A 47,615-nucleotide genomic window follows, 5' to 3' on the forward strand; every position below is an offset into this window, starting at 1 on the left:
ACAGAACGGATTCGTCATCGGCGGAGGCCGCATTGGCGAACTGCGCCTGCACCGGCCGGCCGGCGTTGCGGGCCATGCGGGACAGGAGGGTTCCAGCAGCGGAAATGTTCAGCGCGTCGGGGCGCGCGAGGACGACGGTGGTAGGAAGGTCTTCGTCCGAGAAGCGGCCGGCGCCGAGAACCGCCAGATCGGGCAGGCGCCCGATCCGCCCAAATTTCGGAAATTCGAGCGTGGTGGTGTCGAACAGAACGAAGCGTTTCGTTTCGGAGAGGGTCTCTCCTGGGGCGCAGCGGGCGTCCGCGTCGGTCATCAGGGCCGCTTCGAGGGTGATGCGGTTGAAGCCGGACTTGAAGTTCTTCAGAGGCACACGAACCGTATGCCGCCGGACGATGTCACCCTGCGTGGTGATCGTCATCTGCGTGCTGATCATGCCGTTCACGAAGACGTTCACATGGCTGCCGGGCCGGACCGCCGACGTATAGGCCGCATCGAGGTGCAGAATGGCTTCGCCGTACTCGGTGGCATAGAAATCCGATGGAAGATTGATGGCTAGATCCGCCTTCAGGCGCCGGCCGGAAAACTCCTGCGTCGGTACGCCCAGATCCGCGAAGCGGAAGGACTGATCGCCGAACGCCGTGGGAACCTCCGGCCAGTGCCAGGAGGCCGTGTCGATCATCCCGCGCTCTGTGTTGAGAGGATTGAGGGTCTGAGCCCTGACGATGCCGATCGCCGTGTCGAGGTCCTGCCAGGTGGGTCCGGCGACCACAAGGGTCGAGCCGATGGAGCCCGGCTCCTGCATCATCATGGTCAGCGGCTGCACCGTGGCGGCGTCCGGAATGCCGGGCACGAGACCGCGCAGTTCGCCGGCAAGGCCCATGGCGACCTTGATCGTCCCGACAGGCGAGGGACCCGGATCGGATTCCATCACCTTGATCACCGGGTGGGCATAGCGCCCCCGCAGAGCAACCGTCTGCACGAGACGCAGAAGCCGGTCCCGCATCTCGGGCCTGTAAATCTTGGGTGCAACCACCCGGATCGTGGTGACGCCTGCATTGTCGACTCCCACGGCCGGCAGATCGTCCAGGCCGCGCAGGGTCTTGGTCGCTCCCTCGGCGAAGATGAGGCGTGTGGATGCCGAATCCACATCGGTCCAGAGCTCGTAGGTCGCCGCAACGGTGCAGTCCGTCCGATGACGCTGAAGAGCTTCCATGCGGATGATGTTCTGCCCCGGGCGGAGAAGGCCGGGACGAACGGAAGCCGTCACGCGCTTGATGTCGTTGGACGAGGCGATCGGCGTATCGAGCACGGATTCCCCGTTGATCGCGATCCTCAGGCGGGAGCCCTCGGGCATGACCACAACCGCGTTCTTGTAGCCCATCGAAAGGGTTGTACCGCTCGCGGCCTCGTCCTGCGTGAGATGGAAGGTCCAGGATCTGGCGTCCGTTTCACCTTCGAACCGGATGGTTTCGAAGGGAAGGATCGGCCGCTCGATGCGAGCAACGCTGCGTGCCGCCGGAGCACTTGTGGCAACCGGTGCGCGCACGGGCGGCGGAGCGTCTCCAGCCGCTCCTGCGGAGGGGGCCGCATTTCGCGGCCCCATGCTGAAAGGAGCGCCTGTGCCGGCCGGCGGCACAGGCTGCGGAGCCGCCGGGCGTGGAGCCGGTGCCGCGGCGGGAAGCGAGCCGGGCTGGCGCATGTCGAAGGGTACGGCGGGCGCGGCCTGTTCCGGCGCAGGACCGGGGTTCGTCTGTGGCGCGCTCGGGCCGCCGGGAGCCATGTTGAACGGCGTCGCCTGGGCGAAGGCGCCCTGTGCGCCGATCGCTTGCAGTCCCAGCAGGAAGAGGGTCAGAACGCGGCGCACGGCACACCTCTACTTGACGACTGTGGCGACAGATGAAGCCTGAGGGGAGGAACTGCCGATCCGCTGCAGGCCGAAGAAGTAGGAGAGGCCCCGTCCGGTCTGATAGAACGCAACCATGAAGAACCAGAGTGTTCCGCGCAGCACGCCGATGTCGTAGTGCCGGTTCCTCTGGAAGTCGCTCCACTGATCCGCATTGGCGAAGACGAGGTCCGCAATCATCTTCCGGTGCTCGGCCCTCTCGATCATGAAGCGGCATCCCAGCAGCAGCCCCTCGTCATCCATGCCCACCTTGCGGATCTCCACCGGCAGATACTGCATGGGCAGGTTGGCGAAGGGCTGGAACTCGAGGGTGCCTGCAGCACCCTTCTTCAGCCTCGGCTCGACCGATGGGGGCACATGAAGCCTTGCTCCGCCGACCGACACGTCCCTCAGGACAGCATCGATGACCTCGTCGCCCATCACGAAGCGGCAGGGGCGTTCGACGCGGACCCGGTGGCTCTGACGGCGCGTCGCCCGCTCTGACACGACGCCGAGGGCGCAGCCTGCGATGATCAGGTTGAGAACGTTCCAGGCTCCCGTGACGAGGGTCAGATCGGCCTTGTAGGGCTCCGCCCAGACCCGCACCCCGGTCGCCACGACGCCGAGGAGCAGGATGCCGAAGATGATGAAGTAGGGCGTCCCCAATTCCGAGACCCGGCTCTCGTCCATGGTCTCGTTCTTCGACGTGACCTTGAAGGTGGGCTTGCTCGGATTGGCGATCACCGAGAGCACGGCCGGCAGCAGGTAGATCGTCTGGACGTATTCGTAGAGATCCGAAATCCATGGCCAGCGATAGCGGCCATAGAGATAGTTCTGCATCATGAAGTTCACCATCATGTAGGTGAAGGTGTAGGCGAAGAACTCGCCTCCTGATGCGGTGAAGATCTCCAGCGAGAAGAAGAGATAGCAGAGCGGCGAGATGAGAAAGCAGAACCGCGAGAAGGGGAACAGCCAGAACATGCTGCTGGACATGTAGCACAGACGCTGCGACAGCTTCAGCCCGCGCTTGAAGGGCGGGAACTTGTAGCGGAGGATCTGCATCATGCCCTGCGCCCAGCGCGAGCGCTGGCCGATGAAGCTGGCGAAGCTGTCCGGCTGCAGGCCGGCGATCAGGGGCTTGTCCACATAGGCGCTCGTCCAGCCGCGGGAATGGAGTTCGAGAGCGGTCTCGCAGTCCTCCGTGATGCTGACGCCGCTGAAGCCGTTGGTCTCCTGCAATGCCTCGCGCCGGAGCACGGCGGCCGAGCCGCAGAAGAACGACGCATCCCACTTGTCGAGCCCGCGCTGGATGACGCCGTAGAACATCTCGTTCTCCGACGGCATGGTCTGGAACGTGCCGAGGTTCCGCTCGAGCGGATCGGGATTGATGAAGAAATGGGGCGTCTGGACCAGAAATAGGTTCTTGTCCGCCGTGAAGTAGCCGACGGTCTCGGTGAGGAAGTTTCGGGCCGGAGCATGGTCGGCATCGAAGACGGCAACCAGATCGCCCGTGGAGTGCTCGAGGCCGTTGTTGAGATTGCCGGCCTTGGCGTGCAGGTTGCGGGCGCGGGTCAGGTAGCGGACGTCGAGCGCAGCGCACAGGGCCTGCAGCTCCGCGCGGCGCTCGCGGGCCTGCTGTGCGCCGAGTGCGTTCTGGGAGCTGCATTTCTCGTCCGTGCCGCCATCGTCCAGAAGCCAGACCGTCAGCTTGTCCTGCGGATACGTCATCGCCTTGGCGGCCGCGAGGGTCGTGGCCAGGAGATCGGCGCCTTCGTTGTAGCTGGGAACGAAGACGTCGACGGTGGGCAGGTTATGCGGGTCGATCTGAGGTGCCTTGCGCGAGGGCATCGGGCTTGAAACCACGAAAAGGCTCAGGAACAGCATCATGACGCTGTACATCTCGGCCAGGTAGAGCAGGAAGCCAGGGATGAAGTTCGCCACCTCCGTGATGGGAGGAATGGTGCTGGTGGTCCGCCAGAACACGTAGCGCAGGACAATGGCGGTGCCCAGCGCCAGGGCTATCTGGCGCCAGATGCCCTGTGCCCGGAAGAACTTGATGATGATCATGCAGGCCACGACGGTGAGGCCCGCAACGAGATGCGCCTGAAGACTGATGGGAAGAACGACCAGCGAGACAATCAGGATCGCCGCCACTGCCCAAAGGGCCACGATAAGACCTGCTCGCATCTGTCCGGATTCTCGGCTTGAGTGTTCGCGTGGGAAAACGCACGCTTAATTCAAGAGTGAGGGTAGGTCTATTAATATATCTCTATCGTTGCTTCGGCTTAATGTCACAGAGGTAAATAAATCCACATGTGATGTTATCACGTAAAAGCAAATAGACTTTGATTTTACTCGCCTGGAGGGGGCGGGACCACCGGATAGCCGCCCAGCGGCAATGTATTCTGAGGCACAACAGGCGCAGGGGCGGCCGGTATGACCGTGTCCTTGTCGACGAGGCGCCCGGACTCCTCATCGGGAACGGGCGCACGACGGCCCTCCGTTGACAGCACGCGCCGGCGAATCACCGTGGCGTTGTCTCTCGTGCCAAGACCCAGCGGATACATCGGAGCATCGACTTGACCGAAACCCGCAGGCGGTGATGGCGGATCCCCGTAGGGATTCCAGGACTCCTGGCGGTAATAGGCCGCGATCGTGTAGCCGTACATGACCCGCAGGAGCTGATCGACCCCGGCATCGGCATCGCACAGGCGCAAGCGGACCGAGATCGCTCCCCCGGGCACCAGAACGGCAGGCTTTTCGGGTTCGATCTGCTGCCAGGCATAAAGGCAAAGGTCGCCTCGGGAGGAGCGTCCCGTGGCAAATCCGAAGGGCCCGAACTTGTTCTGGACATAGACGAGAGACGTCTGCATCTCGACCCCGGGGATCCGCTCCTCCATCTCCCTCTCGATCCGATCCGGAGTGAGCGGAGGGAGGGAGAGCGTCTCCGGGATCTCCATGTTGCCCGCGGTGTTGTTGAGCATGCTGACAAAGAAGGCATTCTGCCCGCTCGTCAGCGAGGCCGTCGACAGGGCAATCTCCTGCGAGATCCCGTTCTGATAGGTCTGCTGCAGAACAGCCACCACGGAGGGGCCTCCCGGAGGAGGGACGATGACCGCGCGGGTTGCCGGGACCTCGGAGGTCAGGGTTGCGTAGCCGAGATCCGAGCGGCCCGCACACGCCGCGACGCTCATCAGAGCGGCTGCTGCGGCGAGCAGCTTTAGCAACCTGCCGGGACGGCCCGAATGCCGATGGTCACAGGCGCTGCAGGCCTCAGACGCCGCAGCGCCGAAGTGCATCTGATTCCCGGGTATCGAAGCGATCATGAGGAACATGGAAACTCTGGTGGCCAGCCGGGCCAGCCGAGGCAGGCCGGCTCGCTGGAGGGACGAACCCTGGAGCGGATGGACCCATTCAGCTGGATGCTTAACCAGCTATGACCATTCATGGTTAATGAACCGTAAGCAGCATCCTGGTTCCGGACTAAGATCCGGTCCTGACAGGTGCTTCGCCTTGACCTCCTCGCCGGACGGCATACAAACGGCACACCGCCCTCAGGAACGATTGGCACAGGATCGCCTGATGACATTGTCGGGCCTGTCTGCTGAAGCGGATGGGCCGATGTCCCGGCCCCGGCAGAAGGGCTGGGTTTCAAGAAAGCCTTCCCGATGAAATCCGCCTTTCTGCGCAACGCGCTCATCCTCGGCATGCTGTCCGCCGTTGGGCCTTTCGCCATCGACATGTACCTGCCGGCCTTTCCGGCTATTGCCCGCGAGCTTCAGGTCGATGTGAGCGGGGTGCAGATGAGCCTCATGAGCTTCTTCCTGGCGGTTGCCATCTGCCAGATCGCCTATGGACCGCTCTCCGACCGGTTCGGGCGCAAGCCGCCGCTCTATGCGGGGCTGGGGCTGTTCGTGCTGGCCGGCATCGGCTGCAGCTTCGCACCCAACGTGGAGACCCTGATCGCCTTCCGATTCCTGCAGGGCGTCGGCTCCTGCGCGGCCATGGTGATCCCCCGGGCAATCATACGGGATCTGCATACCGGGCACGAGGCGGCCCGGCTGATGGCGACCAGCATGCTCGTCTTCAGCGTCTCTCCGATCCTGGCGCCGCTGGCCGGGAGCGCCCTGACGGCGTTCTTCAGCTGGCGCGTGATCTTCTGGGCCATCGCCCTTATCGGAGTGGGCGGCCTTGCGGTCGTCCTCTTCCTCCTGCCCGAGACCCACAAGGCGGATCAGGCCAAGGGAGGCGTCGCCCAGGCTTTCGCCACCTATGGCCGCCTGCTGAAGGATCGGCGCTTTCTTGGGCTCGCCTTCATCGGCGGGTTCAGCCAGGCGAGCTTCTTTGCATATCTCGCCGGCTCCTCCGTCATCTTCATCGAGCATTTCGGAATGACGCCCTCGGCCTACAGCATGATCTTCGCGTCGAACGCCATCGCCTTCATCGGCAGTGCTCAGTTCAACAGCACGTTCATGCGCCGCTTCGGCGCCGAGCGGGTGGTGCGGATCGCGATCTCCTGCTTTGCCGTGCCGGTGACGCTGCTGTTCGTGCTGACGGTTCTCGGCGTCGACAACGCCTTCGTCCTGTGGGGGCTCCTGTTCGTGTCCTTCGGCTGCCTGGGCTTCGTCATTCCCTCCACGGCGGTGCTTGCCCTCGAGGAGCACGGCCCCGTGGCCGGCACGGCCTCTGCCCTCATGGGCACCCTGCAACTCAGCACCGGCGCCGTGATCATCGTGCTGGTCAGCGCCCTCTACAACGGCACGTCCCTATCGATGGTCGGCGCCATCTTCGTCTGTGCGCTCGTGGCGCTGACCTTGAGCTTCCGGACCATGAAGCCGAAGCGCATCTATCCCTGACGGGTCTGGTCGAGGATCCAATCGCGGAAGGACCGCAGCAGCGGCGTTTCCGCCTTGTGCTCCGGGTAGACGAGGTAATAGGCGCCGCCGCTGACGAGACTGTTGGGGAACAGGATCTCCAGACGACCCGAGGCCAGCTCGTCGGCGATCAGGAAATGTGGGATGAGGGCGGCGCCGAGCCCCGCGGCGGCCGCCTGAGCCACCATGGCGAATTGCTCGAAGCGCGGCCCGCGCAGGGGGTTGCCCATCTCCACTCCGACGGTCGCCAACCATTCCGCCCAGGCCGTGGGGCGCGTGCTCTGCTGCAGCAGCGTGGCGCGGGTCAGGTCCTGCGGCGAGCGCAGGTTCTCGCGCTCCCGGTAGGCCGGGCTGCAGACGGGAACCGCCTCCTCGGTCCGCAGCAATTCGCACACGGCTCCCGGCCAGTGCGGCTCGCCGAAATGAATTGCGGCATCGAAGGGCTCGGCGGCGAAGTCGAAAGGCACGAGGCGCACGCCGAAATTGACTGTCGCGCCCGGATGCTGGGCGAAGAAGTCGGGAATGCGGGGAATGAGCCAGCGGGTGCCGAAGGTCGGCAGGGTCGCGAGGTTCAGAACGCCCGTGGTGCCGGAAAGCGCAATGGCCTGGTGGGTGGCGTCGGACAGGTCGGACAGGGTGGTGCGCACCTGGGACGCATACATGCGCCCCACATCGGTGAGCACCACCCGCTGCCGCGAGCGGCTGAACAGGGAGACGCCCAGCGATTCTTCCAGCTGCTGGATCTGGCGCGAGACGGCGCTCTGCGTCAGGTTCAATTCCTCGGCGGCTCGTGACACGCTGCCATGGCGCGCCGTGGCTTCGAAGGCGAGGAGATTGCCCACATTGGGCAGGAAACCGCGACGGAACACACGTTTATTCCAATTGAGAATAACCTGCTGCGAAGATGTCGATTTACTTTTAAGCTGTCCAGCGCGATTTTGCCGCTCAAATTCAATGGGTTTGGCTGGCCTGATGCCGGTCCCCGCACTCTTTCATGGGAAGGATGATCATCATGGCCGGTGCTCAACAGGAACTCGCGAAGCTCAAGTGGGAGGATCCGCTGCTCCTCGACGAGCTTTTGACCGACGACGAGCGCATGATCCGCGACACGGCGCGTGCCTATGCCCAGGACAAGCTCCTGCCCCGCGTGATCGAGGCCTATCGCGAGGAGAAGACTGATCGCTCCATCTTCAACGAGATGGGAGACCTCGGCCTCCTCGGCGTGACCCTGCCGGAGGATTACGGCTGCGCCGGTGCGTCCTACGTGGCCTACGGCCTCGTGGCCCGTGAGGTGGAGCGGGTCGATTCCGGCTACCGCTCCATGATGAGCGTGCAGTCCTCCCTCGTCATGTACCCGATCTATGCCTACGGGTCCGAGGAGCAGCGCCGCAAGTACCTGCCCAAGCTTGCCTCCGGCGAGTATGTGGGCTGCTTCGGCCTCACCGAGCCCGATGCAGGCTCGGATCCCGCCGGCATGAAGACCCGCGCCGTGAAGACCGATGGCGGCTATCGCCTCACCGGCTCCAAGATGTGGATCTCCAACTCCCCTATCGCCGATGTCTTCGTGGTGTGGGCGAAATCGGAAGCCCACGACAACCAGATCCGCGGCTTCGTGCTGGAAAAGGGCATGAAGGGCCTGTCGGCGCCGAAGATCGGCGGCAAGCTCTCGCTGCGCGCCTCCATCACCGGCGAGATCGTCATGGACAACGTCGAGGTGGGCGAGGATGCCCTGCTGCCGAACGTGTCAGGCCTGAAGGGTCCCTTCGGCTGCCTCAACCGGGCGCGCTACGGAATCTCGTGGGGTTCCCTGGGTGCGGCGGAGGATTGCTGGCACCGGGCGCGGCAGTACACCCTCGACCGCAAGCAGTTCGATCGGCCGCTTGCCGCGACACAGCTCGTGCAGAAGAAGCTCGCCGACATGATGACCGAGATCACGCTGGGCCTCCATGCCTCGCTCCGGGTCGGCCGCCTCTTCGACGAGGGCCGCGTGGCGCCGGAAATGATCTCGCTGGTCAAGCGCAACAATGTCGGCAAGGCCCTGGATATCGCCCGCGTCGCCCGCGACATGCATGGCGGCAACGGCATCCAGGAGGAATACCATGTGATGCGCCACGCGCAGAACCTGGAGACCGTGAACACCTATGAGGGCACTCACGACGTGCACGCGCTGATCCTGGGCCGTGCCCAGACCGGCCTCCAGGCGTTCTTCTGAGAAAGGGCGCGCCAATGGCTCTTCGGATCACCCTGGCAGGATCGACCGGCTGGGTCGGCAAAGCTCTCGTGGCGGCGATCGCCGCCTCCGACGACCTCGTGCTGGCCGGCGCCGTCAGCCGCAGCGCCGCAGGACAGGATGTGGGCGAAGCCGCAGGCCTTCCCCGCCTGGATGTTCCGATCAGCGCAACTCTCGAGGAGGCGCTGCGCGAGCCGTCCGATGTGGTGATCGACTACACCAAGCCCGGTGCCGTGAAGGCTCATGCCCTCACGGCGCTCGCCCAGGGTCGGCACGTGGTCGTCGGCACCTCGGGGCTGAGTGCAGAGGATTACGCCGAGATCGACGGGCAGGCGCAGAACGCGGGGCGGGGCGTGCTCGCGGCCGGTAATTTCTCGATCACGGCGACCCTGCTGCGGCGTTTCGCGCTCGAGGCTGCGCGCTTTGTCCCGGACGTGGAGATCATCGACTACGCCTCTGCCAAGAAGCCGGATACGCCGTCGGGCACCGCCCGCGAGCTGGCCGAGCTTCTGAGCGAGGCGCGCCAGCCTGCCACGTCGAAGCCCGTGGATGAGCTGACCGGGGCTCGCGAGACCCGCGGCGGTGCCTTGGGAGCCAAGGAGCCCGTGCAGGTCCATTCCCTGCGCATGCCCTCCTTCGTCCTGTCCTGCGAAGCCGTGTTCGGGGCCGACAACGAGCGGCTCGTGATTCGTCACGATGCGGGCTCGTCGGCGGCTCCCTATGTGGCCGGCACCCTGCTCGCAGCTCGTCGCGTAGGGTCGTTCACCGGCCTGCATCGCGGCCTCGACACCATCATGGATTGACCCGCATGAAACCGCTCACAGGCCTCAAGGTCCTCGAACTCGCGCGCATTTTGGCAGGCCCCTGGGTCGGCCAGCTTCTCGCCGATCTCGGCGCCGATGTGGTGAAGGTGGAGCGGCCGGGTGCGGGCGACGACACCCGCGGCTGGGGGCCTCCCTTCGTAGAGGCGGAGGATGGCGGTGATCTCTCGGCGGCCTACTTCCATTCCTGCAACCGCGGCAAGCGCTCCATCGCGGCGGATTTCGAGACGCCCGAGGGGCAGGAACTCGTGCGCAGGCTCAGCATGCACGCGGATGTGGTGATCGAGAACTTCAAGGTCGGGGGCCTGAAGAAATACGGCCTCGACTACGAGAGCCTGAGGAAGGTCAATCCGCGCCTCGTCTATTGCTCGATCACCGGCTTCGGCCAGGACGGGCCCTATGCCTCCCGCGCCGGCTATGACTTCATGATCCAGGGCATGGGCGGCATCATGGACCTGACCGGCGATCCGGACGGCGATCCGCAGAAGATCGGCGTAGCCTATGTGGATATCTTCACCGGCGTCTATTCCGTGGTCGGCATTCTGGCCGCCCTTCGCCGGCGCGATGCGACGGGGGAGGGGGCGCATCTCGACATGGCGCTCCTCGACGTTCAGACGAGCGTGCTGGCGAACCAGGCCATGAACTATCTGGCCTCCGGCAAGTCGCCCCGGCGCATGGGCAATGCCCACCCCAACATCGTGCCGTATCAGGTATTCCCTGTGGCGGACGGCCACGTGATCGTGGCTGTCGGCAATGACGGGCAGTTCGCCCGGCTCGTTGCGGTTCTGGGCGCGCCTGAACTCGCCCAGGATGAGCGTTTCAGGTCCAATGCGGGCCGTGTGGGCAACCGGGCCGAACTCGTGCCGATCCTCACCGAGCTCACCCTGAAAACCACCCGGGATGCTCTCCTGTCCGCCCTCGAAAGGCAGGGTGTTCCGGCCGGTCCCATCAACACGGTGGCGGACGTCTTCGCCGACCCGCAGGTCATCGCCCGCGGCATGAGAATCGACCTGCCCTCGCCTTCAGCCCGGGGCGGGGCTATCCCGTCCGTCCGCTCGCCGATTGTGATGAACGGGGAGCCGATGGCGGCGGAGCGGCCTTCGCCGCGTCTCGGCGAGCACACGGATGAGGTGCTGAGCGACCCCTCCTGGATGGCCTGAGCCCGGAGCTGGCGCCTACTTCGCAATGCCCTTGGTCACGAGGCGCTCGATGGCTTCAACGATCCGATCCCGGTCCTCATCGGAGAACGGGCTGAGTTTGTGCATCTCGAGACTGCTCAGCCCTTCCGTTGCCAGCCAGGCCAGCAGGGCGGCGTCGAGGTCGTCCGAGGTTGCCTTGATCTGATCCAGGGTGGTGCGGATCACCTGCCGAACTGGGTCGAGAAGCTGGGGATTCTCGGCCGTGGCCGCCATCATTCCGGTGGCCATGTCCTGCATCTTGCCGCCGCAGCATATGTTCAGCAGGGTCTTGGTCAAGATCCGGGCTTCCAAGTTAGGGCCAGGGCGGGCCTTTTCGCGCAAAGCTTCCTTCTCGGAGGCAACCTGGTCGATCATGCGCTGAATCATTGCCTGCAGCAGCGCATCCTTGGTCGGGAAGTTGTAGAGAAGCCCGCCCTTGCTGAGCCCAGCCTTTTCGGCCACGGACTCGAGCGTCAGCCGTCCGGCCCCAATCTCGCCGACAAGCTCCGCTGCCGCGTCAAGAATTTTTTCTCGGGAACTCTTCCGGCCTCTGGTACAGGGAAACAGCATTTATAACTCTTGTTTTGTGCGCTGCCGCACTTGCGACTAAACCGTCCAGACGGTATATAAATGGTTCCACGGCATTGGCGTCAAGGGAAAGCCGCGTTATTGCCGCACCTCCTTAGTCTTAGATGAGCCCAGTCATCCGGGTTCGCAATCTCGGAAGAAGCCTATGAAACGGCGCCTTGTAGTCGGTCTTGTGTTCATCCTCGCGGTTGGCCTGTGCGGCGGCCTGATCTGGTTCAACTTCTTCCGCGACAAGATGATCACCCAGTTCTTTGCCACCATGCAGCAGCCGGCGCAGACGGTCTCGGCCTCGAAGGTCGAAGCGAAGACGTGGCAGCCGAGCATCAGCGCTATCGGCACGGCCAAGGCGGCCAATGGCGTCGAGCTGGCCGTGCAGGTCGGCGGCGTGGTGAAGGACATCAACTTCAAATCAAATGAGCGCGTGCCTCAGGGTAGGGTGCTGGTTCAGCTCGACGATGCGGTCGACCGGGCCGATCTGGCCAATGTGCAGGCGCAGGTGAAACTTGCCGAGGCGAGTTTCGCCCGGTCCCGGGCTCTGTCCGCTCGTGGCATCACGGCCGAGGCGACCTTCGAGCAGAACGAGGCTTCGCTCGCGACGTCCCGCGCTCAGGAGGCAAAGGTTCGCGCCGTCATCGACCAGAAGGCCCTCAAGGCTCCCTTCGGCGGCGTTCCCGGCATCTCGAGGATCGATGTGGGGCAATACCTTCAGCCCGGCACGGTAGTGGCGAGCTTCCAGGATCTGTCGTCTATGAAGGTCGACTTTACTGTTCCGGAGCAGCGGGCCGGCGAGATCAAGCTCGGCCAGGAAATCCGCGTGGGCGTGACGGAGACGGACCTGCCTTTCAAGGGGCGCGTCATCGGCAAGGATCCCCGCGTCGATCCGGCGACCCGGCTCGTGTCCATTCAGGCGCTGATCGAGGACAACAAGGATGGTGCCATTCTCCCGGGCCAGTTCCTTCATGTGGAAGTGCTCCTGCCGGAGCAGCCGAACGTCATGACCCTGCCACAGACGGCGGTTATCACCAGCCTCTACGGGGACTACGTCTACACGATCGAGCAGGAAGAGCGGGCGGGCCAGCAGGTTCAGGTCGTCAAGCAGGTATTCGTGAAGACCGGCCGCCGCCGCGGCGGGGCTCTTGAGGTTCTGACCGGCCTCAACGCCGGTCAGCAGGTGGTTGCCTCGGGGCAGAACAAGCTGCAGGCCGGTTCGACCGTCAAGATCGACAACACCATCGATGTGACCAAGCTCGACACGACGAAGCTCGCGAGCGGGCAATAGGCATCAGCCATGAGTTTTACAGAACTTTTCATCCGTCGCCCCGTCCTGTCGATGGTGGTGAGCCTCCTGATCCTGCTGCTGGGTGCGCAGGGTCTGATGAACCTCCAGGTGCGCCAGTATCCCGAGGTCGAGGAAACCACCATCACGATCACGACGGTCTATACGGGCGCCAGCGCCGACCTGATCCAGGGCTTCATCAGCACGCCCATCGCCAAGTCCGTGTCGAGCGCGGAAGGCGTCGACTACGTGACGACGCAGAGCCGCCTCGGCGTCAGCACGGTATCCGTGCGCATGCGACTGAACACGGATCCGAATGCGGCGCTCACCGAGGTCACCTCCAAGGTGCAGCAGATCCGCGCGCAGCTTCCCTCCGAGGCTGAAGATCCGGTCATCATGAAGGGCACCGGCCAGAGCTTCGCCCTCATGTACATCACCTTCGGCAGCACGGAGATGAACCCGGAGCAGGTCTCCGAATTTCTCACCCGCGTTGTCCAGCCCCGCTTCGCGACCCTTGAGGGTGTCGGCAACGCCGAAATCCTCGGCGGACGCGACTTCTCCATGCGCGTCTGGATCGATCCCGTGCGTCTGGCCGCTCGTGGTGTGACCGCCGGCGACGTGGTGGCGGCGATCAGGGCCAACAACTTCCTCGCAGCGCCCGGCAAGACCCAGAGCGAGTACGTGGCCTACAGGCTCGACATGCAGACCACTCTGCAGACGCCTGAGACTTTCGGCACATTGCCGATCCGCTCCAACGGCGATCAGGTCGTGCGCCTGCGCGATGTGGCGGATGTGGAGCTCGGGCCTGAGAGCACGGACACCATCGTCAGTTTCAACGGCAGCCAAGGCACCTTCATCGGTATCGTGCCGACGCCCTCGGCCAATCCTCTGACCGTTGCCGAGGAGGTGACGAAGGCCATCGAGGGAATTCGTTCGACCCTGCCCCAGGGCATGACGGTCGAGATCGTCTACGATGCGTCGAACTTCATCTCGGCCTCGATCGAGGAGGTGTTCAAGACCATCGGCGAGGCGGCGCTCATCGTCGTGGTGGTGATCCTGCTGTTCTTAGGGTCTTTCCGCTCGGTGCTGATCCCCATCGTGACGATCCCGCTCTCGCTCGTGGGCGTATGCTTCTTCCTCTATGCACTGGGTTACTCGATCAACCTGCTCACCCTGCTGGCGATGGTGCTCGCCATCGGCCTCGTGGTCGACGATGCCATCGTGGTGCTGGAGAACATCCACCGCCACATCGAAGAGGGATTGAAACCGGTCGATGCAGCGGTCACAGGCATGAAGGAGATCTTCCTGCCGATCGTGTCCATGACGGTCACGTTGGCGGCGGTGTATGCCCCCATCGGCTTCACGCAGGGCCTGACGGGCTCGCTCTTCCGCGAGTTCGCCTTCACCCTGGCCGGGGCCGTGATCATCTCGGGCATCGTCGCCGTGACGCTCTCGCCCATGATGTCGTCGAAGCTGCTGAAGGGTCATGGTGGCCAGGGGCGCTTCGCGGCCTTCGTCGACCGGGTCTTCACCCGGCTCGAGAACTGGTATGCCCGGCGCCTGAAGGGTTCGCTGGACTATCGCGGCGTGACGCTCGTCATCGTCGCCGTCCTGCTCGGCACCACGGCGTTCATGTTCACCAAGACCTCCTCCGAGCTTGCTCCTGAAGAGGATCAGGGCGCCTACCTCGGCATCCTGAATGCGCCGAAATACGCAACAGCCGATTACACCCAGGCCTTCTCCAAGCAGTTCACCAATGCGGCGGAGAAGATCAAGGAGATCGACGACAGCTTCCTGATCGTCGGTATCGATGGCGGTGGCGGCGGCTTCTTCGGCTTCAAGCTGAAGGAATGGAGCGAGCGCGAGAAGAAGGGCGCCGAGACCAAGCAGGACATTCAGAATCTCCTGAACGAGAATGCTGGCCTTCAGGCTTTCGCCTTCGCGCCTCCGTCCCTGCCCGGCGCCGGCGACGGCCTGCCGATCCAGTACGTTCTGCGCACGATCGGTGAGTCTTCGCAGGCCTATGAGGTTGCGGAGCAGGTTCGCCAGCAGGCGATGAAGTCCGGCAAGTTCATCGTCGTTCAAAACTCCATCTCCTACGAGTCGCCGCGCGCCCGTATCACGGTCGACCGTGATCGGGCTGCCGCTCTGGGCGTGCCCGTGTCCGAGATCGGCAACACGCTGGGCGCTCTCGTCGGCGGCGCGCCGATTTCGAAGTTCGATCGGGACAACAGGAGCTATGACGTCGTCAGCCAGGTCCGGCAGGAGGATCGCCTGAACCCGGAGCGGCTGACCACGTACTATGTCCGTGCATCCGACGGCTCCATGGTTCCGCTGTCTGCTCTCATCAGCATCAAGACGGATGCGGCACCGGCGGCCATCGAGCAGTTCAACCAGCTCAATTCGGCCACCCTGTCGGCCCTGCCTCTGCCGGGTGTGACGACGTCGGAAGGTCTGGCAACCTTGCGGTCCATCGCGAAGGAAGTGATGCCGCAGGGCTTCTACGAGGATTATGCCGGTCAGTCGCGCCTGGAGATCCAGGAGGGCAACTCGATCTTCCTGGCCTTCGGGCTCGCCATCATCGTGATCTACCTGGTGCTGGCGGCGCAGTTCGAGAGCTTCCGGGACCCGTTCATCATCATGATGTCGGTTCCGCTCTCCATGTTCGGCGCCATGATCTTCCTGAACTTAGGCCTGGCTACCCTCAACATCTACACGCAGGTGGGCCTGATCACCCTCGTGGGCCTGATCACCAAGCACGGCATCCTGATGGTGGAGTTCGCCAACGAGCAGAAGGAGAAGCACGGGGTCAGCAAGCGTGAGGCCATCGAGGAGGCGGCCCGCGTTCGTCTGCGCCCGATCCTGATGACCACGGCCGCCATGGTGCTCGGCGTCGCGCCTCTGCTCTATGCCAGCGGCGCCGGTGCGGCCGCCCGCTTCTCGATGGGTCTGGTGATCGCGTCCGGCATGTCCATCGGGACGATCTTCACGCTCTTCGTGGTGCCGATGTTCTACACCTTCATCTCACGGGAGACCGTGCGGGCTGGCCGGACGAACAACCGGGCGGAAGCCAAGCACCATCAGCCGGTTGCAGCGGAATAGCAAAGAAAAGGCCGGGCATTGCCCGGCCTTTTGAGTCGCATCTCAAGAGGCAGGGTCGGCACCGACTCTGCCTCTTCTCGCATTAGTGGGCGATCTCGCCCTCGACTTCCATGAAGGGGGAGACCGACTTGAAGCCTGCCTGCTCCGCAGCCTTGCGGACGGCTTCGGCAACCTCGGTCGAATGAACCTCGACGGTTTCGCCGGTCTTTGCATCCACGAACATGATCTTCATCGCGTTCATGTCCGGCTGGCCATGGGAAATGACATAGGAATTCTGGGTAGCCAGACGGTGGACGAGACCTGCGTCGCGCAGGAAATCCAGAGCACGATAGATGGTCACGGGAGCAAGACGCTTCTTCTCGTTGCTGAGGCGGTCGACCAGATCGTAAGCCCCAACCGGGCCGCCGCTCTGGACCAGCTCGCGGTATACGCGCTCCCGGATCGGCGTAAGCCTGAGATTGTTCTGCCGGCACAGATCGTCTGCACGACGAAGAAGGTTTTCCTCTTCTTCCTTCCTGAGGGCCTTGGTGCTCATGAGCCACACTCCTGTTATTACGGAACCTATACATTCATATAGGTAAAATACGGCTCTGACAATGTGCTATCGTTGCGAAATATGCTCTAACGATGCATTTTCCTCAACGGAAGGAGCATGATAGCCATAATATAAGCGTGGCAATAAGGATTATACACGTAATAACGTTTTGATGCAGGGGACGTTCCCATGGGCAGCTTACTTCGTACAGGTATCGCACAGGCCGCGGATCTCGACGGTCACCTTCTTGGCGGAAAAGGCGTGATCGTCGCTCCAATGGGACAGGCGCTCGCTGATATGCGGGTCGGTGAATTCCTTCACCAAGCCGCAGCTTTCACAGATGGCGAAGGCAGCCATGTCGTGTTCATGATGGGGATGCTTGCAGGCCACATAGGCGTTTAGGCTCTCAAGCCTGTGGGCAAGGCCCTTCTCGATGAGCTTGTCCAGCGACCGGTAGACTGTGGGTGGGGTGACCGCCCCCTTGCCTCGCATCTTGTCGAGGACCTCGTAGGCCGAGAGCGGATTCTGAGCGGAGCAGAGAATCCGATGAACCCGCTTCTGGGTCTCGTTGAGGTCGTCGAGGCTGTGGTGGTGATGCGTATGGGCCATCTGAAATCGTCGGTTCCGCCGGGCGTGGTCACCCTATACGTCATGATTGCGGAAGGGATTTCAAGACATCCGCGCCGAGTCCCGCCGGCGTTGCGCCGGCAGGACTTCGATTGGCCGCAGCTTAGAGATCTACCCAGGCCGCCTTGCGCTGGGAAGAGCGCACCGCCGCCTCGATGAAACGTACACCGCGGACACCCTGATCGACGGTGGGGACCTGAAGCGAAAAGGAACTGGGCTCGCGCTTCTCGATGCGCGCCGTGATCTGCTCGGCCACGTCCGTATACAGCTGAGCGAAGCCTTCGAGATAGCCTTCAGGATGTCCCCCGGGAATGCGTGATGCCGCGCGGGAGGCCTCATCGGCGCCATAGCCGTTGCGGCGGATGATGCGGGGAGGCTCGCCTAAGGCTGAGAAGGTGAGGTAATTCGGGTTCTCCTGGTGCCACTCGAGGCCTGCCTTCTCGCCATAGACGCGGATCTTGAGACCGTTCTCGAGGCCGGCTGCCACCTGGCTGCACCAGAGCATCCCTTTCGCACCGGACGCAAAGCGCAGCATCATGTGAGCATTGTCGTCGAGCCTGCGGCCCTCCACGAAGGTGTGAAGCTCCGCCGAGAGAGATGCAACCTCGTCGCCGACGATGAACTCGGCGAGGTTGAAGGCATGCGTTCCGATGTCGCCCACGGCGCCGGCAGGTCCCGAGCGCGCCGGGTCCGTGCGCCATTCGGCCTGCTTGCTGCCGGTTTCCTCCATCCGGGTGGCAAGCCAGTCCTGCGCGTATTCCACCTGCACGACCCGGATGGCGCCCAATTCTCCCGCCTGCACCATGGCGCGGGCCTGCCGCACCAGGGGGTAGCCGGTGTAGTTGTGGGTCACGGCGAAGATGAGCCCTGACTCACGGGCGAGCTTGGCGAGTTGATCAGCCTCGCGCCTTGTGGTGGTCAGAGGCTTGTCGCAGATCACATGGATGCCGGCCTTCAGGAAGGCGCGAGCGGCGGCGGCATGCGCGTGGTTCGGCGTGACGATGGCCACCGCATCGATTCCGTCCTTCAGCCGCCGCTCCCGGCGTGCCATCTCGTTGAAGTCGCCATAGATGCGGTCGGGCTTCAGGAGAAGATCCTCGCCGGAAGCTTTGGCGCGCTCCGGATCGGACGAGAGGGCGCCCGCCACCAGCTCCCAGCGGTCGTCAAGGCGGGCGGCGATGCGGTGCACCGCGCCGATGAAGGCGCCGCGTCCACCGCCGACCATGCCGAGGCGCAAGCGGCGGTTCAGCTTCTGATCCGGAGATCCTGCAATCGTCATGTCCTGCCCCTTTTAACCTAAGCCGCGCCGATGCCGAGCATCCGGCGGTTCGCCGCCTCATCCGTCCCGCCAGCGGCGAAGTCGTCGAACGCTTTTTCCGTCACACGGATGATATGCGCCTTGATGAACTCGGCGCCTTCCCGCGCGCCGTCTTCCGGATGCTTGAGGGCGCATTCCCATTCCAGCACGGCCCAGGAATCGTAGTCGTACTGGGCGAGCTTGGAGAAGATTGCGCCGAAATCCACCTGCCCGTCGCCGAGCGAGCGGAAGCGTCCCGCACGGTTGATCCAGCTCTCGTAGCCGCCATAGACGCCGACGCGACCGGACGGGTTGAACTCCGCGTCCTTGGCATGAAACGCCTTGATGCGCTCGTGATAGAGATCGATGAAGGCGATGTAGTCGAGCTGCTGCAGCAGGAAGTGGCTCGGGTCGTAGTTGATGCAGGCCCGCGCATGCCCGCCGACCGCATCGACGAAGCGCTCGAAGGTGGCGCCGTCGTGAATGTCCTCGCCGGGATGAATCTCGTAGGCCACGTCGCAGCCTGCATCCTCATAGGCGTCGAGGATCGGCCGCCAGCGCCGTCCCAGTTCCTCGAAGGCGGTCTCGACGAGACCGGCAGGGCGTTGCGGCCATGGATATACGAAGGGCCAAGCAAGAGCACCGGAGAACGACACGCTGACATTTAGCCCTAAGCGCTTCGAGGCACTTGCTGCCATCAGCATCTGGTTGACGGCCCATTCCTGCCGCGCCTCCGGGTTGCCTCTGACTTCGGGCGCCGCGAAGCCGTCGAAGGCTTCATCGAAGGCCGGATGCACCGCCACGAGCTGCCCCTGCAGATGGGTGGAGAGTTCCGTGATCTCCATGCCGTGGGAGCGCACGATGCCCTGCACCTCGTCGCAATAGGCTTCCGACTCCGCGGCCTTCTTCAGGTCGAAGAGGCGTGCATCCCAGGTGGGGATCTGGACGCCCTTATAGCCGAGAGAGGCCGCCCAGCGGCAGATCGCGTCGAGCGAATTGAACGGAGCCTCGTCGCCTGCGAACTGCGCAAGGAAAAGGCCGGGGCCCTTCATGGTCTTCATGGGTGAACTCCCGATGTGGCGTGAGTGAAGGCGGGGAAGCCGGCAAGGGGAAGCCGCCCTCTCAGGAGCAGCTTGCCGTTGCCTCGCCCCTTCCGGCTGGAAGGGGCGAGAGCGTCACGCCGCTTAGAACGGTGAGTTCGGGAAGTAGTGATTCTTGGCGTTATCCTTCGTGATCAGTTCGGCGTTGAGGGTGTATGTGCCGCGCATGGGCGCATTGGTGTAGAATTGCGCGGCAGTGACGCCCATCGCCGTGGAAATCATGGACGGCGGATAGGACACGTTCGCCGGAACCATCTTGTCCCCGTCCATCACCTTCTTGACCATGTCCTTCATGCCGGCGCCGCCGAGGACGAACTTGATGTCCTCGCGCTTGGCCTGACGGATAGCCTCCATGACACCGAGCGCCATGTCGTCGTCGGACGCCCACACCGCGTCGATCTTCGGATGCTTGGACAGGAAGTCCTGCATCACCTTGAAGGCATCGTCACGGTTCCAGTTGGCATACTGCTTGTCGATGACCTTCACGCCGGAACCCTCGAGGGCCTTCTCGAAATTCGTCACGCGCTCCTCGTCGATTACGGTGGGAATGCCACGGAAGACGACGACGTTGCCCTGCTTCAGGTTGTCGACGAAGTACTTGCCGGCGACCCGGCCGAATTCCGGATTGTTGCCGGCGACATAGATGTCCTGGATGGACGGATCCTTGAGGCCACGATCGACGATCGTGACGAAAGTCCCGCGCTTCTTGATCTCGCGCATGGGATTCGTGAGCTCGTCCGAGTTGAAGGGCAGGACCACGAGAGCGTCGACCTTCTGCGAGGTGAGGTCGTCGAGGGCATTCGCCTGGGATGCGCCGTCCGGCGAGGTCTTCACGACGACCTTCAGGCCGGGATAGCCCTTTTCGAGCTGCTTGGCGGTTTCCTGCGCGTGGTAGACGACGCCGCCGGTCCAGCCATGAGTTGCGGCCGGGATCGAGACGCCGATCGTCACGTTCTTCTGCTGGGCCATCGCGCCGGTGGCGACGCCTGCCATCAGGCCTGCCGCCATTGCGAACTTCAGTACAGTTGCTTTCATCTCATTCCTCCCTGGAGGGTTGGTTTTTTAAGCCCTTCGTCCCTTTTCCGGTGGGCTTAGCCCGGTTTCATCGCCCGCGGTGGACTGACCGCTGCACGAGCATGGCGATAATGATGATGGCACCCTGAACCGCGCCCACGAGGAACTCGGAGACGAAGTTCGACAGCACCATGATGTTGGCGACGAGTTCGAGGATCACCGCGCCGACGACGGTGCCCCAGATGCGGCCGATGCCGCCCTTCAGGGCCGTGCCGCCGATGACCACGGCCGTGATGGCCTGCAGTTCCCACAGCAGGCCCGTGGTCGGGGTGGCCGAGCCGAGGCGCGGCACGTAGACCAGCACGGCGATGCCGACGCAGATGCCCTGGATGATGTAGGTCAGCGTGCGCACGCGCCAGATCGGCACGCCGGAATAGCGGGCCACATCCTCATTGGAGCCGAGCGCCACCACATGGCGGCCGAAGGAGGTGCGGTAGAGGATCAGCGCCCCGATGGCGGCCACCACGAGAAAGGCGATGATCGGATAGGGAATGCCGAAGATGCTGCCGAAATACACGGGCCGATAGAGTTCGCGCAGTTCGAAATTGCGCATGGTGATGGTCCCGCCGGCCGCCAGCCAGATGACCAGGGAGCGGAATATCCCCATGGTGCCCAGCGTCACGATGAAAGGTTCGATGCGCCCGAAGGTGACGATGAGACCGTTGGCCAGTCCGCAGGCAGCACCGAGCGCGATGGCGGCGAGCAACCCAAGCGCCAGCGTGCCCATGTCCCCGCCGCCGAGATTGTTCAGGGTCAGGATCATGACGCCGGCGGTCAGTGCCGCCATGGAGCCGACGGAGAGATCAAGCCCGCCCCCGGCGATCACGAAGGTTGCACCCACCGCGATGATAGCGATGAAGGCCGAGCGGGTCACCACGTTGAGCAGGTTCGAGGCGGTGAGAAAATCGGGATTGATCAGCGCGCCTGCGATGATCAGCACGATGAGTGCGATGAAGGGCGAGAGAGCCCGCATGTCCATCTTGAACTTGCGCTTTTCGGCGCGGGTGGGAAGCACGGTTTCGGTCATGCGTGGCCCGCGGCGATTTCCGCCGCCCTCTCCTCGTGAACGCCTGTGGCGAGATAAACGATTGCGTCTTCCGACAGATCGCCTTGCGCGACTTCGCCTGCGACGCGGCCGTTGCGCATCACGACGACCCGGTGGCAGAGGCCGATCAGCTCCTGCATCTCGGAGGAGATGACCACGACGGCCTTGCCCTCCGCCGCAAGGGACGCGATGAAGCGGTAGATCTGCTCCTTCGTGCCGATATCGACGCCTCGGGTCGGTTCGTCGATGATGACGATGCGCGGCTCCAGCAGCATCATCTTGGCGAGCAGGAGCTTCTGCTGATTGCCGCCGGACAGCTGGCCTGCCAGCAGGTCGCGGCTTCGGGTGCGGATGTCGAAATCCTTGATAGCCCCATCGAGCGCCGTCTCCTCGGCGGCCACGTCGATGAAGGACCCGCGGCTGAACTTGTCCAAAGCTGCGAGGGAGAGATTGATCCGAAGGTTCTGCTGCAGGAGCAGGCCCTTGCCCTTCCGGTCCTCGGAAAGGTACACGATCCCGGCCGCCATGGCCTCCCGTGCATCGCGGAATTGAACTTGTCTGCCGTCGAGAGTGATGGTGCCGTGGCCGGGCCGCAGGCCCACCAGAGCCTCGAAAAGTTCGGTGCGGCCGGCGCCGATCAGGCCGCCGAAGCCGAGGATCTCGCCACGGTGAAGGACGAAGGACGCGTTCTCCACGAAGCCTGGCACAACCATGTCGCGGACGGCGAGGACCGTCTGGTCGGAGGCGGTCGCAGGCTTCTCAGGATAGAGCTTGGACATGTCGCGGCCGACCATGAGGCGGGCCATCTCGAGAGGCTCGAGACCTTCGATGTCGCGGGTCACAACGTGACGCCCGTCGCGCAGAACCGTGACGCGGTCGGCAACCGCCTTCACCTCGTTCAGGCGATGGGAGATGTACAGCACCGCAACGCCCTGGGCGCGCAGCCTGCGGATGATCTCGAAGAGGCTCTCGGCCTCGATCGGCGTCAGAACGGCCGTCGGCTCGTCGAAGGCGACGATCTTATGCGGCACAAGCAGTGCGCGGGCGATCTGGACGAGCTGCCGGTCGGCGATGGAGAGGTGGCGGACCTCCCGGTCGGGATCGATACTGGTGCCGAGCTCATGCAGGATAGTGTGCGCCCTCGCGCGCATGGCCTTGTCGTCCACAAAGCCGAAGCGCCTGATCTCACGACCCAGAAAGAGATTCTGCGCAACGGTCAGATCCGGAGCGAGCAGGATCTCCTGATGCACCAGAACGATGCCGTGAGCCTCGGCATCCACAGGACCCGAGAAGGTGATCGGCTGATTGTCGAGGTGCAGGTTTCCCTTCGTGGGCGGAAGATGTCCCGACAGGATGCGCATAAGGGTCGATTTGCCGGCCCCGTTCTCGCCGATGACGGCATGAACCTCGCCAGGCCTCAGTTCGAGCGAAATGCCGCTCAGAACCTCAATGGGTCCGAAGGATTTCGAGATGTTCTCTGCGCGAAGAACGGAATCCATCACCTGCTCCGGATGAGCGATGTCGCTCGCCTTCGATCGTTTGAAGGCGGTTGCAAGAAGTCTCTACCGGATGCGGATCAGCTGGACGGCACGGGAGCGGGCATTCATTTCCTCCTGCTTGTCGATCAGTCCTCTGACGGGACTCTTTCTGAAGTAGAGCTGTCGAACCGCTCGACAACAACCCCATGTAATCGATTACATGCAACTTTACCGAAATGATGGCATCTGTCAAACAGAACCATAGTCGGGGGAAAACCATGGACGATTTGGGACAGGGGGACAGGGCTGAGCCAGAGGAACCGCGGATCCGTGCCGCGCGAATCCAGGATGTCGCCCGGCTTGCCGACGTCTCGACCGCGACCGTGAGCCGGGCGCTCGCGACGCCGGAGCGGGTGTCTCCCGAGGCCCGTGCCCGGGTGCTGGAGGCCATCGCCAAGATCGGTTACGTACCCAACCCCGCCGCCCGGTCCTTGCGCTCGCAGAAGACCTTCATGGTGCTGGTGGTGCTGCCGGATCTGTCGAACACCTTCTTTTCCAAGATCCTGCGCGGCATCGAGGAGACGCTCTTCGAGGCCGGCTATGGGATGATCATCAGCGATCTCGATGGCTCGCCCGAGAAGGAGGCGCATTTCGCAGCCTTCACGGCGGCGGGTCGCGTGGACGGCGCCATTCTCCTCAACGGCCACCTGTTCGGGCAGACCCGCGAAGGGGAGGGGCAGTCTGCCCGGATCACGGTCCCGCTCGTGGCTTTGTGCGAGGCGATCCCGGGTGCCGATATTCCGCAGATCGGGATCGACAACCGCGCTGCCGCCTCACGCATGACCCAGCATCTGGCCGGGTTGGGACACCGGCGCATCGCCTATGTGAGCGGACCGGCCTACAACATCCTGGAGCGGGAGCGCTTCTTAGGGTTCAAGGACGGGTTGGAGGCCGCAGGCCTGCCCTTCGATCCGGCGCTGGTGATCCCCGGCGACTACACGATCGAGTCCGGCGTGGCGGCCGGCCAGGGACTGGTTGCCAGGACCATCCGCCCGACGGCGGTCTTCTGCACCAGCGACGAAATGGCGATCGGGCTGATGCGCACCCTCCTCTCCGCCGGATTGCGGGTGCCGCAGGATATCTCGGTTGCGGGCTTCGACGATATCGAATTCGCCGCCGTAGCCGAGCCGTCGCTGACCACGATCCGTCAGCCGCGGCGGGAGCTCGGACAGGGGGCCGCGACGGTTCTCATCGATCTCCTGCAGGGACGCCCGGCGCCTAAGCAGATCCGGCTTGAGACAGAGCTAGTCATCCGGGACAGCGTCGCGCCGCCCGGCCGGTCCTAGAACAGCGAAAAGGCCCCGACGAACAGCACCAGCACGAGGGCGATGAACCCGATATAGCCGGTAAGCGCTTTGCGTGAGTTCCGGTGTGCATAGCTGTCCTTGGCGTTGCCGTTCTGCCAGCGCACCGATGATTCCTGATGCCGGGCGATGTCGACCTGCTCCGGCTTCATCGGATTGCCACCGGCTTCATCATCTGTGCCGAGCGGCGACAGGCCGGGGTCGAACACCTCGTTCTTGTCCCCCGTGCGGCCGCTGTTGATGTCGCCTTTCAGCTGCGCCGTGGTCGAGCCCTCGTTCATAGGAGGAGGATCCACCGGTTTGATCGTGTGCGTCCGAGGAATGTCTGTCTGATTGGGGTTGTCTGAACGAGTGGACATGAAGGCTCTCCCGGGATCCGCTGATGGGGAAACCACTGGGGGAGTGCGAGGTTCCTGCCACCTCTTCCAGGTGGAAGCCATTGTACGGGCAAGAAAAAAGGCCGTTGTTGCCAACGGCCCGAAGTTTAGGGAGGAAACGCCCTAGAAGGGCTGCAACGCGGCGACGCCAATCGCCGTGCTGCACTGCAATAATTAGGGAATGCGCCGGTGAGGATCAAGATTAAAAGGTCAGCATCATTGCCTAATTTTTCGCCTCGCTGCCGTATTCAGGCCTCCGGGAACACTGGACAGAACAGTCGCGCGGAAGGCCAAATGGGCGGCGCCTGAATGCATGAGGTCCGCTATGCCGAAGCTGAACGCCGTGCTCGAATCCGCTCTCTATGTCGACGATCTATCCCGCGCCAGGGAGTTCTACGAAGCCAGACTCGGCCTGCCGCTCCTGCTGGCCAATCAACGCATGTGTGCGTTCGATGTCGGTGGCAGGGGCGTGCTCCTCGTCTTTCTCCGGGGCGGGTCGAGCGGGGACATGACGACCCCCGGCGGCACGATTCCCGGCCATGACGGGCACGGCCCGCTGCATGTCGGCTTCGCCGTTGCGCCCGGCGAGCTTGCCGCATGGGAGGAGAGGCTGGAAGAGCAGGGCATTCCCGTCGAGAGTCGGGTGACCTGGCCGCGGGGCGGCACCAGCCTCTATTTCCGCGATCCCGACGGGCACGTCCTCGAACTGGCGACGCCCGGGCTCTGGGCCACGTACTGATGGCCAGAGCCCGGGCAGAGCAGGGTCAGGTGACGACGCTGGGCTCATTCCGCCCGGTGCGCGCCGCGATCTCAGCAATCTCGTTCGCCGCCTGCACGACGGGAGCCAGAACTTCGGCGGTCGGCAGGTCGTGCCGGTCGGTATTCGGCTCGAAGCGTTCCAGATAGACCCGCAGCGTCGCGCCCGACGTGCCGGTTCCCGACAGACGGAACACGGCGCGGGCATCCTCCTTGAAGAGGATGCGGATGCCCTGCTTCGGCGTCACGGATTGGTCGACAGGATCGGTATAGGCGAAGTCGTCGCAGGATTGGACCGTGAGGCTGCCGAAGCGCTGACCGGGAAGGGTGGGCAGCTTCTTTCGGAGAGCGTCCATCAGCTCGTTGGCAGGACTGGTCTCGAGCTCCTCGTAGTCATGGCGGGTGTAGTAGTCGCGGCCGAAGGTGGTCCAGTGCTCGCGCACGATCTGATCAGCCGGCTTTCTGGTGACGGCCAGGATGTTGAGCCAGAGCAGCACGGCCCATAGCCCGTCCTTCTCGCGGATGTGGCTGGAGCCCGTGCCCGCACTCTCCTCGCCGCAGAGGGTGATGAGCCCCGCGTCCAGAAGGTTGGCGAAGAACTTCCAGCCCGTGGGGGTCTCGAAGCAGTTGATCCCGAGCTTTTCGGCCACCCGGTCGGCGGCGCGACTCGTCGGCATGGACCGGGCGACACCGGCCAAGCCCTTGGCATAGCCCGGCGCGAGATGCGCATGGCTCGTGAGGATCGCAAGACTGTCGCTCGGCGTCACGAAGAGCCCTGGTGCGACGATCATGTTGCGGTCGCCGTCGCCGTCGGAGGCCGCGCCGAAATCGGGCGTGTCGGGGCCGAGCATCAGCTCCATGAGATCATGGGCATGCACAGGATTGGGATCGGGATGGTGACCGCCGAAATCGGGCTTCGGCTCTCCGTTGACCACAGTGCCCGCCGGTGCGCCGAGACGGTTCTCGAGAATTGCCTTCGCGTAGGGGCCGGTGATGGCGCTCAAGGCATCGAAGCGCATGCGGAAACCGGAGCGGAACAGATCGGCGATCTTCTCGAAATCGACCAGCTGCTCCATCAACTCAGCGTAATCAGCCACGGGATCGATGACCTCGACGGTCATCTCGCCGACCTTGGTCGGGCCGATGCGGTTGAGGTCGATGTCGGGAGCATCGACGATCTTGTACGCGGTGATGGCGCTTGCCCGCTTGAACACGGCCTCCGTGAAGGATTCCGGAGCCGGCCCGCCATGGGCCATGTTGAACTTGATGCCGAAATCGGCATCCGGCCCGCCCGGGTTGTGGCTGGCGGAGAGAACGAGGCCGCCGATCGCCTTGTGCTTTCGGATCACGCAGGAGGCGGCCGGCGTGGACAGAAGTCCCTTCTGTCCGACAAGAACGCGGCCGAAGCCATGGGCGGCCGCCATCCTGATGGCGGTCTGGACCACGGAAGCGTTGAAGTAGCGGCCGTCGCCGCCGATCACCAGGGTCGAGCCCTGAGCGCCCTCAACATTGTCGAAGATCGCCTGGACGAAGTTTTCCACATACCGGGGCTGCTGAAAGACGGTGACCTTCTTGCGCAAGCCGGAGGTGCCGGGGCGCTGATCGGAAAACGGTGTTGTCGGGATGCTGCTGGTGGTCACCATCGATGCTGGTCACTTCCTTGAGTAGGCTCTTTGAGGCCGGTTCTCGAATGCTCGTCACGCCCTTGGCAGGGCTTGCAGCCATTTTAGGGTCGCGCCAGCCAGATGCCACTACAGAGATGAAAGCAGGATGAAGGAATTTTTGACTTTCAACTAAAGACATCTTCCCCATGGCTTCAGGCAGAAGCAAGGTATCCTATGCTGCCGCATGCTTATTCACAGCATTACAGAGGCACAATACAGTGATGCGGCACGTATTTGAGGGCATTAAACAAGCAAGATGCGCCACGTTGGCCGCAGAAAAACATAACTTATGTTAATGGCGAGCAGTTCTGGAATAAAAGCCGCGTCATGTACTGGAACAAAGGCTGTTGCTGACGGATTGAACAGCACCCAAGTGCATTCTGCATGCTCTTTCATCGTTGAAAATCAAATAGAGGCGTCGACGTCACGCGGCCTGCAAAGGAGCGGAGCCGTCTTTTCGTTCTATCGTTAGGAGCTCCATACAATGGGCGATGATCTTCAAGCACAGGCCGGCTCTGGAGAAGCCATGAGCCAACTGGCGGATCACAATGACAATTCCGGCGCCCAGGTTTCACGGGCGGACGTAGCCGCGAAAACGGTTGAGAGCCCGATGCGCGTGATCGAGCGCGGCGTCTACCGGGGGGCTCATCTCTACAGCCTCACGCCCATGATCCGCATTAAGCTCGATCTCGGCTCCCTGGAGGAATGGCCGTCCAATCGTCTGCCGGGCTTCACTGAGCGGCTTCTCGCGCTCCTCCCGGGCCTGCACGGACACGGCTGCAGCTTCCGCGAGGCGGGCGGTTTGGTCCGCCGCCTCGAGGAGGGCACTTGGCTCGGCCACGTTGGCGAGCATATCGCGCTCGAACTCCAGACTCTGATCGGCTCGCGCGTCACGCGGGGGAAGACTCGGTCCGTCAAGGGCGAGGCCGGCGTCTACAATGTCATGTATGCCTACCTTGAGGAGCAGACGGCCCTGGTGGCCGGCCGATTGGCCCTGCAGCTCGTCGATTCGCTGCTCCCGCCCGAGCTTCAGGGCATCACAGGTCTCGACCGCATCTACAAGGACCCCGACGAGCCCGCTTTCAGGGGCCCATTCAACCTGAATTCCGCCCTCAAGGCGCTTCGATACGTGCATCGCCGCACGGCGCTTGGCCCGACGACGCTCTCCCTCGTGCAGGAAGCCGAGCGGCGGGGCATTCCTGTCCTGCGCCTTGACGACCAGAGTCTCGTGCAGCTCGGCACCGGGCGCCATCAGAAGCGCATTCGGGCCAGCATCACGAGCATGACCTCGCAGATCGCCACCGATGCGGCAGGCGACAAGGATCTGACGAAGAGCCTCCTGGCCGATGCCGGCCTGCCGGTTCCGCGTGGCGATGTGGTCCGCAACGCCGAAGACGCCGTACGGGCGGCCGAGCGGATCGGCTATCCGGTCGTGGTCAAGCCGCTCGACGGCAACCATGGACGCGGCGTCAGCATCGACCTGTCGACGGCTGACGAGGTTGCCCGCGCTTTCGAAGAAGCCGCTCGGCACAGCCGGCGGGTGATCGTCGAGAACTACTTCAAGGGTCGGGACCACCGCATTCTTGTGGTGAAAGGCGAGCTGGTGGCGGTTGCCGAGCGCGTGCCGGCTCACGTCGTCGGCGACGGCGAGCGCAGCATATCCGCTCTTGTCGACGAGGTGAACAAGGACCCTCGCCGCGGGGACGGTCATGAGAACGTCATGACGCGCATCAAGATCAACGATCATGTGCTCGGCGTGTTGGCAAAGGCCGGAATGGATGCTGGCAGCGTGCCGGCTCTGGGACAGGTCGTGTACCTCTGCGATACGGCAAACCTTTCGACCGGCGGCACGGCCATCGACCGCACCGACGACATTCATCCCGAAAACGCCCTGATAGCCCGCCGCGCCGCGCGGGCCATCGGCCTCGACGTGGCTGGGATCGACTTCATCGCTCCCGACATCAGCCGCCCGGTTCGCGAGACGGGCGGCGGCATCATCGAGGTCAATGCCGCACCGGGGTTCCGCATGCACCTGCAACCTTCGGAGGGGCGAGCGCGCAACGTGGCGCGCCCTGTGATGGAGATGCTGTTTCCGCGCGGCACGCCCACGCGCATTCCGATCCTGGCCATCACGGGCACGAACGGGAAGTCCACCACCTCGCGCATGGTGGGCCACATCCTGCACGCGCATGGATTGTGTGTTGGCCTCACATCGACGACGGGCATCTACATGAACGGCCACCGGGTGGTGGAGGCGGATGCCTCCGGGCCGTGGAGCGCGCGCGCGGTGCTCCGCGATCCGACGGTGGATGTGGCGGTGCTGGAGACGGCCCGCGGCGGCATCCTGCGCGAGGGCCTCGGCTTCTCCGAATGCGATATCGGCCTTGTCACCAATGTTCAGCCGGATCATCTGGGGTTGAAAGGCATCGACACCGTCGAAGATCTCGCCTGGGTGAAATCGGTGGTCGTCGAGGCCGTGCACCGGAACGGCACAAGCATTCTCAATGCGGACGACCCCATGTGCGTGAGCATGCGCCGCCGCGCCGGCGGCAGGCTCGGTTACTTCTCCCTTCGTGGGGGAGCGGACATGCCGGACTTCCTGCGCGAGCACATCGATGCCGGCGGCTTCGCGGTGGTGCGTGAGCCCGGTGTTGTCGCCGGCGGCGAGATCGTCATTCACGATGATGGCGACAGCATTCCCCTGATGCGCGCTGCCGACATTCCGGCAACCCTCGACGGACTGGCCGAGTTCAACGTGCAGAACGCTCTGGGGGCTGCCGCCATGGCCTATGCTCAGGGTGTTCCCGTCAAAGTGATCCGCGTGGCTTTGTCGACCTACACCACGTCGTTCGAGCACAGCCCCGGCCGCCTCAACGTCTTCGACGGACATGGCTTCCGGGTCATCCTGGATTATGCCCACAACCCGGCAGGCCTTAAGGCTCTGGGCGATCTGATCCTCAAGATGCGTTCCCGTCATCGTCGCACGATCGGCATGATCAACATTCCAGGCGACCGTCGCGACGACGACATGCGAGAGATGGGGGCCCTTGCGGCCCGCTACTTCGATGAGATCATCTTCCGGGAGGATCCGGCCCGCCGCGGCCGCAAGCCGGGCGAGATCATCGGCCTGCTTGTCGAAGGAGCGGTTGCGGCAGGCTTTCCGGAGGAAAAGATCACGCGGATCCTGGATGAGGATCAGGCCGCCGGTGTATGCATGAGGATGGCGCAGCCAGGGGATCTGGTGGTTCTCACGCCGACGGACGTGGAAGCCATGTGGCAGCAGGTTCTCGACTTCAGGCCAAGCTCCTTCAGCTCCCTCGATGTAGAGATCGAGCGCGCCGACGGGCAGGCCGAATCCCGGCGCAGAAGCGCCTGAATGGCATCGTAGAAATCCAACCAGACAGCTCGATCCGCCTCTCTTCTTATGAGGAGCGGATCGCTGTTGCAGCGGGACCTTTCAAGATCATGACGGAACGCACGAGGAAGAAGTCGAGAGGACCGCTCATCATCATCGGCGGTGGTGAGGACAAGGAAGGTGAGCGCACCATCCTGCGTGAGGTCGCCAGGCATATGAACGGCGGCCGGCTCGTCCTCGCAACCGTCGCGTCCCATGAGCCGGAGGGCTATTTCGAGGCTTATCAAAGAGCATTCGCCGATCTCGGCGTGACGGATCTGGTGGAAATCTACGTGAAGGATCGCGCCGAGACCCTCGATCCGGAAAAGCTGCGGCTCTTCGATGGGGCTGCCGGCGTATTCTTTTCAGGCGGAGACCAGCTGCGCATCTCGAGCCAGATCGGCGATACGCCGATCGAGCAGAGGGTGCGTGAGATCCACGACCGCGGCGGCCTGCTGGCGGGAACATCCGCCGGTGCGTCTGTGATGAGCGAGACCATGCTCGTCAAGGGAACGAGCGGTGAATCGTACAAGATCGGCGACCTGCACATGGCGCCGGGCCTTGGCCTCGTGCGCAATGTCATCATCGACCAGCATTTCGCGGAACGCGGCCGGTTCGGACGCCTGTTCGGTGCAGTGGCGCATAATCCCCGCGAGCTCGGGATTGGCATCGACGAGGACACCGCACTGGTCTTGGAAGACGAGCGCTTCGAGGTGATCGGCAACGGCTGCGTCTATGTGGTCGACGGGGCAGGCGTTACTCATTCCAACATCGCCGAGGCGAAGCCGGAACGTTCCCTGTCCATGTACGACATCCGCATGCACGTGCTGAGTTCTGGGGACGCCTTCGACCTGGCGAAGCGCCGTCCCGCGGAAGTGCCGGATGTGCAGAAGAGCCATGCCATCGAAGCGCAGGCGGCTGGCTGATCAGTCCGCCGCGAAACCGTCCGTCCCGGTTCGAACCTTTCTGTCCTGGGGCTGGGTTCCAGGATTGCTCAGTCCCGGCTAGGGATTGTTGCCCCCGTGATCCTGTTTCGGTGCCTTATCCGTCCGGGCCGGATCGGTGCCCTGCGGCGCATCCTCCGCCGGCTTCACCTCGTCGGGATCCGACACGGCTTGAGTAACGGGCTCCCGCGCCGGCTCCTTCTGCGGGGGCGGTCCAGCAACCGCTGACCCGCCCATATAGGACGGCGGGTCGCTGGCCGGAAACGAGTATTCCGAGCCGGCATCGACCAGATCGTCTTCTTCCTTCTTCACGCCCATGGCTCATCTCTCGCTCTGTCAACGCGCAACCGCTCACGATTGAATGCCCGGGATCTCCGCGTGTTCAGGCGTAGCGGCAAATAATCTGGATGCCGCAAGGTGCACCCGTGCCGCGTCTTCCCCGATGCGGCCCTGGTCGCCGCATGAGCTCTCCCTATGTCAAGCCATGGACCTGAGCCACGTGAACAACAAGACATTCGGGAGAACGCCATGAATCAGACCCGCCGCAGCCTCCTCGCGACCGTGGCGGCTGCCTCCGCAGCCGCGGCACTTTCACCGTTGCGGGCCTTCGCCCAGTCTGACTACCCGATAAGGCCGGTCCGGGTCACCGTCCCTTATGCGGCCGGCGGCGGAACGGATTTCTTCGCGCGGCTGGTCTTCGGCGCCATGGGAGAACAGTTGGGGCAACAGTTCGTTGTCGAGAACAAGCCGGGGGCAGGCACCAATATCGGGGCTGAGGCCGTGGCCCGGGCAGAGCCCGACGGCTACACGCTGCTGTTGGGAGATTCAGCCACCTTTGCGACCAACCGCTCCCTGTATCGCAAGCTCTCCTTCGATCCGTACAAGGACTTCAGCCCGATCTCCCTGACCGGGCGCTTCGCGCTCGTGCTGCTCGTCAACACGAGCAAGCTGCCGGTGAACTCCGTCCAGGAATTGATCGCCGAGGCGAAGAAGACGCCCGGTCGGATCAATTATGCGACCCCCGGCTTGGGCAGCCCGTTCCACCTGGCGACGGAACTGCTTTCGCAAGGCGCCGGAATCAAGCTCACTCATGTGCCCTACCGGGGTGCCGCTCCCGCCGTGCAGGATCTGGTCGCGGGGCAGGTGGACATGATGTTCATCGACTTCGCGACCGCCCGTTCGCAACTCTCCGGTCCCATCAAGGCCATCGCCGTGGCTTCCCCGAAGGAGTTCTCCGGCCTGCCGGGGGTGCCTCCCGTCGCGGCCGATTTTCCGGGCTTCGAGGCCTGGGCCTGGCAGGGCTTCGTCGGCCCGGCTCGCCTGTCGCCGGAGATCGTCACCAAGCTCAACGACACGTACCGGCGGGTTGTCGCGAGGCAGGACATTCGCGACAAGCTGACCGGCGCCGGAATCGACGTGCTCCAGAGCTCGCCTTCTGAGATGGCTTCCTACATGCAGGAAGAAGGCTCCAAGTGGGAGAAGGTGATCAGGACGGCCAACATCACCTTGGAATGACGGGCCGGCCGCTGGGACCGCCTCAGTTGCGGTCCCAGCGATACATCCGCTGCTCGCCCTCGGCGCAGCTCACCGACGGCTCGGCCTGAACTTTCTGGATCATCGGGCTTGCCGGCAGTGCCGCGATTTCGCGGATGATCTTGGTTCGGATGGCATCGGCGAAATGTTGCCGGTCCCGCACCGGCACGATGAACGAGCCTTCGCCGCCGATGACGCAGTTCCTGTAGTAGAGGTCGAGATGCTCCATGTCGCCGAAGCCGCTCGGCCGCTTGAGCATGATGGGAAGTCCGTTGATGGTGATGCCCTTCGCAACGGCCTCGTCCCGTGCCGCCACGACACCCCGGCCGCTGCTGTTCGGGCCGTCACCGGAAATGTCGATGACCCTGCGGATCGGCTCCACGCCGGTCTGCTCAAGGAGCTTCACGCCGAAATCGATGGCACCGGAGATCGAGGTTCTCCGGATCCGGCCGATCGGGTTGCTGCTCAGTCCGTCGGCGAATTTCATAGCACCCTCAGGACCGTCGATGATGGTCCAGGGGACGATGACGTTCTGATACTCGACCCCGGACCATTCCACATAGGTGACGATGATCCGCCCCACCATGCCGTTGCGGATGGCATCATGCACCTGCGGGGAGCGGAAGGCCTCCATGAAGCCCTGGCGCTGGAGTTCCTGCTCATCGGGATCCATGGAGCGCGACACGTCCACGGCGAGCACGAGCGCGACATCGACCTCGGTCTCAGCCCGGGCACCAGGTGCGCTCAGCCACAGGCCCGCCATGACGGCCGCGAGAGCGCCAAGAAGCCTTCGATTCATCCCTGCCTCCGTTTGCCAGACGCAAGAAGCTGACAGGAAACCTTCAGCCGACAAGGTTTGACGGCCATCAGAAAGGTCCGACGGCCGTCAATTTAACGTGATTTCCATGTGAAAGCCCGTGCTCGCCTTCACACGAGCGCGGGAGGGCAACGTCGCGCCAGACGGGCTTCCCCTCCCGTCCCTGCGCTTTATATGGGCGGCATGATGTTTCGACCCGTCGTGGCCGGCGGGGCTCAGAAGGAACTCCCGCCGATGTCGTCTACGCTCGATCGCTGGTCCCCTTACGCCTTGGCCGCTCTGAGGATCGTCACGGCGCTGCTCTTCATGGAGCATGGAACGCAGAAGCTCTTCGGCTTTCCATCGCCCCCCGAAGGAGGTACGCCGCCTCTCCTGTCGCTCTTCGGCATCGGGGCCATCCTGGAATTCGTCGGCGGGCTGCTGATCCTGGTGGGATTGTTCACCAGGGCCGTCGCTTTCGTGCTCGCCGGCGAGATGGCCGTGGCGTACTGGATGTTTCATGCCCGCCAAAGTTTCTATCCCGTCCTGAACGGCGGCGATGCGTCCATCCTGTTCTGTTTCGTGTTTCTCCTGCTCGTCTTCACCGGTCCGGGCAGCTTGAGCATCGATGGGGCCAGGCAGCCTGCAGGGCCACGACATTCCTGGGAGCGCTAGCCGGCCGCGTCCGGCTGTTCTCAGGAGCGTCCCGCTTCCCGGCGGAGTTTCCTGGTGGCAGCTTCGCATCCTACCCCGGAAGAGTTGGGTATCGCGCCTGACCCCTGTGACGATGAAGTGGAATGCCTGTCGTCAACTCTATAATTTTAGGTGACGGCGCATGAACTTTGCGCGGGAAAAGCGTTAAGAGCATGGGCAGTTCGTTGCGTAGGAGGCAGAATATGGCCGAAATCATCGCCTTCAAGGATCTCAAGAAGATCGCCGACCGGTGCGAGGTGCTGGGCCTTTTCGAGCCGAAGCGTCCTTCAAGATCCAAATCCCGGTCCGAGAGCAGGACCTTCGATTTTCCGAGCTCGCGCCCTTTCATATCCGGCAATCTGACGGATCTTTTCGAGCAGGCGAATGCCGTTGCCATGCGCCACCTCCAAGGAGACCCCAAGGTTTCGGCCATCGTGGCTGAAAAATGCCTGGAACTGATTCAAACGTTGGAAGATCACGCTCAACCGGAATGAGACCTCACAGCAAGGGGGGTTAACAGTAACTTCGGGGATCCCCTTCCCGGCTCAAAGAGGACACCGGTCATAGGATTTGCCTTCCTTTGCGGAATTTTGCCTTTGGAAGGACCGTTAACTTTATAATCGGAAGCATGTGAGTGCGTGAATTCTTTCGTTGATTTTTGCTGCCGGCTGTACCCATTATCGTCGCTACCATAGCACCTGTGGCAGGTTGAGTGAGCGCGCCAGTCCAGCGCCACCCAAAGGCATGATGCCCCCCTGTCAGGTCGGTGAGAGTCCGGCAGGTTTGGTTCCCAAAATCCATTTGCCCGAGGTTGATCGTTCGGCATGCCGCCGTCCGGTCGAGGTCCGGAGGCGTTCCGGTGCGGCCATGTTGATTAGCTTTCTGTCCTTCGAACGCGCAGGATGGCCATTCATCCGCGGCGTCCTTCTGCCGGTTGTTCTGGTTGCCTGCACGACGCTGTCGATGGGCGCGGGTGCGATATTCTGGGCTGTCGACAAGAGCAATAACATCTCCGCCGAGCGTCAGCTCCTTCAAACGGAAGCCAGCATTCGGGCCGCCGTTCAGGAACTCGCCCAGCAGCAGGAAATGGTGGCCATCTGGGACGATGCCGTTGTGGAGCTCAACAAGAGCCCCATGGACCTCAAGTGGGTCGACGCCAATTTCGGCGTGTGGCTCAACAAGACCTTCGGACAGGATGAAATCTATATCCTTGATGATCGCAACGAGCCGCTCGTCGCGACGGTCGGGGATACCCGCGTACCCGCGCAGGAATACGAACGGGTGAGGGCGACTGTCAGCGATCTCGTCGCCGGAATCAGGGGAGCTCCGGACTCCCCTCATCGAGCGCACGTCGCGGACCTCGTGACAGCACCCTACCTGAAGACCGGTCAGGCTGTTCACGATGCACATCTGCTCGAGCTCAACGGCCGGCCGGCGGCCGTCAGTGTCATGAAGATCATCCCTGAATCGGAAGACGTTCCCTATCCGCATGGGAGGGAGCTTCTTTTGCTCAGCATCCGCTTCCTTGATGGGAGCTTCATCACGCAGCTGTCCGAGCGGAACCTGATTGACGGGCTGCGTTTCTCCGCCACTGACACGCCTCAGCTGGGTGAGGTCTCCGTGCCCGTCAAGTCGGATGTCGGCAGGCTCATCGGCTACTTCATCTGGAATCCTGAACTTCCAGGGGATCGCGTTCTCAGGTCGGTTGGCCCGGTGATGGCTGCGGCTGCCGCCATAATCATTCTCCTGCTCGGGGCCTTGGTGCGTCGTCTGAAACAGTCCACGGCGACACTGGAGAGAACGGTTCTCGAGCTGAAAGCCAGCGAGGCGCAGGCCCATCACCTTGCCTTTCACGATGTGCTGACAGGGTTGCCCAATCGCGCCTTGTTCGAGGACCGGCTGGACCATGCCATCGCCCGGATCCAGGACGGTGAGCAGGTTGCCGTCATGATGATCGACCTGGATCGGTTCAAGCATGTGAACGACACTCTCGGCCATCATGCAGGGGACAGTCTCATTCAGGAGTTCGCAGTCCGCCTGTCGAAGCTTGTGGATGGCGGGGTCACCATCACCCGATTGGGCGGAGACGAGTTTGCCATAGTGCAAACCTCCCCAGCCGGAACCGACACGCCGCAGGTGCTGTGCAGGCGTATTCTTGCAGCGTCGGCCCAGCCTTATGAGGTTCTCGGCAATCAGATCTTCGTCGGCGCCAGCATTGGTCTCGTGCTTGCTCCGGACGCCGGCCTCGATCGCATCGAACTTCTGCGCAAGGCCGACATCGCCCTTTACCGCGCCAAGGGCGAGGGACGGAACTGCTACCGCCTTTTCACCCCCGAGATGGATGAGACCGTCAGTATCTCCAGAATCATCGAAGAGGATCTCCGCGAGGCCCTGGCATCCGGGGAAGGACTGGAGGTTGCCTATCAGCCGCAGATTGCTCATGGCGGCTCTGTTGTCGGCGTAGAGGCTCTCGCCCGATGGCACCACCCGACACGAGGGTATATCCAGCCCAGCCAGTTCATTCCTGTCGCGGAGCAGACCGGCCTGATCGTCCCGCTGGGTGAATGGATTCTGCGGCAAGCCTGTACGGCCTCCCGGCGCTGGCCCGATCTTTTCGTCTCCGTCAATCTCTCACCTGTGCAATTCAGGTCGAGTGACTTTGCCGGTCGTCTGATCGCTATCGTGCGCGAATGCGAAGGGTATCCTCACCGGATCGAACTCGAAATCACGGAGAGCGTCCTCCTTGAGGAGGACGGGAGGACGACGGACGCGCTGCGGAGATTGCGGGACGCAGGCTTCCGAATCGCTTTGGATGATTTCGGCACCGGCTATTCGAGCTTGGGCTATCTTCAACGCTTCGAGGTCGACAAGATCAAGATCGACCGGTCATTCACCCAGAGCCTGGGACAGGGCAGCAAAGCCGCCGCCGTCATCAAGGCTATTGTGGCTCTCGGCCACGCCATGTCCGTCACCGTAACGGCCGAAGGAGTCGAAACGGAAGTGCAGCGGAATTTCCTGGACACGGCGGGCTGTAATGAAATGCAGGGTTTTCTGTTCTCGAAGGCCATTCCGGAAGAACAACTCACGCGAATGCTCAGTCGTTTGCCCTCAAATCAAGGGCAATCCCATATCAATGGAGCGCCTATTCTAAGAACAGGATGAGTGAAACAGGAAGCTAAGACTGGGTTTTCTATATATTATATCATTGAAGTCGAGGCTATGTCACAAGAAACTTTTGTCACGAAGAGCTACCCCTTAGGTGACGTTGAGGAAGAGGAACTAAATCTTCTAGGCACCGTTATCGCCACGCCTGATCCATTCGGATCGGCTTCCTGGACATGGCTCCCGCCCTTTTTGTTTAGCCTGCACATTTCGGATAGGCGGCGCCGTGATCCTCGACTTCTTCGATGAACAGCACCAGGGGGCTAGAGCCAGCATGGGCCATAACGTCGTCTACAAAGAGCAAATCCTTCCCATCGCTCAGGATCCTTTCCAGAACATCACGACGGTTCTCATCTGCCAGAACGTTCTTCTTCGGACCGGCATCAGCCATATCCTTTCAGGCACACGCTTCGACATCGCGGAGCAAACCAGCGACCTGTCGTCCCTGTCCACATTCCCGGAAGGGGTACCGGTGCTCTTCCTGATTTGCGATGGGCGCTCCACTTCAGAGTATGTCCAGACGGTCAAGGACCTGAAGGACCAATATCCTCAAGCACGGGTCGTAGTCCTTACGGACAACATGGATCCGCAGGAGATCGTCCACATCTGTAAGGAGGGGCTCGATGGGTTCTGCACGACGACGATGGATCGTCATGCCATCGTCAAGGCCTTGGAACTCGTGATGCTCGGTGAGATCTTTATTCCAGGGTCGATTGGGTTGAACCTGCTTGAACAGCTTCGGAGCGGCCAAGCGAGTGGCCTCGGCCAGCCAGTTTCCCTCACGCCTGCCAACGATCCGGCTCTGCTCATGAACAAGCTCTCGGAGCGCGAAGCGCAAATTTTGCGCTGCTTAACCCAGGGAGCCTCGAATAAGCTGATTGCCCGTGAACTCGGAGTAGCGGAAGCAACCGTCAAGGTTCATATCAAGGCAATTCTGCGAAAGGTGAAGGCAGTGAACAGAACCCAGGCGGCCATGTGGGCTGCCGGTCACTTCTCCTCGGCGCAGGAGAACAGGCCATTGGTCCCAGGAGAGTAAGACCTGCTGGGCCTCAGCCCGACGATCAGAGTTCCCCGAAGCATTGTCCCATCCGAAGTAGGGCACGCGGCTAGAAGCCTGCGTGCTCTACCTCTTTAGAGGTAGCCCAAGTGGCGAGTTGCGGATCAGTCTGCACCGGCGCTAAGCCTGACAGCACCCTGATGGTGCGCCGGATAAAGATTCCAGTGAAAGCGTACTGACGCCCCAGGTTTGAATCTAAAACAAACAGCTAAATGATGCGGTGGGGCAAATAATGGATTACCAAGTGGAATTGGTAGCTCGTGCTTTTTTCGAGGCCGAGCACGAGGACTTTTCATGGGATGGCGAGGCGGAACTGGTCAGGGAAGAATTCCGCGAATATGCCCGCAACGCCATCAGCCTTCTTGAAGAAGATATAGGCGTTCTTCTGCTGGCACTCCAGCGCGCCACGGCCGAAGAGTATCCTGAGCGATCAAGGGCCGCAGCCTAAAGCCATCATGTGCGACCGGAAGCAACGGACCAAAAGTGGGCCTGCACTTTTGCGATCTCCGATGCTCGCCGTCTGAGTTGGCCCATGGTCCGCACGATGCGCAAAAGTCCGTGTGAGGGTAAGGCGGGTTCGCTTTCCCACCGCAACGATCCGTTCATCACGGAAAGAGTATCCGGTCACCTGACTTGAGGATTCATTGTCCTGCACGATGGATCCTCAGGCACGCTCGGCGCACATGCGCGCCAATGCCTGAGAGCAAAGTCGTGATCAATGGGCATCAGGTGGCAGATCGGCGATCCGCTTGATCTCGTAGACGACGAGCATCAGGGATACCGACATGATCACGAGCCCGAGCGCGCTCGTGAAAACGCTTGCGTTGACACCTGCCGCAGAAGAGACGATCGCCAGCAGGATCAGGAAGGGAAACCCAAGGGCAATAGCGAGAACAGCAAGAAAGGACCGTGGCATCAGGCGGATCCGCTTCATTCTTGAGGAGGAGATTGCAGGGAAATTACTAGCCTGCGAATCGTGGAGAAATTGAGATTGCGCTTTGGTTCGGCCGCTCTCTGGTCTCCCCGGTGAATGTAGCCCGAAAGAGCTGCCGGATCAAAAATCCCAACGCTGCGCCTTCGCCACGAGGAAGTCGCGAAAAACCTGAACTCGCGCAACGGACCGCAGCTCCTCCGGATAGACGAGGTAGCTGTCGAGGGTCGGCATCTGCACGTCCCGGAGAACTTGCTTCACCCCAGGGTTGCCGCTCATGGCATAATCCGGTGCCATGCCGATGCCGGCTCCGTTCTCGATTGCCTTGCGGAGAGCGAGGCTGTCATTCACCACGAGACGGCTAGGGCGGGGATCCTTGGGATCGCGCCCCAGGCTGCTCAGCCGGTGCAGCTCCAAAATGAAAGCCGGCTGGTCGCCTCCCAGGCAGAGGAGGGAATGATTGTCGAGATCCTCAATCCGCTCAGGCTCCCCGAAGCGATCAAGATAGGAGTGGGCCGCATAAGCGTGATACTGGATCGTGAAGAGGCGGCGCTGAATCAGATCCGGCTGCGCCGGACGACGCAGCCGGATGGCGATGTCGGCCTCACGCATGGCGAGATCCAATTCCTCGCTCGTGAGGATCAGTTGGATGCGCACGTCGGGATAGAGATCGAGAAATTCTTTGATCCGACGCGCCAGCCAAATCCCTCCGATGCCGACCGTTGCGGTAACCCTGAGATCGCCGGCTGGCCGCTCACTGGTTTCCGTGAGGCGACGGCGGGTCTCATCCAACCGCAGGCGGATGTCCTGGGCCGCGCGGAACAGCACCTCCCCATGCTCGGTCAGGATGAGACCCCGGGGATGACGATGAAAGAGTGGAACTTTCAAATCGTGTTCGAGGGCGCTGATCTGGCGGCTCACCGATGACTGATTGACTCCGAGTTTCTCGCCGGCGCGGGTGAAGTTCCCGGCATCGACCACCTCGTAGAACAATCTGATTTTGTCCCAATCCAAGACAGATCCTCAAGAGGGGAACCCGGGGCGCCGCACCAGGTCGGGTCCATCACTTCAGGAACTCGATCCGGGTCCGCGCCTCACGAAGGATTATTCCAGATCGGGAGCGCTCGCTACTGGAAAGGCGACCAGGCCATTTCCGTAGAATCCCTCTGGCGTCCGGCGATGGGCGTATCGTGCCTTCGTAGTATTCCCTAAAATACGGTCATGGCGGAATGCATATTCCATTAACTTTACCTAAGGGTAGTTCAGGTGGAGCAAAGGCATTTATTGACTTTTCGATCCGTCTTGTGAAAGTTCAAGGTAGCGATACGCCAAATTCATGGCGGGTTGGCCGGCGCACCTCAGCGATGCGCGTCCAAAGGCATGATGCCGCCCCGCCATACCGGTGAAAGCCCGGTATGCTCCCCGAAAAATTCGAGTTTCTGCATCCCCATGGCCGAATGGCCAAAGGTAGCGCTATGAACAGGTCTGCTGCCGCATCCGAGGCCATGGCGGCATCCTCGGGCCCATGGCTGACACGCCCCTTCAGGGGGCTGATCGGCCGGTTCGGCATTGCCTTTTTCATGCCGGTGCTCGAGGCGACGCTGCTGATCACCCTGTTGGCTCTGGCGCTGCCGGCCGCCCTCCTGCAGGTCTACGACCGGATTCTGCCGAACAAGGCGACCGGCACCCTGGTCGTTCTCGCCATCATGGTGACTCTGGCCATTCTGCTGGAGGCGCTGCTCCGGCACGTGCGGGGCAGGCTTCTCGCCCGAATGGCGGCGACTTCGGAGGCCCAAGCCCATCGCCAGGCCATGGAATGCCTGCTCCATTCTCCTCTCACGGCTTTGGAAGCCAACGGCAACGGCTATTATGCGGAGCGTCTTTCCGCCATCGGCACCCTGCGTGAGGCATGGTCGGGTCCTGCTCTGCAGGCCATGCTCGATCTGCCTTTCGCCCTGCTTTATCTGGTTGGGATCTGGTATCTCGCCGGCCCTCTCGTGATGGTGCCTCTGGCTTTGTTGATCGGCGTCGCTCTGCTCGCGGTCTTGACGGGCAGGCGCGTGCGCCGCGCAGCGCACAACCTCGCGCTTGCTGAGGAGCGCCGCTTCAATTTTCTGTTCGATACGCTGAGTTCCATCCATCCGATGAAGGTTCTCGGCGCCGAGCCCCTGCTCGAGCGCCGCTACGAGCGCCTGCAGGGCGGCTCCGGACAGATGCGCCGGACCCTGGCGCAAGCCATCTCGGCCGGGCAGGAGGGCGGGCAGCTGCTGGCTCAGGCCGCCACCATCGGGGTGGCAGCCTTCGGCTGCCAGATGGTGCTGAACGGGCAGCTCAGTGTCGGCGGTCTGGGCGCATGCACCATGCTGGTGGGACGCACGATGCAGCCCCTGCTCGGGGGCGTCGCCCTCTGGTCGCGTCTTCAATCGCTCGCGGAAAGCCGGCGACGCGTCGCGGAGATTGCCCTGCTCCCGCAGGAGCGGCATCTCGAGCGGCCTGCGCTCCATGTTGCAAACGGCCATGTGGTTCTCGACAACGTTCGGCTGCGCACCCCACCCCATAAGGATTGGCTGTTCGATGGTTTGACCCTGGAGGCAAAGCTTGGCGAAATCATTGGCGTCACGGGTGCCAATGGCTCCGGTCGTTCAGCCATGCTGCGGCTGATCGCTGGCGACCTGCAGCCATCCGAAGGCCGGGTCACGATCGACGGACAGGATCTCGCACAGGTCGACATGGGACCGGCGCGCCGGCAGGTTGCCTTGGTGCCCCCTGATCCGGCCCTCGTGCGCGGCACCCTCCTGCAGAACCTCACGATGCATCAGCCGCACCGGGAGGCGGAAGCTCTTCGCCTGGCGACCGAATTGGGTCTGGATCAGGTAGCCAGCGCCCTGCCGGGCGATTGGCATACACCCGTTGGGGTTTCGGCCACGCCCCTGCCGCGTGGCGCGGCCCAGCGCATTGGTGTCGTGCGCGCCCTGATCGAGGAGCCGCGCATCCTGCTGCTCGACGACATCACATCCCAGATCGACGGCGACAGCGATGCGCGGCTCGCCCGGCTTCTGGCCGGGCTGCGCGGCAGGGTCACGGTCATCATCGTCACGCACCGTCCCTCGACGCTCGGCATTGCCGACCGGGTGTTCGCGATCCGTGACGGCTCTCTGGAGCGCGTGTCATGAGCCTCACGACGGACTGCTGCCCCCGGGATCCGGTGCATTTGTCGGAGGACCTTCTGGCTCCATCCGACCTTGCCCGCTGCCTGCCGGTGCTGCTGTGGCTGATGGAGTGGTCCGGCAGCGCGGATGATCTCCTCTCGGCTCTTCCGCATGCAAAGCCCGACATCGATCTGACCGATCTGCGCAACACTCTGGCCGTTCTTGGGTATCCGACACGGATGCAGGGGCTTAAGCGGGGAGGTCTTGACCTGCGGTGCCTGCCGGCCATCCTGCTGCCGCCCGGAAAGGCCGCCGCTGTCGTCTATCGCGACGAGTCAGGACAGGTTCTGGTGTTCGATGGCGCCACAGGCGCTGTGAAGCCCTGTGCGCCGGAAAAGCTGCGCGGCACCTTGATCCTGACCACCGAGGCGAATGTCGGCTCGCCCCGTCAGAGCTGGTTCAGCGGCATCGCGCGGCGGTTTCAGGGAGCGCTGCCGCCCTTGCTCGCGATCAGCGGGCTGATGGCTGTGCTCGGGCTCGCGGTCCCGATCTTCACCATGGCGGTCTTCGATACGGTGGTCGCCGGGTACAGCCCGGAAACGCTGCCCATGCTCGTCATGGGCGTTGCCGCCGCTGTCATGTTGGAAGTTCTTTTCCGCATCATCCGCCAGCGCGCGCTGCTGCGCATCGCGGAACGGTTGGATCGGCTGGTGCCGAGCGCCGTCTTCACCCAGCTGCTGTCCCTGCCGACTGCGCTCGTGGAGCGGGCCGGCACCGCATCCCAGGTGTCCCGCCTGCGCGATTTCGCAGCGATCCGCGAGTTTCTCACCGGCAGTTTCGCGGTTGCCCTCCTGGACCTGCCGTTCACGATCCTCGTCGTGCTGCTGATGGTGGTTCTCGGCGGATGGATTGCGCTCGTCCCGGTGGGAACGGCCGTTGGCTTCGTTCTTCTGTTCTGGATCTCCCGTGGGCCCATGCGCTTGGCCATCGATCAGGCCGCTCGCGCCAATCAGGCGCGCGAGGCCCTGGCCGTCGAGGCACTGGAAACGGTGCGTACGCTGAAGCTCGGAGGAGCCGAAGAGCGCTGGATCGATCGCTATGCAGCGGCCTCCGCCGCCGCCGCCGTGGCCTCGGCACGGGTCGGCACCCTGACGAGTTCGGTTCTCGCCGCGAGCCAGGCGCTCGTCACCCTGTCGGGTTTGGCCGCGGTGGTCTTGGGCGTGCTCTCCGTCCTGTCCGGCGCGATGACAGCGGGTGCGCTGATCGCCGGCATGATGCTGATCTGGCGCGTCCTGGGTCCGATGCAGACATGCTTCGTGATGCTCTCCCGTTGGGAGCAGACCCAGGCCTCCATCCGACAGGTGGATGGACTGATGGCGCTCGAGACGGAGCGACCTCCACCGCTCGAGGCCCGCATGGCGCCGCCAGAGGAGGGCGCCATCGTCTTCCACCGCGTGACTCTGCGCTATCTGCCGCAATCGGAGCCCGTGCTGGCCGGTGCCAGCTTCGCCATTCAGCCCGGCCAAGTGGTGGCCGTCACCGGTGCAGAGGGCACGGGCAAGTCGACCCTGTTGCTGCTGACAGCAGGCCTGTACCGCCCGCAGGGCGGCCTCGTGCGGATCGACGGGCATGACGTGCGCTCCTTCAACCCGGCCGTTCTCCGGCGCAGCATCGGCTGGGTGCCGCAATCGCCCGGATTGCTCTACGGAACGATTGCCCAGAACCTGCGTCTGGCCCGGCCCAGTGCCTCCGATGCGCAACTGCGCGCGGCGGCCGCGGAGGCTGGCGTTCTGGAAGCGATAGAGGCGCTGCCGAAAGGCTTCGACACACGGGTCGGCGACAACCACAGCGGCCGTCTGCCCCGCAGCATCCTGCAGCGGATTGCGCTCGCGGGCGCCCTGCTGCGCGAAGCACCCATCCTGCTTCTCGATGAGCCTGTCGCCGGGCTCGATGACGCCTGCGCCAAGGCTTTTACGGATGTCATCGCCTCACGCAGGGGACGCTGCACGATCCTCATGGCAACGCACAGGCCGAGCCACATCCGGCTGGCCGACCGCATCCTGCGCCTGCGCGACGGGCAGGTGGAGGAAGCCGATCAACCTGCTAATCCCTCAGGCCCACGTCCGACGCGCACGCCGGTGGGCGTGCCGCTGGCGAACGCGGCCTTCGCAAATCTTTCTGCCGCTAACAGTCCCAGAGTTGGTTGATGAGCACAGCCGCATTATCCGCCCCCAAGGTTGAGAACCTGCCGCTGGCTACAAATCAGCACACCACGGCACCTCTGCCCCGCGCGAGCCGTCAGCCGCGCCCCGACAGCCATGTTCTCGCGCTGGAGGAACTGCGCATCCACGGCCTGGAGCGCGCCGTCGTTCTGGGCACCGGCCTGCTGGTGGCCGCAACCCTCGCCTGGGCTGCGTTCACCCATGTGCCGGAGGTGGCCATCGGGGTCGGCGATCTCGCGCCGACGGTTGCGCCGGCGCCGGTTCAGCATTTCGAAGGCGGCATCGTTACCGAGGTGCTGGTTCATGAAGGCGACGTGGTCGAATCCGGTCAACCTCTGCTGCGCATGAATGACGCGGCTGCACAGGCCGAACTGGCGCAGGCGCGACTTCGCTTCGAATCCCTGCAGCTGCAATCGCAGCGTCTGACGGCTGCGGCGGAGGGCAACATAACGGCAATGGAGCTGCGCGGCCGCGACGGAACTGCGAGCATTGCCATCGCGGATGCAAGCGGGGAGGGCAGCGCCGTGCGAGCGCTGACCGCCAGTCTCTTCGTCGGCCCGCAGCGCGCAGCCCTGGATGCACGCCTGCGCTCCCTGAGCGATCGGATCGCGGTCCTTCACGAACAAGTGGCGCAGCGGCGCAGTGAAATTTCGACCCTGTCGGGACAGATCTCTGCCGTACAGGATCAGATAACGCTGCATTCCAAGGAACTCGGCATCCGCGAGGAGCTTGCCCGGAACGGACTGACCACGCGTCTCGCTGTTCTTGAGGCACAGCGTCTGCTGATGAGTTCGAAAGCCGAGCACGAGCGGCTGAACGGCCAGCACGCCACGGCCCTGCGCAGCCTAGCCGAAGCCGAGGCCCGCATCGCCGAGATGCAGTCCACTGCCGTGGACGATGCCCGACAGGAAGCGGCCCGTGTGGCTCTGGAAATTGCCGAAACGGCGGAGGTCGTCCGCAAGCTGGAGGATCGTGCGGAGCGGACGCTGCTGCGCGCGCCGGCTCCCGGCGTCCTGCGCGGATTGGCTGTTCACCGCCCCGGCACCGTCTTGCCTCCCGGCGGGTTGATCGCGGAGGTCATGCCGCAGGACGCGCCGCTCGTGGCGGATGTGCGGATCATGCCGCGCGACATCGGGTTCATCGAGGTCGGTCAGTCCGTGCACGTCAAGGTGCAGGCCTTCGACTATGCGCGCTACGGCGCCGTGGAAGGCCTTGTGGAGCGTGTCTCGGCCGGTACGTTCCTCGACGAACAACGGCAGCCGCATTACCGCGTGCGTGTCGCGCTCAAGCAGCAGCATGTGGGTCGCGATCCTAGCAAGGCGCAACTCGTGCCCGGCATGACGGTCCAGGCCGACATCACGACCGGCAACAAGACAGTGCTGCAATACCTGCTGAAGCCGATCTACTCCGCCATGGCGGCATCATTCCACGAGCGCTGAGGACGCTGATCGCATGAGCCAGCAACCCGATATGACCATTCCGTTCGATGCCAGTGTGGTTGACGAGGAAGCCCTGCGCGCCCTGCGGGCGGTGCAGCGGAGCCTCCCGACGGGCGATGGCGGCGCCAGTGGAAATCTGGTGGGCGGAACGGAGGCAGTCGCGGCGTTCGGCATGGTGAGAGGCGGGCCGTCCGGCGCCATCACAGTGAGGCCGCACGAAATCAATCCGCTCGACACTGACTTGACGCCAGCGCCACAGGACGAGCCCCTGAAGCCGCTGGACCTGGCACCGCCTGCCGATCATCCGATCATGCTGGACGAGGCACCGTCCGATGGTGCGCTCCCGTTGTCTGCCGCGCCGACACCCCTCGTCGGGCCGAGGGCGAACCTGACACGATCCTCTTCGAGCTATCTCGCGACTGAACAGGACGCCTCATCGGTGCAGGCGACACCTCCGGTGTTCGCCGACATCCATGACGATCCTGTCGTCGCAACACCACCCACCACATCAGAGCCCGATCCGCAGGAGCCTGACAACATCGTCGCTGACCCGCCAACAGCGGAAGCACGCGATGTCACTGGTTTGGAGGATGTTGGGATCCGTCTTGCTCTGTCGGCGGCTCTGACGGACCGGGACGGCTCCGAGCACCTGACGGTGAGCCTCCTGGGCGTGCCGGAAGGCGCGGTGCTCTCCCACGGTGCCCGGCAGGCCGACGGCTCCTGGAGCGTGCCGGCCGCCGACCTGGCGCAGCTGAGCCTGACCCCGCCCCAGCACTTCTCCGGCTCCATCGATCTCACCCTGCGCGTCACCGCACAGGAAAGCCGCGGCGGCAGCACCGCCGCGGTCGAGACCGCCTTCCGGGTGCAGGTGGAGGCGGTGGCGGACGCCCCCGTCGTCACGGTGGTGGATGCCCGCGGGTCCGAGGACACCCCCGTGAGCCTTGCCGGCCTGAGCGGCGCGCTGCGCGACAGCGACGGGTCCGAGTCCCTCAGCTTCGTGCTCGGCGGGGTGCCCAGCGACGCGACCCTG

Annotated in this window: 38 protein-coding genes (1 of these 38 running past the window's edge); 20 read left to right on the forward strand and 18 right to left on the reverse strand. The window is 63.3% G+C overall.

Features of this window, described 5'->3' with window-relative positions; translation table 11 throughout:
• The 3 genes from AC0QTX_RS12075 to bcsN form a co-directional block, all read right to left on the reverse strand.
• A protein-coding gene (locus tag AC0QTX_RS12075; protein WP_474604075.1) for a cellulose biosynthesis cyclic di-GMP-binding regulatory protein BcsB crosses the window boundary here: on the reverse strand, positions 1–1,861 show its 5' portion. The gene continues 701 nt to the left of window position 1, outside the view; only the first 1,861 of its 2,562 coding nucleotides appear in the window; it begins with the start codon at positions 1,859–1,861; its stop codon lies off the left edge, out of view.
• A gap of 9 nt (positions 1,862–1,870) precedes the next feature.
• A complete protein-coding gene (gene bcsA / locus AC0QTX_RS12080; RefSeq protein ID WP_474604076.1) occupies positions 1,871–4,066 on the reverse strand; it encodes a UDP-forming cellulose synthase catalytic subunit in 2,196 nt (731 codons plus the stop codon).
• Positions 4,067–4,230: 164 nt separating this feature from the next.
• Positions 4,231–5,073, reverse strand: coding sequence for a cellulose biosynthesis protein BcsN (bcsN, locus tag AC0QTX_RS12085; RefSeq protein ID WP_474604077.1), 843 nt, complete (start codon positions 5,071–5,073; stop codon positions 4,231–4,233).
• Positions 5,074–5,547: 474 nt separating this feature from the next.
• On the opposite strand from bcsN, the gene AC0QTX_RS12090 reads away from it, so the two are divergent.
• Complete coding sequence (locus AC0QTX_RS12090; RefSeq protein WP_474604078.1) at positions 5,548–6,735, forward strand: multidrug effflux MFS transporter; 1,188 nt, start codon at positions 5,548–5,550, stop codon at positions 6,733–6,735.
• On the opposite strand, the gene AC0QTX_RS12095 is transcribed toward AC0QTX_RS12090, so the two are convergent.
• Positions 6,726–7,622, reverse strand: coding sequence for a LysR family transcriptional regulator (locus AC0QTX_RS12095; RefSeq protein WP_474604079.1), 897 nt, complete (start codon positions 7,620–7,622; stop codon positions 6,726–6,728). The two genes, AC0QTX_RS12090 and AC0QTX_RS12095, sit on opposite strands and share 10 nt — an antisense overlap.
• Before the next feature lie 143 nt (positions 7,623–7,765).
• Here AC0QTX_RS12095 and AC0QTX_RS12100 point away from each other — a divergent pair, with 143 nt between their 5' ends.
• From AC0QTX_RS12100 to AC0QTX_RS12110, 3 genes are read left to right on the forward strand one after another with little or no spacing between them, the layout of a single operon-like run.
• Positions 7,766–8,965: an acyl-CoA dehydrogenase gene (locus AC0QTX_RS12100; RefSeq protein WP_474604080.1), complete on the forward strand. Its 1,200-nt coding sequence runs from the start codon at positions 7,766–7,768 to the stop codon at positions 8,963–8,965.
• 14 nt (positions 8,966–8,979) lie between these two features.
• Entirely contained in the window at positions 8,980–9,786 is an 807-nt protein-coding gene (gene dapB, locus AC0QTX_RS12105; RefSeq protein WP_474604081.1) for a 4-hydroxy-tetrahydrodipicolinate reductase, read from the forward strand.
• Positions 9,787–9,791: 5 nt separating this feature from the next.
• Complete coding sequence (locus tag AC0QTX_RS12110) at positions 9,792–10,964, forward strand: CaiB/BaiF CoA transferase family protein (RefSeq protein WP_474604082.1); 1,173 nt, start codon at positions 9,792–9,794, stop codon at positions 10,962–10,964.
• A gap of 15 nt (positions 10,965–10,979) precedes the next feature.
• On the opposite strand, the gene AC0QTX_RS12115 is transcribed toward AC0QTX_RS12110, so the two are convergent.
• Complete coding sequence (locus tag AC0QTX_RS12115; protein WP_474604083.1) at positions 10,980–11,552, reverse strand: TetR/AcrR family transcriptional regulator; 573 nt, start codon at positions 11,550–11,552, stop codon at positions 10,980–10,982.
• A gap of 163 nt (positions 11,553–11,715) precedes the next feature.
• Here AC0QTX_RS12115 and AC0QTX_RS12120 point away from each other — a divergent pair, with 163 nt between their 5' ends.
• A complete protein-coding gene (locus tag AC0QTX_RS12120; RefSeq protein WP_474604084.1) occupies positions 11,716–12,849 on the forward strand; it encodes an efflux RND transporter periplasmic adaptor subunit in 1,134 nt (377 codons plus the stop codon).
• 9 nt (positions 12,850–12,858) lie between these two features.
• The gene (locus tag AC0QTX_RS12125) at positions 12,859–15,948 is read left to right on the forward strand and encodes an efflux RND transporter permease subunit (RefSeq protein ID WP_474604085.1); all 3,090 of its coding nucleotides are present in this window, start codon (positions 12,859–12,861) and stop codon (positions 15,946–15,948) included.
• Between the two features lie 82 nt (positions 15,949–16,030).
• Here AC0QTX_RS12125 and AC0QTX_RS12130 read toward each other — a convergent pair whose 3' ends face one another.
• From AC0QTX_RS12130 to AC0QTX_RS12160, 7 genes are all read right to left on the reverse strand, one after another.
• Complete coding sequence (locus tag AC0QTX_RS12130; RefSeq protein WP_474604086.1) at positions 16,031–16,483, reverse strand: Fur family transcriptional regulator; 453 nt, start codon at positions 16,481–16,483, stop codon at positions 16,031–16,033.
• A gap of 198 nt (positions 16,484–16,681) precedes the next feature.
• A complete protein-coding gene (locus tag AC0QTX_RS12135) occupies positions 16,682–17,092 on the reverse strand; it encodes a Fur family transcriptional regulator (RefSeq protein ID WP_474604087.1) in 411 nt (136 codons plus the stop codon).
• A gap of 121 nt (positions 17,093–17,213) precedes the next feature.
• A complete protein-coding gene (locus AC0QTX_RS12140) occupies positions 17,214–18,389 on the reverse strand; it encodes a Gfo/Idh/MocA family protein (protein ID WP_474604088.1) in 1,176 nt (391 codons plus the stop codon).
• A 17-nt stretch (positions 18,390–18,406) separates the two neighbouring features.
• Entirely contained in the window at positions 18,407–19,468 is a 1,062-nt protein-coding gene (locus AC0QTX_RS12145; protein WP_474604089.1) for a sugar phosphate isomerase/epimerase family protein, read from the reverse strand.
• 123 nt (positions 19,469–19,591) lie between these two features.
• Positions 19,592–20,542: a substrate-binding domain-containing protein gene (locus AC0QTX_RS12150; RefSeq protein WP_474604090.1), complete on the reverse strand. Its 951-nt coding sequence runs from the start codon at positions 20,540–20,542 to the stop codon at positions 19,592–19,594.
• A gap of 67 nt (positions 20,543–20,609) precedes the next feature.
• Positions 20,610–21,608 (reverse strand): ABC transporter permease, encoded by a 999-nt coding sequence (locus AC0QTX_RS12155; RefSeq protein WP_474604091.1) that lies wholly within the window; start codon positions 21,606–21,608, stop codon positions 20,610–20,612.
• Positions 21,605–23,125, reverse strand: coding sequence for a sugar ABC transporter ATP-binding protein (locus AC0QTX_RS12160; RefSeq protein ID WP_474604092.1), 1,521 nt, complete (start codon positions 23,123–23,125; stop codon positions 21,605–21,607). The genes AC0QTX_RS12155 and AC0QTX_RS12160 overlap by 4 nt, the downstream gene beginning before the upstream one ends.
• A gap of 257 nt (positions 23,126–23,382) precedes the next feature.
• Here AC0QTX_RS12160 and AC0QTX_RS12165 point away from each other — a divergent pair, with 257 nt between their 5' ends.
• Entirely contained in the window at positions 23,383–24,450 is a 1,068-nt protein-coding gene (locus AC0QTX_RS12165; RefSeq protein ID WP_474604093.1) for a LacI family DNA-binding transcriptional regulator, read from the forward strand.
• Here AC0QTX_RS12165 and AC0QTX_RS12170 read toward each other — a convergent pair.
• Positions 24,447–24,827 (reverse strand): hypothetical protein, encoded by a 381-nt coding sequence (locus AC0QTX_RS12170; protein WP_474604094.1) that lies wholly within the window; start codon positions 24,825–24,827, stop codon positions 24,447–24,449. The two genes, AC0QTX_RS12165 and AC0QTX_RS12170, sit on opposite strands and share 4 nt — an antisense overlap.
• Before the next feature lie 343 nt (positions 24,828–25,170).
• Here AC0QTX_RS12170 and AC0QTX_RS12175 point away from each other — a divergent pair, with 343 nt between their 5' ends.
• Complete coding sequence (locus AC0QTX_RS12175) at positions 25,171–25,584, forward strand: VOC family protein (protein ID WP_474604113.1); 414 nt, start codon at positions 25,171–25,173, stop codon at positions 25,582–25,584.
• Positions 25,585–25,609: 25 nt separating this feature from the next.
• Here the strand turns inward: AC0QTX_RS12175 and AC0QTX_RS12180 are convergent, their stop codons facing one another.
• Complete coding sequence (locus tag AC0QTX_RS12180; protein WP_474604095.1) at positions 25,610–27,244, reverse strand: alpha-D-glucose phosphate-specific phosphoglucomutase; 1,635 nt, start codon at positions 27,242–27,244, stop codon at positions 25,610–25,612.
• 505 nt (positions 27,245–27,749) lie between these two features.
• Between AC0QTX_RS12180 and cphA the strand changes: the two genes are divergently transcribed.
• Both cphA and AC0QTX_RS12190 read left to right on the forward strand, forming a co-directional pair.
• Positions 27,750–30,641 carry a cyanophycin synthetase gene (cphA, locus tag AC0QTX_RS12185; RefSeq protein WP_474604096.1) on the forward strand — a complete coding sequence of 964 codons (2,892 nt, stop codon included), beginning with the start codon at positions 27,750–27,752 and terminating at the stop codon, positions 30,639–30,641.
• An 89-nt stretch (positions 30,642–30,730) separates the two neighbouring features.
• A complete protein-coding gene (locus AC0QTX_RS12190) occupies positions 30,731–31,585 on the forward strand; it encodes a cyanophycinase (protein ID WP_474604097.1) in 855 nt (284 codons plus the stop codon).
• Between the two features lie 78 nt (positions 31,586–31,663).
• Here AC0QTX_RS12190 and AC0QTX_RS12195 read toward each other — a convergent pair whose 3' ends face one another.
• A complete protein-coding gene (locus AC0QTX_RS12195) occupies positions 31,664–31,921 on the reverse strand; it encodes a hypothetical protein (protein WP_474604098.1) in 258 nt (85 codons plus the stop codon).
• Between the two features lie 210 nt (positions 31,922–32,131).
• On the opposite strand from AC0QTX_RS12195, the gene AC0QTX_RS12200 reads away from it, so the two are divergent.
• Positions 32,132–33,118, forward strand: a complete 987-nt coding sequence (locus AC0QTX_RS12200; RefSeq protein ID WP_474604099.1) for a Bug family tripartite tricarboxylate transporter substrate binding protein — start codon at positions 32,132–32,134, stop codon at positions 33,116–33,118.
• 22 nt (positions 33,119–33,140) lie between these two features.
• Here the strand turns inward: AC0QTX_RS12200 and AC0QTX_RS12205 are convergent, their stop codons facing one another.
• Entirely contained in the window at positions 33,141–33,935 is a 795-nt protein-coding gene (locus AC0QTX_RS12205; RefSeq protein WP_474604100.1) for a DUF1194 domain-containing protein, read from the reverse strand.
• Positions 33,936–34,187: 252 nt separating this feature from the next.
• On the opposite strand from AC0QTX_RS12205, the gene AC0QTX_RS12210 reads away from it, so the two are divergent.
• The 5 genes from AC0QTX_RS12210 (at position 34,188) to AC0QTX_RS12230 (ending at position 39,292) form a co-directional block, all read left to right on the forward strand.
• Complete coding sequence (locus AC0QTX_RS12210) at positions 34,188–34,607, forward strand: DoxX family protein (RefSeq protein ID WP_474604114.1); 420 nt, start codon at positions 34,188–34,190, stop codon at positions 34,605–34,607.
• 221 nt (positions 34,608–34,828) lie between these two features.
• Positions 34,829–35,119 (forward strand): hypothetical protein, encoded by a 291-nt coding sequence (locus AC0QTX_RS12215; RefSeq protein WP_474604101.1) that lies wholly within the window; start codon positions 34,829–34,831, stop codon positions 35,117–35,119.
• A gap of 373 nt (positions 35,120–35,492) precedes the next feature.
• Positions 35,493–37,787: a putative bifunctional diguanylate cyclase/phosphodiesterase gene (locus tag AC0QTX_RS12220; protein ID WP_474604102.1), complete on the forward strand. Its 2,295-nt coding sequence runs from the start codon at positions 35,493–35,495 to the stop codon at positions 37,785–37,787.
• Positions 37,788–38,013: 226 nt separating this feature from the next.
• Positions 38,014–38,823 (forward strand): LuxR C-terminal-related transcriptional regulator, encoded by an 810-nt coding sequence (locus tag AC0QTX_RS12225; protein ID WP_474604103.1) that lies wholly within the window; start codon positions 38,014–38,016, stop codon positions 38,821–38,823.
• A gap of 253 nt (positions 38,824–39,076) precedes the next feature.
• On the forward strand, positions 39,077–39,292 hold the full coding sequence (locus tag AC0QTX_RS12230; protein ID WP_474604104.1) for a hypothetical protein: 216 nt from the start codon (positions 39,077–39,079) through the stop codon (positions 39,290–39,292).
• A 267-nt stretch (positions 39,293–39,559) separates the two neighbouring features.
• On the opposite strand, the gene AC0QTX_RS12235 is transcribed toward AC0QTX_RS12230, so the two are convergent.
• Together AC0QTX_RS12235 and AC0QTX_RS12240 are read right to left on the reverse strand one after the other, a co-directional pair.
• Positions 39,560–39,760 carry a hypothetical protein gene (locus AC0QTX_RS12235; protein ID WP_474604105.1) on the reverse strand — a complete coding sequence of 67 codons (201 nt, stop codon included), beginning with the start codon at positions 39,758–39,760 and terminating at the stop codon, positions 39,560–39,562.
• 138 nt (positions 39,761–39,898) lie between these two features.
• A complete protein-coding gene (locus AC0QTX_RS12240) occupies positions 39,899–40,789 on the reverse strand; it encodes a LysR family transcriptional regulator (RefSeq protein ID WP_474604106.1) in 891 nt (296 codons plus the stop codon).
• Between the two features lie 461 nt (positions 40,790–41,250).
• Here AC0QTX_RS12240 and AC0QTX_RS12245 point away from each other — a divergent pair, with 461 nt between their 5' ends.
• From AC0QTX_RS12245 to AC0QTX_RS12260, 4 genes are all read left to right on the forward strand, one after another.
• The gene (locus tag AC0QTX_RS12245) at positions 41,251–42,948 is read left to right on the forward strand and encodes a peptidase domain-containing ABC transporter (RefSeq protein WP_474604107.1); all 1,698 of its coding nucleotides are present in this window, start codon (positions 41,251–41,253) and stop codon (positions 42,946–42,948) included.
• Positions 42,945–45,131, forward strand: coding sequence for a peptidase domain-containing ABC transporter (locus tag AC0QTX_RS12250; protein ID WP_474604108.1), 2,187 nt, complete (start codon positions 42,945–42,947; stop codon positions 45,129–45,131). Before AC0QTX_RS12245 ends, AC0QTX_RS12250 begins: the two co-directional genes overlap by 4 nt.
• Entirely contained in the window at positions 45,131–46,585 is a 1,455-nt protein-coding gene (locus AC0QTX_RS12255; protein ID WP_474604109.1) for an HlyD family type I secretion periplasmic adaptor subunit, read from the forward strand. Before AC0QTX_RS12250 ends, AC0QTX_RS12255 begins: the two co-directional genes overlap by 1 nt.
• 13 nt (positions 46,586–46,598) lie before the next feature.
• On the forward strand, positions 46,599–47,615 hold a 1,017-nt coding region (locus tag AC0QTX_RS12260; RefSeq protein ID WP_474604110.1), incomplete at its 3' end, for a hypothetical protein.

The sequence above is a fragment of the Microvirga sp. jy35 genome (genome assembly GCF_056148915.1).

Coding starts and splice junctions, on each gene's coding strand:
- AC0QTX_RS12180 (WP_474604095.1), bottom strand. CDS start 27,244: ATGGTGACCACCAGCAGCATCCCGACAACACCGTTTTCCGATCAGCGC.
- AC0QTX_RS12235 (WP_474604105.1), bottom strand. CDS start 39,760: ATGCCACGGTCCTTTCTTGCTGTTCTCGCTATTGCCCTTGGGTTTCCC.
- AC0QTX_RS12115 (WP_474604083.1), bottom strand. CDS start 11,552: ATGCTGTTTCCCTGTACCAGAGGCCGGAAGAGTTCCCGAGAAAAAATT.
- AC0QTX_RS12195 (WP_474604098.1), bottom strand. CDS start 31,921: ATGGGCGTGAAGAAGGAAGAAGACGATCTGGTCGATGCCGGCTCGGAA.
- AC0QTX_RS12200 (WP_474604099.1), top strand. CDS start 32,132: ATGAATCAGACCCGCCGCAGCCTCCTCGCGACCGTGGCGGCTGCCTCC.
- bcsN (WP_474604077.1), bottom strand. CDS start 5,073: ATGAGCGTCGCGGCGTGTGCGGGCCGCTCGGATCTCGGCTACGCAACC.
- AC0QTX_RS12170 (WP_474604094.1), bottom strand. CDS start 24,827: ATGTCCACTCGTTCAGACAACCCCAATCAGACAGACATTCCTCGGACG.
- AC0QTX_RS12220 (WP_474604102.1), top strand. CDS start 35,493: ATGTTGATTAGCTTTCTGTCCTTCGAACGCGCAGGATGGCCATTCATC.
- AC0QTX_RS12110 (WP_474604082.1), top strand. CDS start 9,792: ATGAAACCGCTCACAGGCCTCAAGGTCCTCGAACTCGCGCGCATTTTG.
- cphA (WP_474604096.1), top strand. CDS start 27,750: ATGGGCGATGATCTTCAAGCACAGGCCGGCTCTGGAGAAGCCATGAGC.
- AC0QTX_RS12130 (WP_474604086.1), bottom strand. CDS start 16,483: ATGAGCACCAAGGCCCTCAGGAAGGAAGAAGAGGAAAACCTTCTTCGT.
- AC0QTX_RS12160 (WP_474604092.1), bottom strand. CDS start 23,125: ATGGATTCCGTTCTTCGCGCAGAGAACATCTCGAAATCCTTCGGACCC.
- bcsA (WP_474604076.1), bottom strand. CDS start 4,066: ATGCGAGCAGGTCTTATCGTGGCCCTTTGGGCAGTGGCGGCGATCCTG.
- AC0QTX_RS12125 (WP_474604085.1), top strand. CDS start 12,859: ATGAGTTTTACAGAACTTTTCATCCGTCGCCCCGTCCTGTCGATGGTG.
- AC0QTX_RS12140 (WP_474604088.1), bottom strand. CDS start 18,389: ATGACGATTGCAGGATCTCCGGATCAGAAGCTGAACCGCCGCTTGCGC.
- AC0QTX_RS12230 (WP_474604104.1), top strand. CDS start 39,077: ATGGATTACCAAGTGGAATTGGTAGCTCGTGCTTTTTTCGAGGCCGAG.
- AC0QTX_RS12090 (WP_474604078.1), top strand. CDS start 5,548: ATGAAATCCGCCTTTCTGCGCAACGCGCTCATCCTCGGCATGCTGTCC.
- AC0QTX_RS12145 (WP_474604089.1), bottom strand. CDS start 19,468: ATGAAGACCATGAAGGGCCCCGGCCTTTTCCTTGCGCAGTTCGCAGGC.
- AC0QTX_RS12165 (WP_474604093.1), top strand. CDS start 23,383: ATGGACGATTTGGGACAGGGGGACAGGGCTGAGCCAGAGGAACCGCGG.
- AC0QTX_RS12150 (WP_474604090.1), bottom strand. CDS start 20,542: ATGAAAGCAACTGTACTGAAGTTCGCAATGGCGGCAGGCCTGATGGCA.
- AC0QTX_RS12205 (WP_474604100.1), bottom strand. CDS start 33,935: ATGAATCGAAGGCTTCTTGGCGCTCTCGCGGCCGTCATGGCGGGCCTG.
- AC0QTX_RS12155 (WP_474604091.1), bottom strand. CDS start 21,608: ATGACCGAAACCGTGCTTCCCACCCGCGCCGAAAAGCGCAAGTTCAAG.
- AC0QTX_RS12100 (WP_474604080.1), top strand. CDS start 7,766: ATGGCCGGTGCTCAACAGGAACTCGCGAAGCTCAAGTGGGAGGATCCG.
- AC0QTX_RS12210 (WP_474604114.1), top strand. CDS start 34,188: ATGTCGTCTACGCTCGATCGCTGGTCCCCTTACGCCTTGGCCGCTCTG.
- dapB (WP_474604081.1), top strand. CDS start 8,980: ATGGCTCTTCGGATCACCCTGGCAGGATCGACCGGCTGGGTCGGCAAA.
- AC0QTX_RS12135 (WP_474604087.1), bottom strand. CDS start 17,092: ATGGCCCATACGCATCACCACCACAGCCTCGACGACCTCAACGAGACC.
- AC0QTX_RS12255 (WP_474604109.1), top strand. CDS start 45,131: ATGAGCACAGCCGCATTATCCGCCCCCAAGGTTGAGAACCTGCCGCTG.
- AC0QTX_RS12190 (WP_474604097.1), top strand. CDS start 30,731: ATGACGGAACGCACGAGGAAGAAGTCGAGAGGACCGCTCATCATCATC.
- AC0QTX_RS12215 (WP_474604101.1), top strand. CDS start 34,829: ATGGCCGAAATCATCGCCTTCAAGGATCTCAAGAAGATCGCCGACCGG.
- AC0QTX_RS12250 (WP_474604108.1), top strand. CDS start 42,945: ATGAGCCTCACGACGGACTGCTGCCCCCGGGATCCGGTGCATTTGTCG.
- AC0QTX_RS12120 (WP_474604084.1), top strand. CDS start 11,716: ATGAAACGGCGCCTTGTAGTCGGTCTTGTGTTCATCCTCGCGGTTGGC.
- AC0QTX_RS12175 (WP_474604113.1), top strand. CDS start 25,171: ATGCCGAAGCTGAACGCCGTGCTCGAATCCGCTCTCTATGTCGACGAT.
- AC0QTX_RS12245 (WP_474604107.1), top strand. CDS start 41,251: ATGAACAGGTCTGCTGCCGCATCCGAGGCCATGGCGGCATCCTCGGGC.